Annotated in this window: 50 protein-coding genes and 2 pseudogenes; 28 read left to right on the top strand and 24 right to left on the bottom strand. The window is 68.2% G+C overall.

Translation table 11 applies throughout. The annotated features are described in order from the left end of the window. Positions 1 to 86 precede the first annotated feature (86 nt). Genes ACGFY9_RS37255 through ACGFY9_RS37245 form a run of 3 tightly spaced genes read right to left on the bottom strand, consistent with a single transcriptional unit; the run spans position 87 to position 3,165 of the window. Entirely contained in the window at positions 87 to 1,124 is a 1,038-nt protein-coding gene (locus ACGFY9_RS37255; protein WP_393761732.1) for a FecCD family ABC transporter permease, read from the bottom strand. After that, positions 1,121 to 2,110 (bottom strand): FecCD family ABC transporter permease, encoded by a 990-nt coding sequence (locus tag ACGFY9_RS37250; RefSeq protein ID WP_393761730.1) that lies wholly within the window; start codon positions 2,108 to 2,110, stop codon positions 1,121 to 1,123. Before ACGFY9_RS37250 ends, ACGFY9_RS37255 begins: the two co-directional genes overlap by 4 nt. A 32-nt stretch (positions 2,111 to 2,142) precedes the next feature. Continuing rightward, positions 2,143 to 3,165 carry an ABC transporter substrate-binding protein gene (locus ACGFY9_RS37245; RefSeq protein ID WP_393761916.1) on the bottom strand — a complete coding sequence of 341 codons (1,023 nt, stop codon included), beginning with the start codon at positions 3,163 to 3,165 and terminating at the stop codon, positions 2,143 to 2,145. A gap of 118 nt (positions 3,166 to 3,283) precedes the next feature. Here ACGFY9_RS37245 and ACGFY9_RS37240 point away from each other — a divergent pair, with 118 nt between their 5' ends. Beyond that, entirely contained in the window at positions 3,284 to 3,679 is a 396-nt protein-coding gene (locus ACGFY9_RS37240; protein ID WP_393761728.1) for a VOC family protein, read from the top strand. Position 3,680: 1 nt separating this feature from the next. Here ACGFY9_RS37240 and ACGFY9_RS37235 read toward each other — a convergent pair whose 3' ends face one another. From ACGFY9_RS37235 to ACGFY9_RS37225, 3 genes are all read right to left on the bottom strand, one after another. After that, on the bottom strand, positions 3,681 to 4,103 hold the full coding sequence (locus ACGFY9_RS37235; protein ID WP_393761726.1) for a hypothetical protein: 423 nt from the start codon (positions 4,101 to 4,103) through the stop codon (positions 3,681 to 3,683). Next, positions 4,088 to 4,258: a hypothetical protein gene (locus ACGFY9_RS37230; RefSeq protein ID WP_393761724.1), complete on the bottom strand. Its 171-nt coding sequence runs from the start codon at positions 4,256 to 4,258 to the stop codon at positions 4,088 to 4,090. Before ACGFY9_RS37230 ends, ACGFY9_RS37235 begins: the two co-directional genes overlap by 16 nt. A 176-nt stretch (positions 4,259 to 4,434) precedes the next feature. Then, a complete protein-coding gene (locus ACGFY9_RS37225) occupies positions 4,435 to 5,199 on the bottom strand; it encodes an SDR family oxidoreductase (RefSeq protein ID WP_393761722.1) in 765 nt (254 codons plus the stop codon). A gap of 109 nt (positions 5,200 to 5,308) precedes the next feature. Between ACGFY9_RS37225 and ACGFY9_RS37220 the strand changes: the two genes are divergently transcribed. Next, positions 5,309 to 6,145 (top strand): helix-turn-helix transcriptional regulator, encoded by an 837-nt coding sequence (locus ACGFY9_RS37220; protein WP_393761720.1) that lies wholly within the window; start codon positions 5,309 to 5,311, stop codon positions 6,143 to 6,145. Between the two features lie 48 nt (positions 6,146 to 6,193). On the opposite strand, the gene ACGFY9_RS37215 is transcribed toward ACGFY9_RS37220, so the two are convergent. Continuing rightward, a complete protein-coding gene (locus ACGFY9_RS37215; RefSeq protein ID WP_393761718.1) occupies positions 6,194 to 9,178 on the bottom strand; it encodes a tetratricopeptide repeat protein in 2,985 nt (994 codons plus the stop codon). A 284-nt stretch (positions 9,179 to 9,462) separates the two neighbouring features. Here ACGFY9_RS37215 and ACGFY9_RS37210 point away from each other — a divergent pair, with 284 nt between their 5' ends. The 4 genes from ACGFY9_RS37210 to msrA (ACGFY9_RS37195) all read left to right on the top strand — a co-directional run bounded on the left by ACGFY9_RS37210 (position 9,463) and on the right by msrA (ACGFY9_RS37195) (position 15,107). Continuing rightward, complete coding sequence (locus tag ACGFY9_RS37210) at positions 9,463 to 11,640, top strand: glycogen debranching N-terminal domain-containing protein (RefSeq protein WP_393761716.1); 2,178 nt, start codon at positions 9,463 to 9,465, stop codon at positions 11,638 to 11,640. Positions 11,641 to 11,671: 31 nt separating this feature from the next. After that, the gene (locus ACGFY9_RS37205; RefSeq protein WP_393761714.1) at positions 11,672 to 12,895 is read left to right on the top strand and encodes a glycosyltransferase family 4 protein; all 1,224 of its coding nucleotides are present in this window, start codon (positions 11,672 to 11,674) and stop codon (positions 12,893 to 12,895) included. Positions 12,896 to 12,974: 79 nt separating this feature from the next. Next, positions 12,975 to 14,507 carry an amidase gene (locus ACGFY9_RS37200; RefSeq protein WP_393761712.1) on the top strand — a complete coding sequence of 511 codons (1,533 nt, stop codon included), beginning with the start codon at positions 12,975 to 12,977 and terminating at the stop codon, positions 14,505 to 14,507. An 87-nt stretch (positions 14,508 to 14,594) separates the two neighbouring features. Beyond that, complete coding sequence (msrA, locus tag ACGFY9_RS37195; RefSeq protein ID WP_393761710.1) at positions 14,595 to 15,107, top strand: peptide-methionine (S)-S-oxide reductase MsrA; 513 nt, start codon at positions 14,595 to 14,597, stop codon at positions 15,105 to 15,107. A gap of 63 nt (positions 15,108 to 15,170) precedes the next feature. Here the strand turns inward: msrA (ACGFY9_RS37195) and ACGFY9_RS37190 are convergent, their stop codons facing one another. The 4 genes from ACGFY9_RS37190 to ACGFY9_RS37175 form a co-directional block, all read right to left on the bottom strand. Next, positions 15,171 to 16,106 carry a DUF5829 family protein gene (locus ACGFY9_RS37190; RefSeq protein WP_393761914.1) on the bottom strand — a complete coding sequence of 312 codons (936 nt, stop codon included), beginning with the start codon at positions 16,104 to 16,106 and terminating at the stop codon, positions 15,171 to 15,173. A 113-nt stretch (positions 16,107 to 16,219) separates the two neighbouring features. Then, positions 16,220 to 16,528 (bottom strand): hypothetical protein, encoded by a 309-nt coding sequence (locus ACGFY9_RS37185; protein ID WP_393761708.1) that lies wholly within the window; start codon positions 16,526 to 16,528, stop codon positions 16,220 to 16,222. A 64-nt stretch (positions 16,529 to 16,592) separates the two neighbouring features. Next, complete coding sequence (locus ACGFY9_RS37180) at positions 16,593 to 17,714, bottom strand: threonine/serine dehydratase (RefSeq protein WP_393761706.1); 1,122 nt, start codon at positions 17,712 to 17,714, stop codon at positions 16,593 to 16,595. 75 nt (positions 17,715 to 17,789) lie between these two features. Continuing rightward, positions 17,790 to 18,242, bottom strand: a complete 453-nt coding sequence (locus ACGFY9_RS37175) for a DUF4291 domain-containing protein (RefSeq protein ID WP_393761704.1) — start codon at positions 18,240 to 18,242, stop codon at positions 17,790 to 17,792. Positions 18,243 to 18,734: 492 nt separating this feature from the next. Here ACGFY9_RS37175 and ACGFY9_RS37170 point away from each other — a divergent pair, with 492 nt between their 5' ends. Continuing rightward, positions 18,735 to 19,358 (top strand): hypothetical protein, encoded by a 624-nt coding sequence (locus ACGFY9_RS37170; RefSeq protein WP_393761702.1) that lies wholly within the window; start codon positions 18,735 to 18,737, stop codon positions 19,356 to 19,358. Between the two features lie 191 nt (positions 19,359 to 19,549). On the opposite strand, the gene ACGFY9_RS37165 is transcribed toward ACGFY9_RS37170, so the two are convergent. After that, on the bottom strand, positions 19,550 to 19,927 hold the full coding sequence (locus tag ACGFY9_RS37165; protein ID WP_393761700.1) for a winged helix-turn-helix transcriptional regulator: 378 nt from the start codon (positions 19,925 to 19,927) through the stop codon (positions 19,550 to 19,552). A gap of 99 nt (positions 19,928 to 20,026) precedes the next feature. On the opposite strand from ACGFY9_RS37165, the gene ACGFY9_RS37160 reads away from it, so the two are divergent. Next, a complete protein-coding gene (locus tag ACGFY9_RS37160; RefSeq protein WP_393761699.1) occupies positions 20,027 to 20,692 on the top strand; it encodes an NADPH-dependent F420 reductase in 666 nt (221 codons plus the stop codon). On the opposite strand, the gene ACGFY9_RS37155 is transcribed toward ACGFY9_RS37160, so the two are convergent. Both ACGFY9_RS37155 and ACGFY9_RS37150 read right to left on the bottom strand, forming a co-directional pair. After that, the gene (locus ACGFY9_RS37155) at positions 20,604 to 20,897 is read right to left on the bottom strand and encodes a DUF4291 family protein (RefSeq protein ID WP_393761912.1); all 294 of its coding nucleotides are present in this window, start codon (positions 20,895 to 20,897) and stop codon (positions 20,604 to 20,606) included. The two genes, ACGFY9_RS37160 and ACGFY9_RS37155, sit on opposite strands and share 89 nt — an antisense overlap. A gap of 251 nt (positions 20,898 to 21,148) precedes the next feature. Next, positions 21,149 to 21,598 (bottom strand): DUF4304 domain-containing protein, encoded by a 450-nt coding sequence (locus ACGFY9_RS37150; protein ID WP_393761697.1) that lies wholly within the window; start codon positions 21,596 to 21,598, stop codon positions 21,149 to 21,151. Positions 21,599 to 21,992: 394 nt separating this feature from the next. Between ACGFY9_RS37150 and ACGFY9_RS37145 the strand changes: the two genes are divergently transcribed. Beyond that, complete coding sequence (locus ACGFY9_RS37145; RefSeq protein ID WP_393761695.1) at positions 21,993 to 24,455, top strand: PA14 domain-containing protein; 2,463 nt, start codon at positions 21,993 to 21,995, stop codon at positions 24,453 to 24,455. 49 nt (positions 24,456 to 24,504) lie between these two features. On the opposite strand, the gene msrA (ACGFY9_RS37140) is transcribed toward ACGFY9_RS37145, so the two are convergent. After that, positions 24,505 to 25,185 (bottom strand): peptide-methionine (S)-S-oxide reductase MsrA, encoded by a 681-nt coding sequence (gene msrA, locus ACGFY9_RS37140; RefSeq protein ID WP_393761693.1) that lies wholly within the window; start codon positions 25,183 to 25,185, stop codon positions 24,505 to 24,507. Positions 25,186 to 25,320: 135 nt separating this feature from the next. Continuing rightward, complete coding sequence (locus ACGFY9_RS37135) at positions 25,321 to 26,439, bottom strand: hypothetical protein (protein WP_393761691.1); 1,119 nt, start codon at positions 26,437 to 26,439, stop codon at positions 25,321 to 25,323. Positions 26,440 to 26,581: 142 nt separating this feature from the next. Between ACGFY9_RS37135 and ACGFY9_RS37130 the strand changes: the two genes are divergently transcribed. Beyond that, positions 26,582 to 27,736, top strand: a complete 1,155-nt coding sequence (locus tag ACGFY9_RS37130; RefSeq protein ID WP_393761689.1) for a cystathionine gamma-synthase — start codon at positions 26,582 to 26,584, stop codon at positions 27,734 to 27,736. A gap of 14 nt (positions 27,737 to 27,750) precedes the next feature. On the opposite strand, the gene ACGFY9_RS37125 is transcribed toward ACGFY9_RS37130, so the two are convergent. The 3 genes from ACGFY9_RS37125 to ACGFY9_RS37115 all read right to left on the bottom strand — a co-directional run bounded on the left by ACGFY9_RS37125 (position 27,751) and on the right by ACGFY9_RS37115 (position 29,171). Then, positions 27,751 to 27,999 (bottom strand): hypothetical protein, encoded by a 249-nt coding sequence (locus ACGFY9_RS37125; protein ID WP_393761687.1) that lies wholly within the window; start codon positions 27,997 to 27,999, stop codon positions 27,751 to 27,753. A 33-nt stretch (positions 28,000 to 28,032) separates the two neighbouring features. Beyond that, positions 28,033 to 28,536: a sigma factor-like helix-turn-helix DNA-binding protein gene (locus tag ACGFY9_RS37120; RefSeq protein ID WP_393761685.1), complete on the bottom strand. Its 504-nt coding sequence runs from the start codon at positions 28,534 to 28,536 to the stop codon at positions 28,033 to 28,035. A 137-nt stretch (positions 28,537 to 28,673) separates the two neighbouring features. Then, the gene (locus ACGFY9_RS37115; RefSeq protein WP_393761910.1) at positions 28,674 to 29,171 is read right to left on the bottom strand and encodes a MarR family winged helix-turn-helix transcriptional regulator; all 498 of its coding nucleotides are present in this window, start codon (positions 29,169 to 29,171) and stop codon (positions 28,674 to 28,676) included. A gap of 162 nt (positions 29,172 to 29,333) precedes the next feature. On the opposite strand from ACGFY9_RS37115, the gene ilvA reads away from it, so the two are divergent. The 8 genes and pseudogenes from ilvA (at position 29,334) to ACGFY9_RS37075 (ending at position 37,893) form a co-directional block, all read left to right on the top strand. Beyond that, entirely contained in the window at positions 29,334 to 30,563 is a 1,230-nt protein-coding gene (gene ilvA, locus ACGFY9_RS37110) for a threonine ammonia-lyase (RefSeq protein ID WP_393761683.1), read from the top strand. A gap of 198 nt (positions 30,564 to 30,761) precedes the next feature. Continuing rightward, positions 30,762 to 31,793 (top strand): ATP-binding cassette domain-containing protein, encoded by a 1,032-nt coding sequence (locus ACGFY9_RS37105; RefSeq protein WP_393761681.1) that lies wholly within the window; start codon positions 30,762 to 30,764, stop codon positions 31,791 to 31,793. Beyond that, positions 31,790 to 31,993 (top strand): integral membrane transport protein, encoded by a 204-nt coding sequence (locus ACGFY9_RS37100; protein WP_393761679.1) that lies wholly within the window; start codon positions 31,790 to 31,792, stop codon positions 31,991 to 31,993. The genes ACGFY9_RS37105 and ACGFY9_RS37100 overlap by 4 nt, the downstream gene beginning before the upstream one ends. Before the next feature lie 23 nt (positions 31,994 to 32,016). Then, positions 32,017 to 32,796: an ABC transporter permease gene (locus ACGFY9_RS37095; protein ID WP_393761908.1), complete on the top strand. Its 780-nt coding sequence runs from the start codon at positions 32,017 to 32,019 to the stop codon at positions 32,794 to 32,796. 385 nt (positions 32,797 to 33,181) lie between these two features. Further along, positions 33,182 to 33,517, top strand: a complete 336-nt coding sequence (locus tag ACGFY9_RS37090) for a trypco2 family protein (protein WP_393761677.1) — start codon at positions 33,182 to 33,184, stop codon at positions 33,515 to 33,517. A gap of 5 nt (positions 33,518 to 33,522) precedes the next feature. Further along, positions 33,523 to 34,902: pseudogene (locus ACGFY9_RS37085) on the top strand (NACHT domain-containing protein); the annotation flags it as partial. A gap of 249 nt (positions 34,903 to 35,151) precedes the next feature. Then, positions 35,152 to 36,762, top strand: coding sequence for an NACHT domain-containing protein (locus tag ACGFY9_RS37080; protein WP_393761930.1), 1,611 nt, complete (start codon positions 35,152 to 35,154; stop codon positions 36,760 to 36,762). Between the two features lie 216 nt (positions 36,763 to 36,978). Continuing rightward, positions 36,979 to 37,893 carry a phosphotransferase enzyme family protein gene (locus ACGFY9_RS37075; protein ID WP_393761675.1) on the top strand — a complete coding sequence of 305 codons (915 nt, stop codon included), beginning with the start codon at positions 36,979 to 36,981 and terminating at the stop codon, positions 37,891 to 37,893. A gap of 3 nt (positions 37,894 to 37,896) precedes the next feature. On the opposite strand, the gene ACGFY9_RS37070 is transcribed toward ACGFY9_RS37075, so the two are convergent. After that, positions 37,897 to 39,273, bottom strand: coding sequence for a sporulation protein (locus ACGFY9_RS37070; protein WP_393761673.1), 1,377 nt, complete (start codon positions 39,271 to 39,273; stop codon positions 37,897 to 37,899). Positions 39,274 to 39,480: 207 nt separating this feature from the next. Here ACGFY9_RS37070 and ACGFY9_RS37065 point away from each other — a divergent pair, with 207 nt between their 5' ends. Together ACGFY9_RS37065 and ACGFY9_RS37060 are read left to right on the top strand one after the other, a co-directional pair. Next, on the top strand, positions 39,481 to 40,035 hold the full coding sequence (locus ACGFY9_RS37065) for an ATP-binding protein (RefSeq protein WP_393761671.1): 555 nt from the start codon (positions 39,481 to 39,483) through the stop codon (positions 40,033 to 40,035). A 329-nt stretch (positions 40,036 to 40,364) separates the two neighbouring features. Beyond that, positions 40,365 to 40,661 carry a hypothetical protein gene (locus ACGFY9_RS37060; protein ID WP_393761906.1) on the top strand — a complete coding sequence of 99 codons (297 nt, stop codon included), beginning with the start codon at positions 40,365 to 40,367 and terminating at the stop codon, positions 40,659 to 40,661. Positions 40,662 to 41,071: 410 nt separating this feature from the next. Here ACGFY9_RS37060 and ACGFY9_RS37055 read toward each other — a convergent pair whose 3' ends face one another. Further along, a complete protein-coding gene (locus ACGFY9_RS37055; RefSeq protein ID WP_393761669.1) occupies positions 41,072 to 41,851 on the bottom strand; it encodes a GntR family transcriptional regulator in 780 nt (259 codons plus the stop codon). A 165-nt stretch (positions 41,852 to 42,016) separates the two neighbouring features. On the opposite strand from ACGFY9_RS37055, the gene ACGFY9_RS37050 reads away from it, so the two are divergent. From ACGFY9_RS37050 to ACGFY9_RS37025, 6 genes and pseudogenes are all read left to right on the top strand, one after another. After that, positions 42,017 to 42,367 carry a hypothetical protein gene (locus tag ACGFY9_RS37050; protein WP_393761667.1) on the top strand — a complete coding sequence of 117 codons (351 nt, stop codon included), beginning with the start codon at positions 42,017 to 42,019 and terminating at the stop codon, positions 42,365 to 42,367. Continuing rightward, a pseudogene (locus ACGFY9_RS37045) lies at positions 42,367 to 43,667 on the top strand (FtsK/SpoIIIE domain-containing protein). Before ACGFY9_RS37050 ends, ACGFY9_RS37045 begins: the two are co-directional and overlap by 1 nt. A gap of 8 nt (positions 43,668 to 43,675) precedes the next feature. After that, positions 43,676 to 43,873 carry a hypothetical protein gene (locus tag ACGFY9_RS37040; RefSeq protein WP_318021700.1) on the top strand — a complete coding sequence of 66 codons (198 nt, stop codon included), beginning with the start codon at positions 43,676 to 43,678 and terminating at the stop codon, positions 43,871 to 43,873. Between the two features lie 295 nt (positions 43,874 to 44,168). Beyond that, on the top strand, positions 44,169 to 45,533 hold the full coding sequence (locus tag ACGFY9_RS37035; protein ID WP_393761904.1) for a replication initiator: 1,365 nt from the start codon (positions 44,169 to 44,171) through the stop codon (positions 45,531 to 45,533). A gap of 273 nt (positions 45,534 to 45,806) precedes the next feature. Next, positions 45,807 to 47,810, top strand: coding sequence for a recombinase family protein (locus ACGFY9_RS37030; protein ID WP_393761665.1), 2,004 nt, complete (start codon positions 45,807 to 45,809; stop codon positions 47,808 to 47,810). Next, complete coding sequence (locus ACGFY9_RS37025) at positions 47,804 to 48,541, top strand: ABC transporter permease (protein ID WP_393761663.1); 738 nt, start codon at positions 47,804 to 47,806, stop codon at positions 48,539 to 48,541. Before ACGFY9_RS37030 ends, ACGFY9_RS37025 begins: the two co-directional genes overlap by 7 nt. A gap of 100 nt (positions 48,542 to 48,641) precedes the next feature. Here the strand turns inward: ACGFY9_RS37025 and greA are convergent, their stop codons facing one another. Next, complete coding sequence (greA, locus tag ACGFY9_RS37020; RefSeq protein WP_033285239.1) at positions 48,642 to 49,142, bottom strand: transcription elongation factor GreA; 501 nt, start codon at positions 49,140 to 49,142, stop codon at positions 48,642 to 48,644. 168 nt (positions 49,143 to 49,310) lie between these two features. Then, entirely contained in the window at positions 49,311 to 49,709 is a 399-nt protein-coding gene (locus tag ACGFY9_RS37015; protein WP_393761661.1) for a DUF4307 domain-containing protein, read from the bottom strand. A gap of 148 nt (positions 49,710 to 49,857) precedes the next feature. Between ACGFY9_RS37015 and mca the strand changes: the two genes are divergently transcribed. Then, positions 49,858 to 50,718 (top strand): mycothiol conjugate amidase Mca, encoded by an 861-nt coding sequence (gene mca / locus ACGFY9_RS37010; protein WP_393761902.1) that lies wholly within the window; start codon positions 49,858 to 49,860, stop codon positions 50,716 to 50,718. After that, complete coding sequence (locus ACGFY9_RS37005; RefSeq protein ID WP_393761659.1) at positions 50,711 to 50,980, top strand: hypothetical protein; 270 nt, start codon at positions 50,711 to 50,713, stop codon at positions 50,978 to 50,980. The genes mca and ACGFY9_RS37005 overlap by 8 nt, the downstream gene beginning before the upstream one ends. Positions 50,981 to 51,013: 33 nt before the next feature. On the opposite strand, the gene ACGFY9_RS37000 is transcribed toward ACGFY9_RS37005, so the two are convergent. Then, entirely contained in the window at positions 51,014 to 54,217 is a 3,204-nt protein-coding gene (locus ACGFY9_RS37000) for a tetratricopeptide repeat protein (protein WP_393761657.1), read from the bottom strand. Positions 54,218 to 54,301 lie beyond the last annotated feature (84 nt).

Raw genomic sequence — 54,301 nt, 5'->3', positions numbered from 1 at the left:
CCTAAAAACACCGGTCGCCCCGCGTCTTTTAGGGGCGCGGGGAACTGCGCGAGCAACCACGACGTACCCGCACCCGCCGACGAACCTCAGCCCCCCGCCCTGTTCCGCCCCAGCAGCCACAACAGATACGGCCCACCGACGAGCGAGGTGAGCGCGCCGACCGGCACCTCCAGCGGGGGCAGGATCGTCCGCGCGGCGAGGTCCGCCGCCACCAGGATCACCGCACCCGTCAACGCCGAGCACACCAGCGGCAGTTGAGGCGTACGGGTGAGCCGCCGGGCCAACTGCGGCGCGGTCAGCGCGACGAACCCGATCGGTCCGGCCGCCCCGGTCGCCGTAGCGGCCAGGACTACCCCGAGCACGGTCACCGCGAGCCGCGTCCGGTCCACCCGCACCCCGAGCGAGGCGGCGGTGTCGGCGTCGAGCCCGAGCGGCCGCACGGCCCGGCTCGCCCACACCAACGCGGGCAGACACACCAGGAGTACGACGGCCAGGGGCGCTGCCTGCTCCCAGCCCCGCCCGTTGAGGGAACCGGTCAGCCACAGCTTGACCGTCTCGGCCGCCTCCAGCTCGCTGTCCGACAGATACAGCTGCACCACGGCCGACAGCGCGACCCCGATCCCGACTCCCGTCAGCACGAACCGGCTTGGCTGCATTCCGTGCCGCCAGGCCAGTACGTAGACGAGCGCGGCGGCCGCGAGTCCGCCCAGGACGGAGACGGCGGGCATGGTGCTGGGCGAGTTGACGACCCCGGCGGACAGCGCGAGCACGGTCGCCGCGGCGGCGCCGTGCCCGACCCCGATCACGTCCGGACTGGCGAGCGGATTCCGGGTGACGGTCTGCACGAGGGCTCCGGAGAGGCCCAGGGCGACCCCGACCAGCGCGCCGAGCACGATCCGGGGAACCCTCAACTCGTTGACGACAAGGTCGTATTGCCCCGAACCGGTACGCAGCGTGTGCCACACCTCGCCGGGCGAGATGTAGGTCTGCCCGCAGCAGGCGGCGGCGGTCATGGCAACGGCCAGGGCGAGTACGAGAGTTGCGGACACGAGGGCTGAACGGCGGTGCAGGACAAGGGAGATGGAGGGGTGAGGGCGCAGCACGCTGACACCGGTGGCGCTCATACGGCCGTCGCCTTCCGCCGTACCAGCACGACCAGCACCGGCACCCCCACCAACGCCGTCATCACCCCGGCCGGCACCTCGGCGGGAGAGCGCACGACCCGCCCCGCCACATCCGCCGCGACCAGCAGCGCGGCGCCGAGCAGCGCGGACAGCGGGAGCAGGGCACGGTGGCCGCCGGAGGTGAGGCGCCGGGCCAGGTGCGGGACGGCGAGCCCCACGAACGCGATGGGACCGGCGGCGGCCACCGCGGACGCCACCAGCAGGGTCGCGCCGAGCGCCGCGCACACCCGCACGACCCTCACCCGGTGCCCCAGCGCCCGCGCGGTCTCGTCGCCGAGGGCCAGCGCGTCGAGCCCGCGCGCGCAGGCGAGCACCAGCAGCGCCCCGGCCACCAGAAACGGCAGCATCTCCACGACGGTGTCGGCGTCCCGTCCGCTCAGCGAGCCGACCTGCCAGAACCGGAACTGGTCCAGGGTGGCCGAGCTGGAGGTCAGGACGACGGTCGTACCACCCGCCGTCATCGCCGACAACGCCGTACCGGCGAGGGCGAGTTTGACCGGCGAGGCCCCGCCCCGGCCGCGTGCGGCGATGCCGTAGACGAGACAGGCGGCGAGGACGGCGCCGGCGAAGGCGTACCAGACGTAGCCGGTGAAACCGCTCGCGAGGCCCGTCGCGATGGCGAGGACGACGCCGGCCGCCGCGCCCTGGCTCAGGCCGAGGATGCCGGGGTCGGCGAGCGGGTTGCGGGTGACGGCCTGCAGCGCGGCGCCCGCGACGCCGAGTGCCGCGCCCGCTGTCAGCCCGATCTCGGTGCGGGGCAGCCGCAGCGACCGTACGACCAGGGCGTCCGGTGAACTCCCGCCGTGGAAAAGCGCGTTGAGCACCTCGGACGGGGGGATCGGACGCGTGCCGACGGCGAGGCTGAGCAGCACGGCGGCGGCCACCGCGAGGGTGGCCGCCGACCAGGCGAGACGTCTGACGCTCACTGCGCTGTTCCGTTGCTCGTCGCTTCGTCTCTCTACTTGCTGATGTCCTCGGCGAGTTGGAGGACGACCAGGCGCGCGGCGGTCGGGCCGGCGTTGAGGTACCAGGGGTCGTCGTCGACCTTCACGGCGTGCCCGGCCTTGACCGCGCTCATCGACTTCCAGAGCGGCCCGGCGAGCACGCTCGCGGCATCCGTCCTGGCCGCGTCGCCCTGCACGGAGTAGAAGATCCAGTCGCCGTCGGCCTTGTCGATGCTCTCGGCGCCGATGTCCTCCGAAATCGCCTTGAACTGCTGGAACTTGGGCCGGTCGAGCCCCATGTCGACGGCGATGGAACCGGTGAAGGAGGAGACACCGAACATCCGGGTCCTGCCGGGCGTGAACCGCAGCATCGACACCGAGGTCTTCGACAGCGCCTCGCCCTTCTCGCCCGCGTCCTCGACGATCCCGTCGAGCAGCTTCTGCGCCTGCCGGCCCTTGCCGATCGCGTCGCCGACGAGGAGGAGGTCGCGCTTCCAGTTGATGCCGTTGCCTGCGGTGATGACGGTCGGCGCGATCTTCGACAGCTTCGGGTAGAGGTCGCCGAGCGAGTCGTTGGCGAGGATCAGGTCGGGCTTGGCGGCGGCGAGCGTCTCCAGGTTGGGCGCCTGGCGCGTGCCCGCGTCCGTCATCGCGGCGAGCTTCGACTTGTCGGCCGGGAAGGCGTCCGCGAGGTAGTCGGGGACGAGGCCGGCGTTGTCGGCGCGGGTGGTGGCCGTCGGGACGGTACCGAGGGAGAGCAGGTCGTCGAGCTGTCCCGTGCTGAGCACGGCGATCCTCGTGGGCTTCGACTTGATGGTCGTCTCACCCTCGAAGTGCGTGACGGTGCGGGGGAAGGCGCCGTCGGTGTCGTTGTCCGAGCCCATGCCGGTCGCGAGGGTGCTGGGCGCGGCGGAGGGGCCCTCCGAGGCGCCGATCACCTTGTTCTGCGAGCCCTCGCCGGTCTTCTCGGCATCGTTGTCGGCGGAGGACGACGAACACCCGGCCAGCAACCCCCCGACGGCGGACACGGCGACCATCGCCGTGACAGCCTTCCTCTTGAACGCACGCGCTATCACTGTCTCTCCGATCAATCCGGCAAGGTAAGGCTTACCTTAACTTGCCGTCGGAGTAGCTTGGGCATGAGGAGGACAACAGATGACCGTGCAGCTGAACCACACCATCGTCGCCGCGCACGACAAACACACGTCGGCCCGATTCCTCGCCGACCTGCTAGGACTCCAAGTGAGCCCGCAATACGGCCCGTTCATCCCGGTCGCGATCCCGAACGGGGTGACCCTCGACTACATGGACCACCCCGGTTCAGGCTTCGCCGAGATCACTCCGCAGCACTACGCGTTCCTGGTCTCGGAGGACGACTTCGACGCGATCTTCGGCCGCATCCAGGCGGCGGGCCTCACCTACTGGGCAGACCCGGCGCACCGCCGCGAGGGCGAGATCAACACGAACGACGGCGGCCGGGGCGCGTACTTCGACGACCCGAACGGCCACAGCCTGGAGATCCTGACCCGGCCGTACGGGAGCGGGGGCTGATTCAGGCGGTGGGGAAGGACTCGCCCGAGCCGTAGGACCGTACGAACACGCCGCCGTCCGCCGAAGGCCGTACCGAGTGCGCGCGTCCCAGCCCGGAGACGTGGGCACGGCCGTCCGCCGCCACCTCGACCAGTGTGTTCTCGTCGAGGGCGACGCCGTGGGGGAGCCGGTGCCGGGCGACGGCGAAGGACACCAGCCCGAGCCCGTCCCGTACGGCGATCTCGTCCAGGTCCTCCGCGGTGTCCTCCGGGCACACCGCCACGCCGTCGAGCAGCCACCCCCCGACGACAGCCGACCGCGCGGCGAGAGCGGCCCCGGCGGAGAACCCGGCGTACGGGACACCCCGTTCGGCGAGCAGCCGCGGCAACCGGTCGAGGCAGTCCGCGAAGGCGTCGTGATAGGCGGGGGTCAGCCCACCGCACACGAGCAGCCCGTCGCCTCCGAGACCGCCTCGACGTCGAAACGCCCGCCGATCGGCACGAGCGCAGGTATGGGTGTGCAGTCGCCGGCACTCCTCAACGCGCCCTCGTAGCGGGCGAACTGACGCTCCCCGTCCCCCTCGCCCTCGTCGACGATCACGCAGGCGATACGGGGCGCGGACCCGGCGGACTTACCCGCGGCGCGGAGGAAGGGTTCGTGGACGACGGGAGTGGCCCATCCGCCGCCGATGAGGAAGGTGCTGGGTGCGATGGGCTCGCTCGGCTCGGTCTGTCACACCCTTTTGCGAGAGCGGTCGACGGCGGGGCCGATGCGGATCAGGCCTGGGCGGTGGGTCGTACGACGATCTCGTTCACGTCGACCGTGGCCGGCTGCCCGATGGCGAAGGCGACGGCCCGGGCGATCGCGTCGGGCGGGATCGCCAGCCGGTCCCGCATGTCCGTGATCTGCTGCCTGACCCGACTGTTCGTCGAGGCCTCGGCGAAGTCGGTGGAGATCACACCGGGGGAGACGGTGGTGACCCGCAGGGACTCACCCGCTTCCTGGCGCAGGCCTTCGCAGATGGCCCGGACCGCGAACTTGGTGCCGGCGTAAACGGCCATGTTCGGCACGATGCGGAGCCCGGCCGTCGACGCGGTGGTGACGAAGTGGCCGGAGCCCTGCGCGCGGAAGACCGGCAGCGCGGCGGCGATCCCGTGCAGCAGCCCCTTCACGTTCACCTCGACCATCTCGTCCCACTCGTCGACCCGCAGATCGTCGAGGGGCGAGATCGGGCCGGCCCCCGCGTTGCCGAACAGCACGTCGAGCCGCCCGAACCGCTCACGGGCCAGCGCGACCAGGGCGTGCAGGTCGTCGCGCCGGGTCACGTCGGTACGGATCGGTACGGCGACACCGCCCGCCTTCTCGATCCGGGCCGCCACCTCCGCCAGCCGCTCCGCCCGACGCCCGCCCAGCACCACCCGCGCACCCCGCTCGGCCAGCAGCAGCGCGGTCGCCTCACCGATGCCGCTGCCGGCACCGGTGATCGCCACGACCTTGCCGTCGATCCCGTCGCTGCCATTGACTGCGTCGAATCCGGACATGGTGGTCCTCCTGGTTGCTGTTGCCCGCTCGTCCCCTTGGCCTCAGTCTGGAGGGCATTTAGCCTGGTATCCAGACCGTGTTTATTCTGGAATCAGGGCTGCCACACAGATGCCGAACCATGCGCGACAGGCGACGAAACAGCCGGACCGACGGCAGGAACTGGGCGCGTTCCTGCGCAGCCGCAGGGAACGCGTCACGCCGGACGAGGTGGGCCTCCCGCAGACCGGCCGCCGCCGCACACCAGGTCTCCGGCGTGAGGAACTCGCCCTGCTCGCCGGGATCAGCGCGACCTGGTACACGTACCTCGAACAGGGGCGGGAGATCCGCGCCTCCGAACAGGTACTGGAGTCCCTGGCCTCGGTACTCCGTCTGAACCGGCACGAGCACGACCACCTGCTCCGGCTGGCCGGTCACCACACCCCGCCGACCGACCCCGAGCCCTTCGAGCCCCTCACCGCCGAGGTGGCGTCGGTGCCTCTCCTCCTGCAGCCGCACCCGGCGTACATCATCGACGGCACCTACGACGTACTCACCCACAACCAGCCCGCCGCCGACCTGTTCCCGAAGCTCACCGCCCCGACGGACCGTCCCCCGAACTTCCTGCGCTGGGTGTTCCTCGAACCCCTGGCCCGGGACGTCCTGGCCGACTGGGAACCCGAGGCGAGAGGTCTGCTGGCCCGCCTCCGCGCCCTGGCCGGCCGCCATCCCACCGACCCGCGCTACACCCGCCTCATCGACGAACTCCACGAACACAGCCCGGAAGCCCGCTCCTGGTGGCCGCGGTACGAGGTACAGGCCCGCCACAGTGGCCGCAAACGCCTGCGCCCACCGGGCCGCACCACCCCGGTCACCTACACCTACACGGCCTTCCACCTGGCCGAACAGCCGGAACAGACGCTGGTGATCTATTTCGCGGACACGGCCACGGACACGGACGCGGAGTGACCGGTCGGCCGCGTGGGGAAGTGCGGGACCGATCGTGACCTCGCCCGCTCAGGGGGTGTCCCGCAGTTCCTCGTCGATCTGCTCGATGAGGGGGTGATCCGCGGGATGAATCCCTCCGTAGATCTCGCGGGCCGTCCTCAGGTCGTCCTGCCAGCGCTCGGGCTGCCCGCCGGATCCCTTGAGGATCAGTGCCCTGCGGTACCGGGCCTCGGCCACATAGGGATGCTGGGCCCCGTACTTGCCGGTGTAGATCCCGATCGCGTTCGTGACCTCCGTCATCGCCGCCTCGCTGTTGCCCAGTTCGTGCAGCAGATGCGAGTAGCGGACCAGGGCGCAGGCCCGGTCGGGGTGGTCCCGGTCGCCGTTCATATGGGGTGCGGACAGCACCTCGTCGAAGATGTGCTTCGCCTCCGCGAGCAGCCGCTCGGCCTCGCGTTCCCCCGGGAACGACCGCTCACGAGCGCTGGGGGAGCGCCGGTCGCGGCTGCCCCGGAACCTCGCCGCCCGCTGCCGGAGCGTCTCGCCCAGATGAACGGACGAGGAGAGGACGACCGGGTGCCCGGCCGCATATCCGGCGCGTTCCAGGATGTCCAGGGCGGTCCGCAGGTGCCGTTCGGCTCCCTGCAGGTCGTGGGAGTCCAGCAGGGCCAGCCCCAGCGACTGGTGGACGAACGCCGTCGGGTTGCGGCGCGCGGGCTCGCTTCCTCCCGGGGTCTGCTCCAGGAGCCGCAGCGCTTCGCGGTACAGGTCCACCGAGGCGGGGAGCTGCCCTTGCCGCCAGCGGACCAGACCCAGTTCGACCAGACCGTCGGCGATCTTCAGCGGGTTGGGCTCGTCCAGCCGTCGCAGCCGTAGCAGCGTCTCGGCCGCTGCCTCGGACGCCCCGTCGAAGTCGCCGAGTTCCCGCAGTACGCGCCCGAGTTGCATCCGGCTCTCCTGCGTGCGCGGCTCGCGCTCGCCGTCGATGCGGAGGCGGATCGCGAGTGCCTCCTCGGCGAACGTACGGGCTTCGAGCAGTTCGGCACTCAGCAACTTGAGCCGGCTGAGCGACACCAGGGTGTTGGCGACCGGTGAGGTGTTACGGCCCCCCAGTCGTACGCGCTGTGCCAGGGCGTCCGTCAGCAGCCGCTCCGCCTCCGCGCGGTCGCTCTGCACCCGGAAGTACTCGCCCATGCTCTGCAGCAGATCCGAGGTGTTCGCGTCGACGACACCGAGCTCCCGGCAGTGGTCCAGCACGGCCCTGGCGTGCGGGAGCAGTTCGACACACTGCGGCCAGGTCCCCTCCCGGTCCGGGTCCTGCGGGAACCACCCGTTGACCAGGTACGCCGCGGCCTTCGCGTTCTCGGTCTGCTCCGCGACGGACATCTCCTTGCGGATCACCGCCTGCACCTGCGCGTGCATCACGAGCTTCGCCTCGCCGGTCAGCAGCGAGGAGTTCCTGGCGGTCTCCCTGATGCGGCGGCCCCGCGCCGGGTCCTTCACCTCGGCGCGCAGCCGCACCGGCAGCAGATCGGTGCGATCCCCGTCGGCCTCGAAGAAGTAACCGGGTATGCCCTGCGGTGCCAGGAAGGCGCACAGACGCAGCAGCAGACCCACGACCTCGTCCTTCTCCTCCGCCTGCTTGAAGGAGAGGATCCAGGCGGGGGCACCGCTGCGGCTCGTCTCCGGGTGGATGGACGGAGCCAGTTGCGAGCGGATCTCCAGTGCCCGCAGATACCCCTCGATGTCGGGATCGTCGCGCAGCGACGCGGCCGCGGACTCCAGCGCGAGAGGCAGCCGGCCCAGCTGGTCGACGATCCTCGCCAGCCCGTCCTCGTCGTCGATGCCGCTCGCGTCGCTGAGGAAGGCCACGGCCTCTTCGGTGGTGAACGCCTCCAGGGCGATGCGATGGCGTGGCGCGCTCCGCTGCCACACGGGGTTGACCGAGGTGATCAGGACCTGGCCGCCGTCCCCGGCGTCCGGCAGCAACTGGCGGATGGCGGAGTCGTCCTCGGCCCCGTCGTAGATCAGCAGCGCCCTGGTCCTGGGCAGTTCGTTGGACAGGAGCTCCTGCAAGGTCTGTTCGGGGTCCCGGTCGTCGTGCTGCGCGGTGCTGCCCGCGGGCTGGTCGCGGGCCGTGTGGAGCCGGTGCGCGAGATCGAGAAGGCTCGCGCGGGCGGTCGGGGCGTGCGCGGCCTCCACCCGCCAGATGACGTCGAAGAGGTCCTCGTACCTGCGGGCGTACTCCAGCGCCAGGCGGGTCTTGCCGATGCCGCTGAGCCCGTGGATCGCGCATGTACGTACGTCGCGCGAGACATTGACCGTGCCGAGGACCTCGCGCAACAGGGCCAGTTCCCTGCGGCGGGCCGTGAAGTGGGAGGCCCCGCGCCGGTCGAAGTTGCTGATCAGCGGGCCCCTCGCCGGATAGCGCGGTTCGACCTCGCCGACGATGTGGGGGGCGGTGTACGCCGGGAGCGGCACCGCGCCCGCCTGGTGCAGGCGGGCGTCGACGGTGGCGGCCGCGTCGTCGGCGTCGCGCCCGGCCAGCGTCAGCACCTCGCAGCCGGCCCATCGCGTCAACGGCGGGTCGTGGTGCGCCGTCACCAGAACGAGGGCGGATCTGCCGCGGCTGCGGGTGATGCGACTGAGCCCCGGATGGTGATTCAGGTCGTCCAACATCCGGGAAACAATGATCAGTTCATGATCGGGGGCCACCTCGGGAGGCGGCGGCACCGGGTGCTCCGCGGTCGCCCACGGCCGGGTGGAGGTCAGATACCCGCTGCGCCGTAATCGCCAGGCGAGCCAGTGCGCCCACGGTTCGTCACCGTGGGGATGACTGATCAGCACCTGCGGCGGTAGCCCCTCGGCCTGTTTCTGGAAGGCGCGCCCGGTGTAGGCACCGAGGCCGGTCCCCAGGGCCAGCAGGCAGATCACCAGGAACTGCCATCCGCCTTCGACGAACCTGACCCCGGCGAGCGCGCCCGCGGCGATGGCGGCGCCCGCGACCGCGAGCACCTGATTCAGACGTCGTGCGCCCCGACTGTTACGGCGCATGGGATCCCCCTGCCCAACACCGTTCCCCGTTTGGAAGAACAAGTATGAGGCGAGAAGGGGCTCTTGACGCCTCCGTTGCGCAAACCTCCTGCGAACGCCCGGCACGGCGCCGCATGATGGCTGTCGCGTCGGCGAGCCGTTATCGTGATTCACCATCAAGTGGCTGTCTCAGGTGTTTTTCCGGACGTTCTCCCTCGCCGTTTCGGGAGGATGCGACGCATGCTCGACGGGCCGAGCCGGCACCGGCGCAGCTGGCCTCGCAGCGTTGTGGAAAGGTGCCACCAGTGATCGACTCCGCCTCCCTCCCGCCGGGCCGTCAGCCGTTCCTGGACGACTCGGTGGTCTGCCTGGCCGCGCCGTCGTTCGCGCTGTCGCCCCGGGACGGCCAGCTGCGGGGCAACGGCGTCGACGGCTTCTACGACCAGGACCGAAGGCTCCTCCACACACTGCGGCTGCTCGTCGACGACCAGGAACCGGAACACGTCGCCCATCGCCCCGAGGGCTCCCGGGAGGCGTTCTTCCAGGCGATGTGCAGGTCGTCCGAGGACCCGACCTCCGCCCCCTGGCTGCTGGTCGCGCGGGACCGCACGGTCACGCGTCCGGATGTCGCGGAGTCGGGTGACGTCGTCCTGCTGCAGAACGTCGGACCCGAGGCGGCGCGGTTCACCGTCTCGGTGCTGGCCGCCACCGACCTCGCCGACGTGGCCACGATCAAGGCGGGGCACCCGGCCGCCGACATCCCCTGCGAACACGGCGAAGGCATCGTTCCCGCGGTGCGCTGGCACAGTCCGCACGACAACAGCGAGGTCGTGCTGCGGGCCGAGCCCGTTCCGCCGCACGACGGCGGGCCCGAACCGAAGATCACGCTGGACGACCACCGGCCGGGGCGGGCGGAGTTCCGCTGGGAGCTGCGGCTGCAGCCGGGTGAGGAGTGGTCCGTACGACTGCTCGTGCAGGGCAAGACCACGACGGTGGCGGGCTACCCGGTACCGCCGCGGCAGCCCGCTCCGTGGGGGCGGGTCGAGGTGACCGGGCACGAGCACATGGCCGCTCTGCTCACGCGGGGGCTGGCCGACCTGGAGGCGCTGCGGCTGGCCGAGCCGACCGGTTCCGCCGACGAGCCCGAGAACCAGTTCGTGGCCGCCGGATGCCCGTGGTTCCTCGGACTGTTCGGCCGTGACAGCATCTGGGCGGCCCGCATGATGCTGCCGTTCGGAACCGGGCTCGCCCGCGGCACACTCCGGGCGCTGGCCGGCCGTCAGGGAAGGCGCCACGACGCGTTCACGGACGAGGCCCCCGGACGGATCCTGCACGAGCTGCGGCCGACCGAGACCCGGCACGGCGACGGCATGGTGCTCCCGGCGCGCTACTACGCGTCCGTGGACGCGACTCCCCTCTTCGTCGTCCTCCTGCACGAGGCCTGGAAGTGGGGTCTCGCCGAGGACGAGGTGAGGCGCCTCATGCCGCACGCCCGCGCGGCGATGGAGTGGGTCGCGGACACCCTGGGCCCCGACGACCTGATCGGCTACGGCAGGGGCAGGGCCGACGGTCTTCTGCACCAGGGCTGGAAGGACTCGCCCGACGCGATCCGTGACGCCGAGGGACGCCGCGTCGATCCACCCATCGCCCTGTGCGAGGTGCAGGGGTACGCGTACCGGGCCGCCGTCGGTTTCGGCGAACTCCTCACCGCGATCGAGGGCGAGAAGGAGCAGGCCGAGCTGTGGGGGGAGCGGGCGACCCGCCTGCGCGCCGCCTTCCAGCGGTCCTTCTGGGTCGAGGAGCCGGACGGCCGACGCTATCCGGCCATCGCCGTCGACGGGACCGGACGTCCCGTCACCGGCAGGGCCTCCAACATGGGGCACCTGCTGAACTCCGGCCTCCTCCAAGGGGAGGACGAACACCGGGCGGTGGCCGAGGCGCTCATGTCGGACGGACTGCGGACACCCTGGGGGATCCGCACCCGTTCCGCGGACCTGGCCGGATTCAATCCGTTCAGCTATCACGGCGGATCGGTCTGGGCGCACGACTCCGCGATCGCCGTGCACGGGCTCGCCGCCACGGGATTCGTCGACGAGGCCGCCACCCTGCTCGGCGGGATGCTCGACGCGGCCCGGCATTTCGACTACCGGTTGCCCGAGCTCTACGCGGTCTACCCGAACTCCCGCTTCGGTCGGCCGGCCCCGTATCCGCCCTCCTGCCGGCCGCAGGCCTGGGCGGCCGCCTCGGCGGCGCTGCTCTGCTCCGCGATGCTCCGGGTGGACGCCGACGTCCCCGACCGCCGGCTGACGCTACGGCCGATCGCGCCCTCACGCATGGGTCTCGAATCACCCTACGCTGTGCGGGGGTTGAGGCTCGGCGAGCGATCCGTCGACGTGACCGTCGACCTCCATGGCGGCGCGGAGGTACGGGGCATCGACACCGAGGAGTGGCGCATCGACGCCGGAGGTTCCTGCGCGACCTGAGGCAGAGCGGTCCCCGAGGAGAGGGAGACACGTGGTACGTGGCGGGCGGGCGGACATCCGGCGTTCCATAGCCCTCGTGCACTGGGCCTTTCCGCCCACGGTCGGCGGCGTCGAATCCCATCTGGCCGACTACGCCGCCTCGTTGGCGCGGCGGGGACACCGGGTGACCCTGCTGACCGGCGAGCCGCGGCCGCAGGCGGTCGACCAGGTCGAGATCCTCAGCCATCGCCTGTTACGGCTGACCGAGTACCGCGCCGGCACTCCGGGCGGGACCCGCGGCGGGCGGAGCTGGGTGACGCCCGCCGAGGAGCGCCAGGCCGCCGAGCTGCACGCGTGGTTCGCGCGGGTGGTGGACACCCGGGGGATCGAGCTCGTGCACGGCCACAACCTGCACCACTTCTCCCCGGTACCGGCCCTGGCGCTCAGCCGGCTCAGGGAACGCACGGGTACGCCGCTGCTGCACACGTACCACAGCATCTGGCCCGAGGACCCGTGGACCGCTCAGTTCTGCGGTTCCTGGGACGGCCATTTCGTGGTCTCGGAATACCTCGCGTTCGCCTGCCGGACGCACCTCGGCATCCGCGCCCGCCGCGTCTATCTGGGCATCGCTACCGGCCGGTTCCGCGATCTGCCGCCGGCCCGGGACGACGGTCCCCGTACCGTCCTCCTGCCGGCCCGCCTCATCCCGGACAAGGGTGCGGAGCTGGCCATCCGCATGATCGGTGCGCTCAGACAGAGCGGGCTGTCCGTCCGCCTCGTCCTGACCAGCCCGCACGAGGTCGTGGACTGGCACGAGGAACAACAGGGCTTCCTCGTACGGCTCAACCGGCTGATCGACGACCTCAGACTGCGGTCCCACGTCGACCTGGTGCCCGCGCCCAAGGAGAAGATGCCCGGCCTCTACGCCCGGTCCCACGTCGTGGTCTACCCCTCGGACTACCCGGAGCCGCTGGGGCTCGCTCCCCTGGAGGCGATGTCCGCCGGCCGCCCCGTCGTCGTCACGGCCACCGGGGGCCTGCCGGAAACCGTCGTCCACGGCAGGACCGGATACGTGGTGACACCCGGGGATCTCGGCCAACTGAGCGACCGGGTACGGACGTTGCTCCTGGACCCGGGGCTCTCCCACCGGCTGGGCCAGGAAGGGCGCAGACATGTCGAGCGCCAGTTCAACCTCCAGACCTACGTCGACAAGATGGCCGCGCAGTACTCGGCCCTCATGAAGGACAGCGTCGAAGGCCTGTCGCAGAGCGGCTGACGACGGGACGCGACGCGCCAACCCCGTTGCGCGAAGCGGTATTTCGTGGCTCCTCCGCATGGTCGTTACGGTCGGATCCATGGAGCCGAACCCGTGGAATTTCCCGACGGCCGAACAACTCACCGCCGCCCTGCGCGCCGGTGACGTGTCCTCGGCGGAACTGACCGACGAGGCCATCACCCGTATCGAGCGGCACGACAAGGAGATCAACGCGATCTGCGTGCCGGACTTCGACCGCGCCCGGGCCGCCGCACGCGCCGCCGACGAGGCCCGCGCCCGCGGCGAGGACCGGCCGCTGCTCGGCATCCCGGTGACGGTCAAGGAGTCGTACGACATCGCCGGGCTGCCCACGACGTGGGGCATGCCCGCGCACCGGACGTACGTACCCGCCGAGGACGCGGTGCAGGTGTCACGGCTCAGGGCCGCGGGCGCGGTGGTCCTCGGCAAGACCAACGTGCCCTTCGGGCTGCAGGACATCCAGAGCTTCAACGAGCTCTACGGCACCACCAACAACCCCTGGGACCACGGCCGTACGTCGGGCGGGTCCTCCGGCGGATCGGCGGCGGCCCTGGCGTCCGGGTTCGGCGCGCTGTCCATCGGGTCCGACCTCGCCGGTTCGCTGCGCACCCCCGCGCATTTCTGCGGTGTCTACGCGCACAAGCCGACGCTCGGGCTGGCGGCCATGCGCGGCATGGTCCCGCCGACCACGCCGGCGCTCCCCGTCGAGTCCGACCTCGCCGTCGTCGGCCCGATGGCGCGCACCGCCCGCGACCTCGCCCTCCTGCTCGACGTCATGGCCGGACCCGACCCGCTGACCCTCGGCGTGGCGTACGACGTGACGCTGCCGCCCGCGCGCCACGAGCGGCTCCGCGACTTCCGGGTCCTGGTCCTCGACGAGCATCCGCTCATCCCGACGGGGTCCGCGGTGCGGGCGGGCGTGCACCGGGTGGCCGACGCGCTCGCCGACGCCGGTGCCCGCGTCGAACGCCACACGCCACTGCTGCCCGATCTCACCGAAGCGGCGCTGCTCTACACGCAGTTGCTGTTCTCGGGCTCCGTCGCACGGTTTCCCGTCGAGGAGTACGAGCACCTTCGCACCCGCGCCGCGGGACTGAGCGCGGACGACCGCAGCCTCGACGCGGCGCGGCTGCGCGGCATGGTGCTCAGTCACCGGGACTGGATGGAGGTGAACAACCGCCGGGAGCTGCACCGGCACGGCTGGCGGCGGCTCTTCGGATCGTTCGACGCCGTGGTGTGCCCCATCACACCCACGCCCGCGTTCCCGCACGACCACAACCCCGATCCGCTGGCACGCCGGCTCGACATCGACGGCGTGGCGCACCCGTACTTCGACCAGCTCGTCTGGGCCGGCCTGGCCACCATGCCCGGGCTGCCCGCCACGGCCGTACCGGCGGGGCGGTCGCCCGAGGGGCTGCCGGTGGGGGTGCAGATCGTCGGCCCGATGTTCGAGGACCGGACCCCGCTGCGGCTGGCGGAACTGCTGGAGGAGCGGATCGGCGGGTTCAGGGCGCCGGGGCAGGGCGCACAGGGGGATCCGGCGGGCCAGGAGGACCAGGTCGCCGCGGAATCGCGCGGACCCCTCGTGCGTTGAGCACACTGGGTAGAGGATGCCGGTGAGGTACGAGCCGAGTGACCGAACCGCCCGAGTGATCGAGCTGACGGAAATTGGAGGGTCGCGATGGCTGCGCAGACGCAGAGGGCCGTGCTGGCGGGCGGATGCTTCTGGGGGATGGAGGAGCTGGTCCGCCGACTGCCGGGCGTGACGGCGACCCGGGTCGGCTACACCGGGGGTGATGTGCCGAACGCGACGTACCGCAACCACGGCACGCACGCGGAGGCCATCGAGATCCTCTTCGACCCGGAGCAGACCGACTACCGCGCGCTCCTGGAGTTCTTCTTCCAGATCCACGACCCCAGCACCAAGAACCGCCAGGGCAACGACATCGGCCTCAGCTACCGCTCGGCGATCTACTACGTCGACGACGAGCAGAAGCGCGTCGCCGAGGACACGATCGCGGACGTGGACGCGTCGGGCCTGTGGCCGGGCAAGGTCGTCACCGAGGTGGAGCCCGTCGGTCCCTTCTGGGAGGCCGAGCCCGAGCACCAGGACTATCTGCAGCGGTACCCGGACGGCTACACCTGCCACTTCCCGCGGCCGGGATGGCGACTGCCGGCCCGCACGGAGAGCTGACACCGGGCAGCATCCCCAGGCATGCGCCCCCTTCCTCGGGCGGAAGGGGGCGCACGGTGCTGTCTAGCGGGCGGTCGTGCCGTTCTTGGCGAACGTCCACACCGCACGGCTGCCGGGGCCGACGGTGAGGGTGGAGTTGCCGATCCGCTCCACGTGCCGGTCCTTCACGGGCCGGTTGAGTGACATGTCAACCTGCTCGTATCCCGCTTGCTCGCGGGGTACGACGTCGAAGCGGATCGTGGTGCCGCCGCCCTCCGCGACGACCCCGCCGCCCGCCACCGTCCGGACGGTGAACCCGCCGGCCCGCAGCAGCGGCACGGTGTCGGCGAGGTCGCCCGCGGTGACCGCGATCCGGACGGCGGTCACGTCCCGCATGAGGTGGGTGCGGTAGTCGTCGGAGAGGTAGCGCTCCCGGCCGACGTCACCGGGGAAACTCGGCGGCTCGGTGTTGCTGCGCGGGTCGGCGAAGTACTCCGGCCGGTACTCCATCCCCCAGGCGTCGAAGGCGTCGTACTCAGTGGTCGTGAGGACGGCGTCGAACCACGGCACGGGCACACCGTCACCGAAGTCCTTGGTCTGGAGGAAGTCAATGGGCTCGGCGACCCCCTCGTCCTTCAGCCGTTCCTTGACTGTCGCCAGGTCTCCCGCGTGTTCGACCGAGAGGCCGAGTCCGGCGGAGCCGAGGGTGCCGTCCTGGCCGGGGACGTCACCGATCCCGAGCAGTTCCAGGTAGGTCTGGCGGCCCATCAGATAGCGGCCGGTCCAGGTCTGGCCGCCGCTGCCGGTCGTGGTGCGGACCTGGAAGTTGGCGAACTCCCGCAGGTAGTCGGAGTGCTCGATGGCGTCGGCGGTCTCCCGGTCGAAGACGCCGAAGGAGTGGTTGTAGAACAGCAGCTGCCGATCGTACGAGCCGCCCGAGCCCCGGGTCCCCTCGGCCTGTGCCGTCCCCACCCCGCCCCCGATCGCTCCGGCGAGAGCCACAGCGAGCACGATGATCATCCGTAGTGTGCGACGAATCAGCATGTGCGGGATCGTAGGGCGGCGAGAGGGCGGCCGCCGTTCCTTCTGAACGAGGTCGAAATGCTTGACACGGCGAGCGCGAAGAACGCCGACTACAACAGGCTCTCGTCCCGGACCACCCAGCCGGTGCCCAGCTCACGGCGCAGCGCCTCCAGCGCGGCCTGCGCCTGCCGCTTGAACAGCTGCAGTTCCTCGTCGGACCACGGAGACGGGTCCGGCGGACAATCCCAGTCGATCGACGACTGGTAGCGCTCGCTCAGCCTCGCCAGCTCGGCTTGGAGGGCCGGGGTGATCGGCAGGCGCGCCAGCTCGCAGGGGTAGCCGTAGGGGCTGTCCATGTCGTCCGGCCACAACGGCACGTCCACGCCGGCTTCGAAGAAGAAGCGCAAGTGATGAACCACGCAGCACTCTCTCACGACCCCACTGAGTCCTCGGCGTACGTCTGGCAGGCGGTGCTCATGGTGGTCAGGCCTTGTGCGGGACGGGAGCCGCGCCGACCCAACGGCGATAGGCGTCACCATCGACGTTGCCGCCGCACACGATGGTGACCACATGGCGGCCGGCGAAACGGTCACGGTCTTCCAGGATCGCCGCGATACCGAGCGCGGCCGACGGCTCGACGACGAGGCCGGCGTGGTCGAGGAGCATGCGCATACCGGCGATGATCGACGCCTCCTGGACCAGGACGGCGTCGTCGGCGACCAGGAGGAGATCGTCCAGGACGGCCGGGATGGGGCGCCGGCCGGCGACGCCGTCGGCGATGGTGTCGGTCGCGTCGGTGGTGACGACGCGCCGCGCACGCCACGAGCGTGTCATCGCCGGCGCGCCCAACGGCTGGACACAGATCACCTCGACACCGGGCGCCAAGGCCTTCAGCACATGCCCCACGCCGGTGGCCAGCGCCCCACCGCCGAGAGCGATCAGGACGGCGTCGAACGGGGGCGCGGTGTCGAACGGCGGTGCGGTGTTGAATGGCGGCGCGGTGTCGAACGGCGGCGCGGTATTGAACGGCGGTGCGTTGTCGGCCAGTTCGGCCAGTTCGGCCAGTTCGGCCAGTTCCGCCTGTCGTTCTGTTTGTTCTCTCAGTCCCAGAAGTTCCAGGCCGATGGTCGCCGCGCCCTCGCAGGTCTCGATGTCCAGGCTGTCCTCGACCAGCCGGATGCCGTCGTACCGCGCGATCTCCGCCGCCCGCTCGCGCGCCAACTCGTGGTCGCCGTCCACCAGTTCCAGCCCGGCGCCCAACGCGCGGATGCGATCCAGCTTGGCCGCCGTCGCGAAACGGGACGCTACGACGGTCACGTCGAGCCCCCGGCCACGACCGGACCACGCGAGGGCCTGGCCGAGGTTGCCCGCACTGGCGCACACCACGGCCCGCGGACCACGCTCGGCGAGCAGACTCGCGACCACCTCGGTGCCGCGCCCCTTGAAACTGCGGACCGGGTTCGCCGTTTCGAGCTTGATACTCACCGCACACCCGAGACCGGGCTCCAACGCCTCACAGCGATACAGCGGAGTGCCGAGAAACACCGGGTCGATCACCCGACGAGCGGCCCGGATCCGATCGATGTCGAGACGCGTCTGCTGCACGACAGGGGAGCGTAGCGGCACCGGTGCGGTCACGGTTGTTCCGTCAGAAGCATGGTCGTCGCCCACGCCCATCGGTCATCCCTGCAGGTGTGCAAGAAACTCGTCCTCAAGCGGGTACGGGCGTTCCCGGGGCAGCAGCCGGGCCGCGGAGTCCACGTCACCACCGCTGACGAGGGCATGGATCTCATGGGCGAGCGGCGTCACGTCCCGGATGGCGACCGTCCACTCGTCCGCGTAGCGGCGCACGGCCTCACCGGACAGCCCGAGCTGCAGGGCACGGTAGGACAGCGGCCGCAGGCGCAGATCCCGCTCGGGGTCCCACTGCACACGAGCGGGCGCACGCTTCAACTGACGCTGCCAGGCGGCTCGGTCGGGGTGCACCCCACTGACGTAACTCGACAGGCACGCGTGTCGCAGCGCCCACTCGAAGCCGTCCCGGCTGATCTCGACAGCCAGGACAGTCTCCTGGCCTGCCTTCGCACCCCAGCCGCAGCGGTACATCATCCACAGGAACGACGGCTTGATCATGTCAAGCCGCGCTCATAGTCCTTTTTGAACCGGCGTAACCGCCCTGCCCTACATGGAGGGGCTGGTTCTCACAGTTCGGGTGCAAGTGAACGGCGGTAGCGTGTTTTGGAGCCGAACACCGGGAGGGGCGCAGGGTGACCAAGGTGTGGTGGCTCATGTACGGGGACGTTCCGGTCGGTGAGCTCCGCGAGTACGGGATCGATCAGCCGACGTTCTTGTGCCATTTCGTGCCCGGACCGGGCTGGGAGGGTGTCAGCGCGCTGTTCGAGGCGTGGGCGGCAGTACAGGGCCCTGACCCGGACGGGAGTCGGCATGCGGAGGCAATCCGCCCCCTGATGGATCGGGGACTGACCCTGCACCCCTCGGACGGGGGAGCGCCCCTGGGTTGCTTCAGAGACTGCATCCTGCGCATCGATGGGGGCATGGCCCGCCTCCGCTACTGACCGGCGCTGTTCGCGTCCGTCCGGGCGAGCGCTGTTAGGGTGCGGCGCCGTGAGTACAGATATCCATGGCGGCATCGAGTTTCGCCATCCCGGCGTCGGTACCGACTACTACGACGGCGAGCCCTGGGTGGCCGCCATGGATCTCTGGCCGCTGTACGACGAAACCGACTACGCGGCCTTCGGCTGTCTCTTCGGAGTGCGCAACGAGGTGGGCTTCCAGCCACTTGCACCGCACCGGGGTCTTCCCGCCGATCTGTCGAGCGGGATCCGCTCGCAGTTGGGTCCTTGGATCGCATCAGACGGCCTGCACAGTGCGAGTTGGGTCAGCTGGGCGGAGCTGGCCTCGATCGATCTCACGGCATCCCCGCGTGAATTCAACGGTCGGCTGACGTGGCGCACGAAGGCGATGCCATCGATCCTGCATGAGCATCCGGTTTCCGACTCGCGACTGCTTGAGGTCCTGTCCGTGGTGGGTGAACCACCATTCGACCTGCGCGACGCGACGGATCGCGTGGAGTGGATCGCCGACGAACTGACCTGCACTTACGAGCCGTTGACGGTCGGCGCGGTCTTGGGGCCTGAGACTCACTGGCCGCACGTCTTCGCTGTGATGAAGGCCCTGGCAGGCCGTTTCGGCGACGAGGGTGTTCGCCTGGTCGTCGCCTTCGACTGACTGCCTGGAGCCTGTCCCTCACAACGCAGGAGAACGCTGTCGGACCCCGCTCGCGAGCCACCCGCTGTCCTTCAGGTGCCCAACTGGTCCGCTCAGCGGGTCGGCCAGTAACCCGCGAGCCCTCCCGTCGCACCACCGGCAGCATGGATGTGGTCTGTCAACGAGGCTTGATGACCCATGTCAAGGCGCGTTCACAAACCTCCTGTCGAATCGCTCTCCTGCGCTTCAAGAAGTTCGTCACCGTGCTCGATCGCCCAGCGTCCAAGCGCCGTCATCGGGCCCTCGACCAGGCTCTGTCCCAACTCGGTCAGGGCGTAGTCGACGCGTGGTGGCGCCTCGGCATGTGCGTGGCGCTCGATCAGTCCGCCCGCGAGCAGACGGTGCAAGGAGTCGGTCAGGACCTTGTCGCTGACGCCGCCGATCACGGCACGCAGCTCGCGACGCCGGTGCGGTCCCAAGCGAAGCGCCGCCAGTACAACGGGATCCCAGGTATGGGCGAAGAGATCGGTGGCCGCGCGCAAACGACAATCGGCGACCAACTCGTAGCAGTGGGCCTCGTGGTCAGTCATCTCGCCGTCCATCATCGCGCGTCAGGCACGCACTGATCGGTGCGTAACGCCTTCCCTACTGTGACCACTCGACCGACCACTATGGGAGAGGCACAGACGATGCGCATCGGGATCCTGGGAACAGGGACACTGGCGGCGGCCCTGGGCACGGGCTGGGCACGTGCGGGACATGAGGTGGCGATCAGCGGACGGACGCAGGCCAAGGCGGAGAAGCTTGCTGAGCGGCTGGACCACACAGTGCTCGCTGTCGCACCGCGTGAGGTGGTCACCGGGCGCGATGCGGTGCTCCTAGCCGTGTCCTGGGATGGCGTCGAGGAGATGCTGGGAATGGTGGGCGCGTCCGACGGCGTGCTCGAAGGGATGCCGTTGATCGATCCCACGAACGCCGTCACGCATGGCGTCGGCACTCTGCTCACCAAGCACGGCGAGTCGATGGCGGGGCGGATCGCCGGACTTGCTCCGGGAGCCCGGGTCGTGAAGGCGTTCCATCTCTTTCCCGCCGACCAGTGGACGAGCCCGCCCGGTGGCGGCCAGTCCCGTGTGACGGTGGCAATGTGCGCCGACGATGCGACGGCACTGCACGTCGTCGGCGAACTGGTCCGTGACGTCGGCGGAGTCCCGGCGGCTTTGGGGAGGCTGGACCGCGTCCGCCAACTGGAGGAGGTGGCGGGATTCGTCATCGGCTTGGCCTTCGCAGGCTTCGATCCCGGTTCCGCCGTCCCTCACGTCCCCTCGAACGATAGGCGCGTCGGCCCACAGGGCTAGGCGTATCTCTCACATACCCGGTGACCTGCCATGGAAAGGTCTGCCAACGCGGCTTGATGACCCACGTCATCCGCTCCCGCTTCCACGCAGCCGGGAAGCGGCCCTCGCGGGCGGCGGGCACCCCGATCTCCGGGGGATACGCCTGGTAGACGGTGATCGTGGACTCCGAGTGGACCGCACGGATTCCGCGCTGCGGTTCTTCCACGGCGTACAGGGTGGGGGCGGGGCGGTTCACGAAGCCACCGGTTTTCGACGGCCGTTCACCTGCGACGGCCGTTCACCTGCGACGGCCGTTCACCTGCGACGGCCATTCACCTGCGACCGTCGTTCACCTGCGACGGCCGTTCGTCTGTGACCGCCGTACCTCTGCGACTGCAGTTCGCTACGGCGGAGACCGACCGGCCGCAGCACCGCTTCGCCTGTCAGCTCAGCAACTCGGCAGCCCAGCCCGGTACTTCACGGCAGCCGCCGCTCCCGAATCGCCGGGAGCGCATACTCCGTCACCGCGCTGATGACCCCGCGGGCCACCGGCTCCGGGTCGGTCGTGGCCGAGATGGTCCACCAGGTGTCGCGGTTCGCGGGGAGGAGCCGGCCTATGCGGCTGTGCCAGGCGGCGGGGCCGTAGACGGTGTTCGGGCTGGGGCGGGCGGGGAGGTGCGGCTGGCGTCTGCGGGCCTGGGCCCAGCCGAGTTTGTCGGCCACGGTGATGTTGAGGGTGAACTCGACCTGCCCCGCCGTGTTGTGCGCGGCCTTCTGGAAGCCGATGAGTGCCCAGGTCTCGAGATGGGGGAGTTCGTACGTCTGCCCCGAACCCTTGAAGCCGAGCGCGCGCAGCCCGGGAGCGATCCGTGCGCGCATCAGTGCGGTGAACGCCTGCTGCGCGGTGGGCGGGGAGCCGTCAGCCATCGGACGGCACCATGACGGTGGGGCAGGACACTTCGGTGGCGGTGAGGCTGTGCTGTCGTATGACCCATCGGTCGCAGCCGGCTGGTGAGTGAAGCAAACCGTCATCCCCGTAGGTGGGCAATAAGTTCTTCTCCGACAGGATATGGGTGTTCCTGTGGCGACAGCCGGGCCGAGGAGTTCTGGTCGCCGTAGCCGACGAGGGCGTTGATCTCGTGAACAGGCGTTCCGCTCGCCGCAGTTGAGGCGAAGTGGCACAAATGGGAGCAGGCTCCCGATGCCCTGCTGTCGAATGCGACAGGAAACCGTTTTGCCGTACAACCACAGGCAGCTCTCATGAATCCCCTATCCCGGTAGGACTGCCTGCGGGGCAGCCACGTGTCCAAAAGGGGACTCAGTGAGCAGTGTCGGAAGATCCCGTCTGGCCGCCGCGACCGCGGTGGTGACTGTGCTGACGGGCGGTCTCGCCGCGGTGGCCACCTCGTCGGCGTCGGCGTCGGCGTGCACGACGAACACCTACACCCGGCAGGTCTTCGCGAACACCGGTTTCTCGGGTGCGGCGAAGCGCACGGACTGTGACACGGCGATCAGCGAGAACTGGGGCACCAACTCGCCCGGTGTCTCCGGCGTCGGCAAGGACAACTTCGGCGTCCGCTGGACCGTGACCCGTGACTTCGGCTCCGGCGGGCCCTTCGCGTTCGCCGCGTCCGGGCAGGACGGCATCCGCGTGTACCTCGACGGCACGCGTGAGATCGACCTGTGGAAGAACGGCGCCAGCACCGTCTCCAAGACCGTCAACCTGACCATCCCCCAGGGCACGCACACCCTGCGCATCGACTACGTCAACTGGACCGGTGCCGCCGCCGTCAAGTTCGGGTACACCCCGCGCACCGGAGCCACCGTGGACCGGGTCGCCCCGCTCACGCCGACCGGGCTGTCGACAGCGCGCGACGCCGGCGCCAAGCGGAACCTCCTGCGCTGGTCGGCCAACAAGGAGATGGACGTGGCCGGTTACCGCGTCTACCGCCGCACCCCCGACCAGACCTCCTTCGGCAGCCCCCTCGCCACGGTCACCGGCACGACCTTCACCGACACCACCGCGGGTACGACCACCCACCTCTACGAGGTCCGCGCGGTCGACAGGTCGGGCAACACCTCCGAGGGAACGGCCGACGTCTCGGTCACCGGCAATCCGACCTTCCTGCGCCAGTACTTCGCCAACACCACCCTCACCGGCACCCCGAAGCGCACCGACACCGACACCGCGATCAGCGAGAACTGGGGCACCAACGCGCCCGGCGTGTCCGGCGTCGGCAAGGACGACTTCGGCGTCCGCTGGCAGATCACCCGCGACTTCGGCTCCGGCGGCCCCTTCACGTTCACCGCCTCCGGCCAGGACGGCATCCGCGTCTACCTCGACGGCGTACGCAAGATCGACCTGTGGAAGAACGGCACCACCACCGTCTCCAAGACCGTCGCCCTCACCGTCCCAAGCGGAACCCACGTCCTCCGCGTCGACTACGTCAACTGGACCGGCTCCGCGGCCGTCAAGTTCGCCTACACGCCCGGCGCTTCGGGCCCGGACAACGTCGCCCCGCTCGCGCCGTCCGGGACGAAGGTGGCGTACGACGAGGCCGCCGGCTCGGCCACCGTCACCTGGGCGCCCAACAAGGAGATGGATCTCGCCGCCTATCCGTATCAGGTGTACCGGCAGATCGGGGAGGACGGCTGGATCTCCATGGGGCCGACCAACAAGACCACGTGGACCGACCCCGACGTGACATCCGACGGCAGGCCCCGCCACTACGCCCTTCAGGCCATCGACCGCGCGGGGAACGTGTCCGAGCGGACTCCCGTCCTGGCGGTCACCCCGCCCGACACCGTCATTCCGGCGGCACCCGTCCTCGCCGTGTCCCACAAGCCGGGGACGGCCAGCTCCCTCAACATCAGCTGGTACCTGCCCAGCGAACGCACCCCGAACGAGCTGCGCAACGGCGGCACCCTCAAGCTCTACCGCACCACCGGCGACACCCTCGGCGACGACCCCGAACTCCTCGCCACGGTGACGGCGGCCTCACCGTCGATCGACACCTTCACGGACGCACTGCCGGCGTTCGACGGCACCACCTACACCTACGCCGCCGTGGTCACCGACGCCGCCGGCAACGTGTCCCCGATGTCGGAGCCGGTCACCGTGACCCCCGACAGCGTTCCCCCGCCCGCGCTCACCGGCCTGACCGCGACCCCGCGCGCGGACGGCATCGTGCTGAGCTGGGACACCCCCGCCGAGAGCGGCCTGAGCTACGTCGCCGCCCGCGTCGTCCAGCGGCCCGACGGCAGCATCCACTACGACGCCACCGGGTGCAGCGACGCCGGGTCGACGTTCCCGGACAGGGACGTACCGAACGAGCTGCTGTGCGCGGGACCCCCGGACGGCGAGACGGTGACCTTCATGGTCGCGGCGCTCGACCGCTGGGACAACCACATCGCCTGGGCCGACGCCACCACCGTCACCGTCACCGAACCCGACAACAGGCCCGACGACGCCCGCGGCGCGCACACCGGCCCGCTCACCATCACCAACCCCGAGACCGTGGGCGAGCTCGGTTACGTGCAGTGGACCTGCGACGAGGAGACCCTCTGCGGCACCATCACCGAATACCACCTGGACAAGTGGAACCCGTCCACCCACACCTACGAACGGGTCAGCGCGGTCGCGAGCTCCAAGGGCCCCCTCTACAAGGCCTACGTGCCGCGGGTCCACGGCGACACGACGTACTTCCGGATCACCGGAGTCCTCGCCGACGGCACAACCGCCGCCGTGACGTACGGCGCCGGAGCCTACGGCTTCTCGCTGTGAGGCCCTGGGGCCGCTCCCACCGCTGAGCGCCGCCCGTTCCCGCCGCCGGCTACTTCTCCGCGGAGTCCGGAGCCTGCCCGATCCCGACCGGGCAGGACACTCCGGTCCCGCCGATCCCGCAGTAGCCCGCCGGATTCTTGTCGAGGTACTGCTGGTGGTACCCCTCGGCCGGGTAGAACACCCGGCCCTCCGCCGGGAGTATCTCCGTGCTGATCGTGCCGTAGCGCGACCGCGTGAGGACCTGCTGGTAGGCCGTGCGGGACGCTTCCGCCGCGGCTGCCTGCCCGGGGGTGTGGGTGTAGATCGCCGAACGGTACTGCGTGCCCACGTCGTTGCCCTGGCGGAAACCCTGGGTCGGGTTGTGCGACTCCCAGAACGTCTTCAGCAGCCTCTCGTACGAGATCAGCTTCGGGTCGTGAACCACACGGACCACCTCCGTGTGAGCGGTCAGGCCCGAACAGACCTCCTCGTACGTGGGGTTCTCCGTGTACCCGCCCTGGTAACCGACCAACGTCGTCCACACGCCCACCGGAAGCCGCCAGAACGTGCGCTCCGCACCCCAGAAGCAGCCCAATCCGAAGTCGGCGATCTGCAAGTGCTCCGGGTACGGGCCGAGCAACGGGCCGCCGAGCACGGTGTGGCGATCGGGGACCGTGAACACCGGTTCCGGCCGGCCCTGCAAAGCCTGTGCGGGGGTGGGCAGTTGGGGCGTGCGGCTGTGCAGGAACATACGATCTCCAATCGGGCCACAACGAGGGTCCGCACCTGCTGAACGGGCGGCCCCCGCCGAGAATTCCGCCGCCCTGTCGAGTGCGACCCGCTTCGTGTACGACCGCCCCGGCACCCAGTGCTCGGCACCCGGCGCTCAGTGCGGCAGGCTCGCCGGACTCCCGCCGTTCGCCTCGTACCCGGCCACCGCCAGCGCCCGATAGACCGCGAACTCCGCCGCCGGGTCCGGGGACAGGGTCCAGGGAAGGGCCCCGACGTGGCCGTCGATGTGTATGAGCTGGTTCATCGCCTCGGACCAGCGCTCCGCGCGGACCAGGAAGAAGACCAGGAGATGGCGGACGTGCGCCAGCATCGGGTCGTCGGGGCGGGCCGCGTGGACGGCGAAGAGCGCGCCGTGGATCGCCTTCTCCACGACCTCGCTCTGGTAGAAGCTGCTGACTAGGTTCACCTCGGGCAGGTGCTCGAAGACCGCGAAGAGCGGCATCGCGGCGAGCAGGGAACCCTGCGGGGCACGCGCGGCGGCCGTCTCCGCGAACGAGTTCGCCAGCTCGCGCGACCCGTGCCACTTCTCGCACCAGTAGTGCAGCGCCGCCAGATGCGCTCCCATGTGCGCCGGCGCGCGGTCCAGGATCTTCAGCCACAGCTGCTCGAACTCCGGCTGCGGATACGTCAGTCCGCGGGCCACCGACAGCTCGACGATGTACGGCACCGGGTCACCGGGGGAGAGGAGCGCCGCCTGCCCGCAGGCGTCCCGCGCCTCCTCCATGATGATCCGGAACTCGTCCGTCCCCCGCGTCGACGTACGCCACGCCTGCTGCACCAGGAACTCCGCGTGCACGGCCGCGCCGCCCGCGTCCTTCGGGTGTTCGAGCCGCCACACCCGCAGCCACTGCCCGCCCGGCGTCTCGCTGACCCCGCCGGGCCGCTGCTGCAGCTCCAGCGACGCGGCACCCGCGAAGGCCTGCACACGCTGCCAGCGCAGCTCACCCGTGATGTCGGTGCCGGCCAGCAGCTGCATCGCCGCGCGGTAGTCCTGCGTGCGCTGCACCAGATCGAGGACGTCCAACAGGTCCTGGTCGGGGCCGGGCATGCGGATGTCCAGCTCCTCCTCGCGCACGAAGCCGTAGGTCGCCGGGTCCGCGGCGTCCGGGTGGCCCGGCGAGACCTGCTCGATCGCCCCGCGCCTGCGCCGCAGGAACGGGACCAGCACGAAGCCCAGCATGACCAGCGCCATCAGGACCCAGAGAATCTCCATGCCACAAGCGAACCAGACGCGTCCGACAATTGGCCAACCCGGTCCGCGGCCCTGTGGAAAACCTCCGTCGCCCAGCCACTGCCGCCCTGTGGAAAACCTCCGGATCGTCGTCCACCCCGCAGGCGCACTACGCTCGGGGCTCATGAGCGACAGGCACATCAGTCAGCACTTCGAGACCCTCGCGATCCACGCGGGCAACACCGCCGATCCCCTGACCGGCGCGGTCGTCCCGCCGATCTACCAGGTCTCGACCTACAAGCAGGACGGCGTCGGCGGTCTGCGCGGCGGCTACGAGTACAGCCGTAGCGCCAACCCCACCAGGACCGCCCTGGAAGAGAACCTCGCCGCCCTGGAGGGCGGCCGCCGCGGCCTCGCGTTCGCGTCCGGACTGGCGGCCGAGGACTGCCTGTTGCGTACGCTGCTCAGCCCCGGCGACCACGTCGTCATCCCGAACGACGCGTACGGCGGCACGTTCCGTCTCTTCGCGAAGGTCGTCTCCCGGTGGGGCGTCGAGTGGTCGGTCGCCGACACCAGCGACCCGGCGGCGGTACGGGCGGCCAGCACCCCCAAGACGAAGGTCGTCTGGGTGGAGACCCCCTCGAACCCGCTGCTCGGCATCACCGACATCGCGGTCGTCGCGCAGATCGCGCGGGACGCGGGCGCGAAGCTCGTCGTCGACAACACCTTCGCGACGCCGTACCTCCAGCAGCCGCTGGCCCTCGGCGCGGACGTCGTCGTGCACTCCCTGACGAAGTACATGGGCGGTCACTCGGACGTGGTCGGCGGCGCGCTGATCGCGGCCGACGAGGCGCTCGGCGAGGAGCTGGCGTACCACCAGAACGCGATGGGCGCGGTCGCCGGGCCCTTCGACTCCTGGCTGGTGCTGCGCGGCGCCAAGACGCTGTCGGTGCGCATGGACCGGCACAGCGAGAACGCCACCAAGATCGCCGACATGCTCACCCGGCACGCACGCGTGACGCGCGTTCTCTACCCGGGTCTCCCGGAGCACCCCGGTCACGAGGTCGCCGCCAAGCAGATGCGGGCCTTCGGCGGCATGGTCTCCTTCCAGGTCGAGGGCGGCGAGGGGGCGGCCGTCGAGGTCTGCAACCGCGCCAAGGTGTTCACGCTCGGCGAGTCCCTGGGCGGCGTCGAGTCGCTGATCGAGCACCCGGGGCGCATGACGCACGCGTCCGTGGCCGGCTCGGCCCTGGAGGTCCCCGGCGACCTCGTACGCCTCTCCGTGGGCATCGAGAACGTGCAGGACCTCCTGGAGGACCTGCAACAGGCCCTGGGCTAGAAGGGCAGCCGGTCTCACCAACCCGTGAGCGGTGGAGTCGTCTCCGACGGCGGCTCCACCCAGGGATGGACCATCAGCGCCCATACGGTGAACGCCACGACCGCCGTCCACAGCAGCGCCCACATCAGCCGCCGGGCGGCCCTGCGGCGGCGCAGCATCCGGCCGCCGCGCCGCACGATGTCCGCGTACAGCTCCGGCGGCACCTGCGGCGGAGTCCGCTCCATGATCCGCCGTACGGCCGCCTCCCGCTCAGGCCTGTTCACGCCGCGTACCCCCGCTCCACGACCTCTTGGGCGTCATGACGGCACCACCTTGGCCCCGCCCACCTTCGGTGCCGGACCGCGCGGCGGGTGCAGCAGCGTCGCCGTCGCCCGCTCGCAGATCGTCCGGACCCGTTCCGTGGGCAGCCCGAGCAGTGCGGCGGCCTGTTCCTCGGCGACCCCCTCGTACAGCCTGAGGACGAGGATCAGCCGCTCCTGGGGCACGAGCGCGCCCAGCGGGCTGTCGGGATGGGGGCGGGACCGGCCGAGACCGCCGTACTGGTGCCAGGCCGCGCGGGCGAAGCGGGTGGCGAGGTACTGGCGTGCGCGGTCGTACGGGTCCTCACCGCGCAGCCGGTCCCAGCACGCGTACGTGTGTGCCAGGGACAGCGTCAACAGGCGCCGCGCGCGCGGGTTGTCGTCCGGGGCCTCCGCGGTCAGCAGCGTGGCGGCATGCAGCAGCCGCCCTGCCGCGCCCGCGACGAACGCCTCGAACTCCCGGGCCCGGCGGGCGCCTTGGGACGCCTGCCGTTCTCGCACCGCGCAGCCTCACCCCCTGAAGGACCCGGTCTCATATGAGGCCAGGGCCGACGCGAGGTCAAGAGTTCGGTACGAAAGGCGGGAGTCGGGCATCACGCGCGTGTGCCCCGGCCGCGCTCTTCAGGAACCCGCGCCCTTCAGGAAGCCGATGTCGTCTCGGTGCCCGGGACCGCCATCCGCGCGGAGAGGGCGCTGTTGAAGCGTGTGAGGAGCGCGCAGAACTCCTCGCGCTCCTCCGGCGCCCAGTCGTGTGTCAGCTCCTCCATCAACTGACGCCGGGACGACCGCACTTCCTCCAGCCTCGACTGCCCGCGCGGGGACAGCTGCAGCACCACCGCGCGGCCGTCCTCGGGGTGCGAGGTGCGCTTGACGAGCCCGGTGTCGACGAGCGGCGCCACCTGCCGGGTGACCGTGGAGGAGTCGATCCCCATGCTCGCGGCGAGCGCCTTGACGCCCATCGGACCTTCCTTGTCCAGGCGGTTGAGCAGCAGATACGCGGCGCGGTCCATGGAGTTGCGCACCTGTCCGACTCCGCCGAGCCGGGTCTGTTCGGCACGGCGCGCGAACACCGCCACCTCGTGCTGCAGCGTGTCGAGGAGACCGGGTTCACCGACGGTCGTCATGTCCATCGACATTTCAGGTGTTGTGGGCATGGCCGGGGGCTCGCTTCATGAAGGGGTGCTGGGTTGGGGGACAGGGTACGCGGCCGGAAGGCAGGCCGTACCGACGCTGCGCAAACCAGTCTCGGAGGTTGGTCACAGCCGTGCCTAGCGCCTGTGAACTGCGATGCTTGAGTCATGAGCTACAGCACGGCTGACTCCTTGCGACCCGTCACTCTCGACGATGTGCGCGGCGCCCAGAAGATGCTCACGGGCGTGGCACGGGTGACCGCGATGGAGGGCAGCAGGCACCTGACCCAGCTCGTCGGCTCGCCGGTGCACTTCAAGTGCGAGAACCTCCAGCGGACCGGCTCCTTCAAACTCCGCGGCGCCTACGTCCGTATCGCCGGACTGCTCCCCGAGGAGCGCGCCGCCGGTGTCGTCGCCGCGAGCGCCGGCAACCACGCCCAGGGCGTCGCCCTCGCCTCCGCACTCCTGGGCGTGCGCTCCACGGTGTTCATGCCCAAGGGCGCGCCCCTGCCGAAGATCAGCGCCACCAAGGAGTACGGCGCCGAGGTGCGCCTGCACGGCCACGTGGTCGACGAGACACTGGCCGCCGCCCAGGAGTACGCCCATGAGACGGGCGCGGTGTTCATCCACCCCTTCGACCACCCCGACATCATCGCGGGCCAGGGCACGGTCGGCCTGGAGATCCTGGACCAGTGCCCCGAGGTGCGCACGATCGTCGTCGGCATCGGCGGCGGCGGGCTCGCGGCCGGTGTCGCGGTCGCCGTGAAGGCGCTCCGGCCCGACGTACGGATCGTGGGCGTTCAGGCGGCGGGCGCGGCCGCGTTCCCGCCCTCGCTGGCTGCGGGGCGCCCGGTGGCGATCAGGAACCCGGCGACGATGGCCGACGGCATCAAGGTCGGCTGCCCCGGCGAGGTGCCGTTCGGGATCGTCGCCGAGCTGGTGGACGAGGTCCGCACGGTCAGCGAGGACGAGCTGTCCGCCGCGCTGCTGCTGTGCCTGGAGCGGGCCAAGCTGGTCGTCGAACCGGCCGGTGCCAGCCCGGTCGCGGCGCTGCTGAGCGATCCGCGGGGCTTCGAGGGACCGGTCGTCGCGCTGCTGTCCGGCGGGAACGTCGACCCGCTGCTGCTGCAGCGCATCCTGCGCCACGGCATGTCCGCGCAGGGCCGCTACCTGGCCGTACGGCTGCGGCTGACGGACCGGCCAGGGGCCCTCGCGACGCTTCTCGGGGTGTTGTCAGTGGTCGACGCTAACGTCCTCGATGTGAGTCACGTCCGGACCGATCCGCGGCTCGGGCTCACGGAGGCGGAGGTCGAGCTGCATCTGGAGACGAAGGGGCCGGTGCACTGCGCCGAGGTCGGCCACGCCCTGCGCGACGCGGGGTACACCGTCATCGACTGAGATCGGTCGTCGACCGAGGTCAGAGCCCTTCGCCACCCGTTCCGTCACTCGTTCGAGAAAATCTGTTGAGAGACGCGATACATCGCGTTATGGTGTGTCTCGTGTCGGCCCGCGGGCAGCAGCATGCCGTTCCCATGGGCAGAACAAAAGACACATACCTAGGCTTTCCCAAGAATCCCCGACGACGTGGAGACTCATATGCCAGGCGCCATCTATGCCGAAGGCCTGGTGAAAACCTTCGGCGATGTGAAAGCTCTGGACGGCGTCGACCTCGATGTCCCCGAGGGCACCGTGCTGGGCCTGCTCGGGCCCAACGGCGCGGGCAAGACGACCGCCGTCCGCTGTCTGACCACCCTCCTGCGCCCCGACAGCGGCAAGCTGGTCGTCGCCGGCCTCGACGTGCTGAAGCAGCCCAACGAGGTACGGCGCTCCATCGGCCTCTCCGGCCAGTTCGCCGCGGTCGACGAGTACCTGACCGGCCGGGAGAACCTGCAGATGGTCGGCCAGCTCTACCAGATGAAGGCCAAGGCGGCGAAGGCCCGGGCCGACCAGCTGCTCGACCAGTTCAACCTCGCGGACGCCGCCGACCGTACGGCCAAGACCTACTCCGGAGGCATGCGGCGCCGACTCGACCTTGCGGCGGCGCTCGTCGTCTCCCCGCCCGTGATGTTCATGGACGAGCCGACCACCGGCCTCGACCCGCGCAACCGCCAGATGCTGTGGGAGGTCATCAAACAGCTCGTCTCCGGCGGTACGACGCTCCTGCTGACCACCCAGTATCTGGAGGAGGCCGACCACCTCGCGCACGACATCGCGGTGGTCGACCACGGCCGCGTCATCGCCCGCGGCACTTCCGATCAGCTCAAGGCCCGCACCGGCGGCGAGCGCGTCGAGGTCGTCGTGCACGAGCGCGACCACATCCAGATCGCCTCCGCCCTCTTGGACAAATACAGTCTGCGCGGCTTCGGCAAGGGCGACACCACTGTCGAGGAGCACACCCGCAAGGTCACCACGCCCGTCTCCGGCGGAGCCAAGCTACTCGCTGAAATCATCCGCGAGTTGGACACCGAGGGCATCGAGATAGACGACATCGGCCTCCGCCGCCCCACCCTCGACGACGTGTTCCTGTCCCTGACGGGCCACCTGGCCGAGGAGAAGGCCGAGGAGAACGGCACAGAAGCGAACGAGAACCCCAAGGACCGCAAGCAGAAGAAGGAGGCCGCGAAGTGAGTGCCGTCACCGATGCCGCGCCGGTCGCCGCGCCGAGCAGCGCGCTGGGCCAGTCCGTGCACGACTCACTGGTCGTCGCCAAGCGCAATCTGATCCGCATGAGCCGGATTCCGAATCCTGTTCGCTCGTATCGGTCAGATTGCACCTCGCCGCGCAACCGAGACCGGCGGCCCAACGCCTTGAAGGAGCAGGTCAAGTGAGCGCTGTGAACGACTCCCTGGTCATGGCCCGCAGGAACTTGATTCGGATGACCAGAATTCCTGAAATGATCTTGTTTGGGCTGATCCAGCCCATCATGTTCGTGGTGCTGTTCACCTACGTGTTCGGCGGCTCGATGCAGATCGGCAACAGCACCAACCTGGACGTCTACAAGAACTTCCTGATGGCCGGCATCTTCGCGCAGACAGTCACGTTCGCCACCGCCAGCTCCGGGGCCGGCATAGCCGACGACATGCACAAGGGCCTCATCGACCGCTTCCGCTCGCTGCCCATGGCGCGGGGCGCGGTGCTGACCGGACGAACCGTTGCGGATCTCGCGCAGACGGCCTTGACGCTCCTGGTCCTCGCGATCGTCGCGTTGATCGTGGGTTGGCGCCCTGGCTCCGTGGACCCGACCAACTTCGGGAAGATCTTGGGCGGCTTCGGCCTACTGCTTCTTCTGGGATACGCCTTCACATGGATCGGGGCGTTGATCGGCCTGTCGGTCCGCACCCCGGAGGCGGCCACCTCCGGCGGCCTGATCTGGCTCTTCCCGGTGACGTTCATCTCGAACGCCTTCGTGGACTCCAGCAAGATGACGCCCTGGCTGCGGCACATCGCGGAGTGGAACCCGTTTAGCGCGACTGTGCAGGCGTGTCGCAAGCTTTTCGGCGACCCCGGTCTGTCCCCGTCCGATGCCTGGCCGATGCAGCATCCGGTGTGGGCGTCGCTGATCTACTCGGTCCTGATCATCGTCATCTTCCGTACGCTCGCGGTTCGCAAGTACCGGCGGACGGCCAGTTGATGCTCCGCCTTGCCGGATCCTGCTCGCCGCAGTTGGCTAGGTTGCGAGTGGCTTGAATGGGCATCTGATCAGGGGTAACGCATCACATTGAGAGCCCCCAAGAGACGGGGGCTCTCAATTGTCTCTGCGGCTCGTGGCTTCTTGGGAACGGTCGAGGGCCGTGTCCGATTGGTCCGCCTGGCCATCCGTGGGCGTGGCCTGCAATACCTTGGCGAACGCCGCGTAGCGGCGTTGTATCGATCTTGTTGGTCTAGTCAGCCGAAGGTCGGCCCGTGCCGAGTCACGTTCAGGTCCCGCATGTGCCTCTCAAGGCAGGCCCAGAAGGGACACATCTGATTCTCGCGAAGTGATACACCAGGTGGCCAACGCCCCATACGCTTGGACTGTGACCTCACCTGCCGATGACATCGAGCTAGCTGACGCCGTAGGGGCAATTCGCGACGGCCTCCTGGAAGCATCTAGTCGTGGTACCGGTTCCCCGTTGCGGTTCGAACTCGGTGATATTCAGATGGAGTTTACCGTCGAGCTGCGGCGTGAAGTCAGAGGAAAAGGAGGTGTTAAGGCCTGGGTTGTCAACGCGTCCGCTGAAGGGGCATTCACCGATATGCGAATTCAGAAGGTCTCATTTACCCTAAAGCCCAAAAATGCTGCCACCAATGGTGGCTGGGACATATCCAACGAAACCGAGGGTGATGCTAGTCGGTTTGAGAGTGGCAACTGAACGCCGTGTCGTACCGTGGCCCAGTACGGGAGCGCATAAGCGCAGTATTCGCTGGAGGAAGGCAGGGCAGCGGGTACCTCTTGACTCCTCGCCTGATTATTACCGCTGCTCACGTGGTCGCTGATGAAACCACTGTTCAAGTCGCAGTACCGGGAACTGGGAAGGTTTCTTGCGACGTCGCATGGGTTCGATTCGACGATCGATGTGATGTTGCCCTCCTAGTAGCTCACGGGCCTCTTCACAGTGGCACTAGTTCGTTTCCTAGCGTACGCCTTGGCTCGATCGATTCCTTAACCCCGCTTCCGAATTGCCAGGCTATCGGGTTTCCTCAGATGCAACGCGACAACGATGGGCACCTAGATACCGAACAGCTGGTAGGAACCCTAAAGCCCGGCTCTAACCTATTGAGTAGGCGTTATGTCCTAGACAGCTCCCATACGCCCCCTGCGAAACAGGGAGATAAAAGTTCACCCTGGTCGGGTTTCTCGGGGGCGGCGCTATTCTATAGCGACGTGATCATAGGTGTCGTGGGGCATGACCCGGCCAATTGGCAGCATGGCCGTATCGAGGCGACTCCCGTATCTGAATTCTACAACGACCCCCTCTTTAGAAGAGTTCTAGAGGAAAGTGGAGATGCGGAGTATCTAACTGTCCCCAACGACCTATCCCCCGATCGCGTATTTGAAGAGCGTTATAGGGATTATATTTCGACCAAGTTTGGCACTCTGACCATTTTTGGTATCGACTTGAATGACCGTTCTCAAGCTGAATGGCCTCTCGATGCTGCGTACCTGAGTCTTGAAGCGACAGGCTATAGAGCGGCAAAGCGAGACGCAATTAAAGAAAGGGAAGGGCTAGCCGCAACGTTGCAGCCCATGCTGCCTACCGACAAAGCCCTTGAAGGTCACGACCGAGTGCTCTTGAGAGGTGTAGCGGGTTCTGGAAAGACCACACTCGTCCAATGGCTTGCGGTGTCCACCGCTAAGCGGGAGATAAATAGAGATCTCCAGCATCTCTATGATCGAGTTCCGTTCGTTCTCCCTCTTCGGACCTTGATTCGACATTCCTCATTGCCTCTGCCTGACGAGTTTCTAATCTCCACTAGAAGCCCGCTATCTCGTCTGCAACCGCAAGGGTGGACTGAAAATATCCTGCTGTCTCAGCGAGGACTGGTCTTGGTTGATGGTCTTGACGAGATCTCAGAACTGGATCGTGAAAGAGTAAGGAATTGGCTGCGTGAGCTAATTATCGCTTTCCCTGGAAATTCATGGCTAGTTACATCGCGCCCTTCAGCAGTGTCCGACGATTGGCTAGCGTCAGAGGAATTTTTCGAGCTCACCCTATTGCCAATGGGGCACAAGGATGTCGCTACTTTCGTCCGTAGGTGGCACGGTGCCGCTTGTATGACGTGCCGAGACACCGATGAGATGTCGCGTCTAACAGATTATCGAGAGAGTCTCATCTTGGCTCTGAGGTCTAAACAAGATCTGGGACGCCTCGCGACGAATCCCCTCATGTGCGGGCTAATTTGCGCTCTTCATCGTGACCGTAGAGGGTATCTCCCGCCAGGTAGAAAGCAATTGTACGACGCGGCTCTGTCTATGCTTCTAGCGCGACGTGATCGCGAACGGGACTTGGATGTCCAAATCCCAGAAGAGACTCAGATCCAACTTCTTCAGAAGCTGGCCTATTGGTTGATTCGTAACGGCCAGGTGGAAATGGATCGCTCTGATGCTATTAGCATCATTGTGACGTCCCTCCCTGCCATGCCTGCCTTGGCGAAAATCGGGGACGCAGAGCAGGTTTATAGGCATCTGCTCCTGCGGAGCGGCGTTCTGCGTGAACCTACGGACGGTGTAATGGATTTTATTCATCGCACCTTTCAGGATTACCTGGGGGCTAAAGCTGCTGTGGAGGAGCGGGATTTCGATCTGATGGTGAGAAACGCTCATCATGATCAGTGGGAAGATGTCATTCGGATGGCAGTTGCTCATGCGTACCCGGCAGAAAGAACTCGTCTGCTCAACAAATTGATTAAGCGTGGAGACCGAGTAAAGCGCCACAAAACTCGTCTCTACCTACTAGCCATGGCTTGTCTGGACCAGGCTACAGAATTGGACCCCGAGATTCGACTAGAAATCGAGAAGCGGGCTAGCGAGCTAATCCCGCCGGGCGATTACCAAGAAGCTGAAGATCTGGCGAGTGCAGGTCCGATGGTGCTCGACTTGCTCCCAGGGCCAGAGGGGCTCGCCCCAGACCAGGCTAAAGCCGTCGTGGATACTATTACGCTGATTGGAACTGACGCGGCGATTCCGGCCCTTGCTCGCTTTCGAGACTGTGGCCATCTGGAAACTCTCGATCAGTTGACGAGATCGTGGAGCATATTTGATACGCGAGAGTATGGCCAGGAGATTATCGCCCACTTGCCCGAGGATACACTTTTTTGGGCAAGGAGCGAGGAGCAGCTGCGATTTCTTCACGAGATCGGCGGACGCCCAGAAGTAATTGTAAATGGTAATTATGGAGAGGGGCTTCTGGCGCACGTCTTGAATCGCGATATTCTTCGCCGATTTGGGACTCATTCAAACACATCCATTGTCGATCTGGCCTTCCTCGCCGAGTGTGTCGAATTGAAGGCGCTATTTCTTTATGACTGTCCATCGATTACCGACCTCGCGTCGATAAATGAAATTAAATTTGAAGAACTGAGCATTAATAAAATGGATGGCCTCTTGGAGAATTTTTGCGGCTTGAAGTCGATGCGTCACATCAAGCAACTGGCTATCATGCAAACGCTTCCGGGTGATGATCTTTCTGTACTGCCGCGTGAGGCGTCGCTGCGGCGTGTTTCTTTCTCGAAGAAAGCTCTCGCTAATACTGGACTGCGAGGGTTGAGTGAACTTGTCAGCATCGAAGAACTCTGGATTTCTGACACCGAGGAGCTTGCGCCAGCAGATTGGGCCGAGGCTCAGCGGTTGCCAAATCTGAACGCACTGGGTGTGGATAGAGATATGATTCTTGGCTTGCTGGAGTACGGTAAGTCTTGGCTAAAGGTAGGATGGTTGAGATTTACGCCCACAAGTCGAATGGTTAGACGGGAGTTGGGTGCTGAAGAATTCAGTAAGATTCTATCTATTTTCCCCAACCTGCAGCGACTGGATGGCATGCTCACTGTGACCGAGCGATCTAATGCAGCCTCGGTGTTCACGCATATTCAGTTTAATAACGTCCCGTTCCATCTCTAACCCTCATGGGCGAGCGACGGTTCAACTTTCTCTTTGCGTGGTTACTGCGCTGTGAGAGTGCAGCGCTCACACCTCATGCGGAGTGGCTCACCTGCCCGCCCCTCGTTTCGTAGAGCTTTCCCAGATACGGTCGGTCTCGTGTCTGGCGCACGTTGGGTTGGTCACCCGTAGGCGTGCGCTGGTTGATCGCGCGCGACTAGGGGAGCTGGTACGGGCATGGCGGTTGACGCTGCTCGATCGGAAGAGGGGTTCACGTCGGCAAGGGCTACGCGGGTGATGGCTGCTGCGTGCCGGGCTGCGGGGCTCGATGACACAGGCGCTGAGCTGATCCGCCTCGGGGAGAACGCGCTGTTTCGGCTGTCTTCCGTGCCGGTGATCGTGCGCGTGGCTCGGGGGGAAGAGTGGCTGTCTACGGCTCGTACCGAGGTGGTCGTGTCGCGGTGGCTGGCGGGGGAGGGGTTCCCGTCAGCTCGGATCATCGAGGATCTGGAGCAGCCGTTCTTGATTGATGGCCACCCCGTGACCTTCTGGCATTTGATCCTTGAGGGCGACCGCAAGGCGACGTATGGCGAGTTGGGCGGGGTCCTGCGGGATCTGCACTCGCTGACCGTGCCGGAGAGCCTTGCACTCCCGTCGTTCGACCCTTTTGACAAGCAAGCGTTGCGGCTTGACCGGGCGGTGATCCCGGACGATGACAAGGCCTTCTTGCGGAAGCGGTGGCGGGAACTTCAGGACAAGTACGCCGAGTTGAAGTTCGAGACGCCCAAGGGGCCGGTGCACGGTGACGCGCATGTGCAGAACCTCATGGTCGACGATCAGGGGCGCGTCATCCTGATCGACTTCGAGGCCTTTTGCTACGACCATCCTGAGTGGGATCTCATGGTCACGTCGGTGGAGCACTACAGCCTTGGGTGGCAGACCGACGAGCAGTACGCCGACTTCGTGGGCGCGTACGGGCGGGACCTGTACGACTGGGACGGGTACAGGACGCTGCGGGGCATCCAAGAGTTCGGCATGACGACCTGGCTCATGCAGAACGTGCAGGAGGACGAGGAGACGGCGGCAGAGTACCGCCGGCGTATCGCTGGTCTGCGTGATGACGATGGGCCTCGGGATTGGCGGCCCTGGTAGGGGCTACTCGTCGTCCTCGTCCAGGCGGTTGAGCGCGTCGTGGACCTTCTCGTTGAAGGCGGCCACGGTGGGGTTCGTCGCGTGCACACTGACTTCGTTCTGGAAGTCGGTGACGTAGCGCTGGAAGCGGTTGGACTGGAGGGAGTCGCCGCCGTCGACTGCGAGGCTCGCGGTGGTGACGGCGGCTTCCAACTCGCCGTTGAGTAACTGGCTTTGGGCGAGCACCATGCGGCAGAAGCCCAGGGTTCGGGCGTACTTGGGGTCGGTGCTGTCCACCGCTCGCTGGGCCTGGGCGACGGCGTCTCGGCGCATTTTGAGATCGCGGAAGCAGTGGCAGAGTTCGCCCATCAGTTCTGCGGGGTCGAAGTAGCTGATCCAGGCGGGATCTTCGGCGGTGTCGGCACGCTCGAAGTAGCGCTCGGCCTCGTTCATGGCGCGACCCGCTGCACTGGGGTGGCCCGCGTTGGACAGGGCGCGGGCCTCCATCGCCGAACTCAAGGCCATGACGCGGGGTGTCGCCCGGCCTTTGGCGCTCTCGACTGCGGCGCGGGCAAGCTGGATGGCTTGGGTGTGGTTGCCGAGGTAGTTGGCCTGGTGGCTGAGGTTGCCGAGGATGCGGGCGCCGAACATGCGGTCGTCGATGGCCTGGGACAGGCGCAGTGTTGAGGTCAGGTAGCGGTGGGCCAGGCGGTGGTTGCCGACGTCGTACGCGGTCCACGCGAGCAACTGGGAGATCTCGGCGGCTGCTCCGAATAACGAGGTGCCGACCTTCTCGCTGTAGCCGGCGTTCAACAGCGGCAACACGTCTTCGCGGAAGTAGTGGCGCAGTGCCTTGTGGCCGTGACCTCCGCCGTACTTGAAGTCGAGCTGCATGAACAGGCCGGCGGCTTCTCTGATCGCGCGGACGTCGCGCATGCCGACACGTCGGTGATCGGATCTGTCGGCCTGGATGCCGTCGGGGCGCGCGATCATCCACGACAGGACGGCGGAGCTGAGGTCGGCGTCCGCGACTGCCAGTGAGTCCGAAGCAGGGGCGTCGGCATGCTCGTGGGTGAGTCCGTCGAGCATGGACAGGACGTCGGGAACCGTGCTCGGGTAGCCGACGGGCTCGGGGGCCGTTGACTTGGTGTGGTCGAAGAAGCCGAGATCGCCTGGGGTGATGCGGCGGCGGAGCTTGTTCGAGAGAACGTCTGCCATGAGTGCCGCTGTCTGCGGCCTGATGCCTGCGCCTTCTCGCCAGCGCTTCACGGCGACGTGCGTCGTTCCCAGGGTCATGCCGCGGTGGGCGCCCTCGTCTGTCATGCGTTTGGCAAGGCCCTTGTTCGAGACCTTCGCTTCGTCCATGACCGCGATCAACTGCGCGTTTGGTTCTCGGTTCATGCTCCCCTGCCAACCCGAGAATGACGGCGAGTATTCATCGTGTCACAGGAGTAACGCCCTGGGGGGTTCATTGGCGAACCCCCTTTGCGTTTGCCGGTGTTCACGTGAACCCCCTGGTGGACGCTCCCGGCGGCGCGGTCCGCGTCGTTCACTGGTCGGCACAGATCGGAGGGCCAAAGGGCCCTTCAGCGCTCGGGAGGGAACGCGGTGGACGTGCAGCACAGCAAAGACTCGGCGAACGCCTCGACGACAGGTGCTCCACGTCGCTCGCCGTATGACCCGACCACCGGGCATTTCCGAGCGTTGACGCTCTTCGCCGAATCGCCGGATTGCAGCAAAGCGGCCCGCGACATGGTGGCCTCCTACCTCCGGACCTGGGAGTTGGGGCACGCCGTCGAGGACTCTCAGCTCATCGTGGCGGAGCTGGTCGGCAATGTCGTACATCACGCGGTGCCGGATGACTCCAGGGCGATTCCTGGGGCCGCCCGGCGAATCGACGTGTCGCTGATGACGTGGCCCGAGGTGCTCGTGATCGGTGTCGCGGATGAGGACTCGACTCCCCCTGAGCTTGCGGCGGGTGAGTTCGTCTCGCCGGATCTCGCTGGCGACTTCTCCGAAGCGCTGTTGCCGGACCGGGGGCGCGGGCTGCTGATCGTTCAGCGCCTGGCCGACGCGGTGTGGTGGTCCCCGCAAGACAGAGGCGGCAAGACCGTGTGGTGCCGCCTGGACCTCGACCGGCTGTGGGCTGAGAACTCGGCCTGAAAGATGCCGGGTCACCGCCTCTTGATTCACTCCCTCGCGATCGGGAGTGGGCAGCGGCCCGGACCCCGGCCGGAGTCTGACCCCTCCGGCCACGGAGCGCGGCTCCTCGGCACCCCCGGGAGCTCCCCTCCCGATTGAGGGGCCGCGCTTCACAACTTAAGACCGAAACCGGGCCACCCCGTCAGCCGTGGAAAGCGAAGGGTGGCCCGGCAGGGGACGCAGCGGTCCCCGGTGCCTGATGGTACTGGGGCCGCTGCGCTGCGTCGCTTCTGGCCCTGAAATCAAGCGAGTTGACGAACCGTCAACCAAGAGGGGCTGAGGTGGACGCGGTGACTGGCGCGGGTGACGACTGGCTGAGAGACGGGTTGGGCGTCGACGGCATGGACTCCGGTCTGTGGGTGACAGGCGTCGACTATGTGCAGGGGTGGCGTGAGGCTCGGGAGGTCGCTGATCGGTTGAACCGGGCGTTGCTCGGTGTCGGGTTCGAGCTGTCCGAACTGCGGGCCGTCGCCTCGACCAATGAGGAGGGGCGCGGTGTGGTGCGGGTGGCGGGCTGGCCGGGTGCGGTGAACCGGCTCGCCGCTCTTCTGGAGGCGCTCGCGGACGGCGATGGCGGTGTGCGGTGACGCGCCGTCTTGCTGGTGGGCGCGGTACGTGGGCACGTCGCCGGGTGTCGAGACTTTGGGCGGTAGCTGCCATGGGGCGAGTGAACAGGGGGCCTTACGCTCGCCGGCGGATCGGGCAGTCTCTTGGAGCCTGCCCGCGTTTAGCCCGATCGGCCCCCTGTTCTTCGAGGCTCGCCCCATGGGAGCTGCCTAAAGTCTCGACAGCCGGCGACCCCCAGCCACCAACACCCCGGCCTACGGCGGCCGTTCGACGCGTCGACTCCTTGGGCGTGCTGTGGTGCGGGGCGCTTGCCGACCGGACGGGACCGGCGGCCACGCCGCACGCCCGGCCGGGGTGGCCGGGCGCCCCGGCGCGCCGCAGGCGCGCCCTTGAGGAAGTGAAGACTGTTTCGACCGATGCCCGTTGCTGCTCAGGGGCGGGTGCGTCGGGTGGGCTGTTTGTCGGCGGTGATCCGGTAGGCGAGTTCGGCACGGTCCGCCCCCACGCGCAGCTCTTCGAGCAACAGCGGGCGCTCATCGGCGCCGTGCGCGACGCGGGTCACATGCAGGATCGGCGTCGCATCCGGCAGTTGGAGCGTGGTGCGCTCGTCGGGCAGCGGCATGTGGGCGCGGACCGTCTCGGTCCAGGTGAGCTTGTGTCCGGCTTGGGTGAGGACCCAGTAGATCGCTGCCGGGGGCTTGCACGGTTCCTTGCCGAGCAGCGGGACGGCCTCGGCGACCTCGAACGGGATCAGCGTCCGGTGCATGGCACGCGTTCCGGTGTCAGGGTCTGCAAGCAGCCGGTCGCAGCCGAACAAGGCTTCCTCCTCGCCGAGTTGGAGGAGACGGCCGGTGTCCTTCGTCGTGTGGGTCCGGTAGGTGTGCGACTGTTCGGCCTCCTGCCAGGTGTCGCCGTTGGGCATCACGAACTTGCCCTCGCTGCTGTGGCTGATGCGGCGTTCGAGGGTGAGCGCGGGCTGACCATCGGAGCGGACGAAACTGCCCTTGCCGTGCCGGACATCGATCAGGCCTTCCGCGCGCAGCGCCGCAATGGCGTTGCGGACGGTGGGGCGGGAGACCCCGTAGCGGGTCATGAGCTGGGCCTCGGACGGCAGCATCGAGTCGGGTGTGAACTCGCCGGACAGGATGGCTTCGCGGATGGCGGCGGCCACCTGCTGGTAGAGGGCTCCGGGGCGCTGGATCTCCGACATGGCGGCATCTCCGGGTCGAGGTCATAGTCACGTCGCACGCGCGACATCACTCGTCAGCATAAGTACTTGCGCTCTCGCCGTACAGGGCCTCATAGTCGTAACTCGTAAGGACAAGTGACGTCTGAATGTGTCAGGCGTCCCGACTGGCCAAGGAGGCCAAAGATCATGCAGTCCATTCCCGTGGACACGGCGCGACTGGGCGTACTGCGGTGCGCCATCGCGCCCGAAACGAAGATCAGCAACTTCGAGACACAGGAGGTGAAGAAGGACCGGGACGGCAACCCCGTCTACACCGTGGCCGTCACCGTCCGCCAGGACGGACGCCGTATCTCCGTCATCGAGATCGCGGTGAGCGGCGAACCGAAGGGCATCCAGGAAGGACAGATCGTCCGCGTCACTGGGCTGACCGCGTTCATGTGGTCGATGGGCGATCGGCACGGTGTGAGCTTCCGCGCGGATGCCATCACGCCCGTGCACGGCAGTCCGGCTGCGCAGTCCAAGGGCGGTGACGCGTGATGGGACCGATCCTGCTCGCCTTCGCCCTGGCCGTGCTGGCCTGGCTGCTGGACGTCGGCGACCTGGTGCGCCGGCACCGCCCGGCCTGGCACTGGTACTCGTCGGCTACCCGGTCACCGTATGGCGGGTGCTGTTTACCTGGCGCCGGGTCGCCCTGCTCAACGACCTGTCCGTGTCCAAGCTCCCCGCCCGCACGCTGGTCGGGCACCTGATCGTCAAGGGCGATCCGGTACGACCTGTAGCGCCTCGGTTCTCGTTCCCGCGGGCGACCCGCATGGGGCTGAGCGTGACCGTGCGGCTGCATGCGGGGCAGACGCCGATGACGTACATGAAGGCGGCCGACGCACTCGTGCACGCGTGGAGAGTCCACGCGGTGCGGGTCACCTCGCCGGAACGCGGTCTCGTGCTGCTGACCGCGATGGCCAGTGATCCGCTGGAGCGGCCCGGCTTAGCCACCGCCCCGGCCGAGTTACTGTCCGCGCTCATCGGCGCACTGGAGTCCGGCGGTGCCTGGGTGATGAACCTGCGCCTCGTCCCGCACTGGCTGATCACCGGGGCCACCCGCTCCGGCAAGTCCACCCTGCTGGTCCGGCTCATCACCCAACTCGCGACCCAGCCCGTCGCCCTGGTCGGCATCGACTGCAAGGGCGGCATGGAACTCGGCCTGTTCACGCGGCGGTTGACCGCACTGGCAACCTGCCGACGCGAAGCGGTCGCGGTGCTCTCCGCGCTCGTGGTCGACATGCAAGACCGGATGGGCGTGTGCCGGGCGGCCGGCGTGCGCTCGATCTGGGAGCTGCCCGACAAGCTCCGCCCGGTACCCGTGGTCGTGATCGTCGACGAGATCGCGGAACTGTACCTCTCGGACGGCACCCGTGAGAGCAAGGCGGAGGCGGAACAGTGCTCCACGCTCCTGCTGCGGCTGGGGCAGCTCGGGGCTGCGCTCGGTCTGCACCTGGTCGTCGCCGGACAACGCGTCGGCTCCGACCTCGGCCCCGGCGTCACCGCCCTGCGCGCCCAACTCGGCGGCCGGATCTGCCACCGCGTCAACGACCCCGGCACCGCCGAAATGACCCTCGGTGACCTCAACAAAGACGCTGTCGCCGTCGCACAGACGATCACGGCGGAGGAACGCGGCGTGGCCGTGTGCACCGGACCTGACGGCGGCTGGAGCCGAGCCCGCTCGCACCTCACCCCGACGGAAGAGGCCGTGTCGACGGCACGGAAGTACTCCGGCACGACCCCCGAACTGCCCGCCATCGGCCGCGCCCTTGCGGCGTTGGAAGGAGACGTCAAGTGACCGGAGATGTGATCAGCGAGGGTACGGCGTTCACGTTCGCGGTGATCTTCGGGATCATCACCGTCCTCCTCGTCCGCTCCCGCGACGTGCGCGCCTGGGAAGCGGTCTGCGTCGGCCTCTTCGGCGTCTACCTCGGCCAAACGCCCGTGGTCTTCACCATCCATGGCCTCGTGATCTGGATGATCAGCGGCTTCTCCCACACCTGAGCAGAAGGGACCCACCACCATGCCCATGTCTCGCGTGAGATGCCCGTTCTGCAAGGGCGACGGAGCCCGCAGGACCTGGACCGGACGACTGCGCCGCTGCCGCGTCTGCCGGGGCACCGGAACCATCCGCTGACCCACCCCCACCACCAACCGAGAAGGACGTGATCCCCATGACCGACTGCGCGCCACAACCAATCAACCGTGCCGCTACGGCGGCCAACCCTGGAAGGTCACCACCATCACCCCGGATTACACCCCGGCAGACAGGCGCGCCGTCCTCGACCGCGCGGCGCGCCTGCGCCAACTCCCCGAAGCAGACCGTGACGCACTCCGCATCGCACAAGACCCCCAATTCCCGCGCTGGCTGGAGCAGATCACCGCAACCGGCGGCTGTTCCCACCCCATCCATCTGTCCGGCTCCACCACCACCCTGGACGAGGTGACCGGTGAGATCCTCCACCACTACGACACCCGCGACGAACCCGGCGAACGCCTCCTCGTCCGCTGCCGTAACAGACGCGCAACCGTCTGTCCGACCTGCTCCCGTATCCACGCCGGCGACACCTTCCATCTGGTCCGCGCAGGCCTGCTCGGTGGCAAGAACGTCCCCACCACAGTTCGCAACCGGCCCCGCCTCTTCATCACCCTCACCGCACCGTCTTTCGGCCCGGTCCACCGCGCCGGGGACCAATGCCGCCCTCGCCGCGATGGCCGAACCTGCGAACACAGCCGTCCCGTCGGCTGCGGCGACATCCATGACCAGGACTCGCCGATTGTCGGCCAACCGCTGTGCCCCGACTGCTACGACTACGTCAGCCACGTCCTGTGGCACGCGCACGCCTCCAAGTTGTGGGACCGGTTCGTCATCGACGTCCGCCGGCGCTTGGCCTCGTCGGTCGGCCTGGTGCAGTCCCGCTTCTCGCAGTACGCCCGGTTGTCCTTCGCCCGGGTCGCCGAGTACCAGAAGCGGGCGGCCGTCCACGTACATGCCGTTGTCCGCCTTGACGGTCCGGCCGGACCCGACGACGAACCTCCGGCCTGGGGCGCACCGGAACTCCTCATCGACGCCGTGTGTGCTTCCGCCCGGCGGGTCCTGGTCCGAACGTCCCACAGCCGGGCCGTGGGTGAACTGGCCCTGCGCTGGGGCGTCCAGGTCGACGCCCGACCGCTCGGGGCCAACGACGACGGACCCGAAGATGACGCTGTGGCTGCTTACGTGGCGAAGTACGTCACCAAGGGTGCCAGCGAGACCGGAGCCGGCATCGACCATAGGGTCACCACCTGGGATGGCATCGAGTCTGCCCCCGTCAACGAACATGTCCGCACCCTCATGCGCACTTGCTGGCGCTTCGGCGGCCTCCCTGAATACGCGCCCCTCCGTCTCCGGGCCTGGGCTCACACCCTCGGCTACCGGGGCCACATCCTCACCAAGTCCCGCGCCTACTCCACCACCTACGCGGCCTTGCGCGCGGACCGCGCCGCCCACCGAAATGACGGCGCGGAGCCAGGAGAGGGGACGGTCGCAGAGGCCAACTGGCGTTATGCCGGCTCCGGTCACACCCCAGGTGCCGCCCAATTCGCTGCGGGAATCGCAGAAGACCTTTCCCGAAACAGGGAGTTCGCCCGTGAAGCAGTGAACGAACAGGGGCGGTGCGAATGAGCTGCCCGAAGAAGAAGCAGCCGCAGCCTGGCGAAGTGGTGTCTCGCTGGCGCGCTGTTGAGTGGGGAGATCGCGAAGAGCAGCGTCTGGCTGATCTTTTGTTCGGTCGGCTACCCAACAGGAATAGCCAAGGCGGCAGTTGCAAGCGAAGACCTGCGGATTAGCAAGTAGGGAAGCTATTCTGACGGGACATCACATGGAGGTCCCAGAGGGCGGCAACCCCCTGGGACCAGGCCAGTCTTGGACCGGCCTGCCAGTCACGAAGGGACTGACATGGGGAAGGGTACCGTCATGCGCGGGCGCCGGACTGTTCGGGGAGTGCTTCGCGTAGCCGTCTACCTTCGCGTTTCTACCGCGAAGCAGGTCGAGGGATACGGCCTCGACACTCAGGAAAAACAGTGCAAGGCATGGCTGGACTACAAACTCGGCCCTGGAAAGTACAAGATTCACAAGGTCTATGTCGACGGCGGAGAGTCCGGGAAGAACGACTCGCGACCTGATCTCGACGAGATGACCCAAGCAATTGAAAAGGGTCTCATCGACCTCGTTGTCTTCGGCAAGTTGGACCGCATCGGACGCACCATGGAGGACATCCATCTTTGGGTGTTCAACGCCACCAAGCATCACAAGATCAGGGTTGCTACGGCGGATGGTCGTCTGGACAGTGACGACGAACTCTTCGGCATCATGCTGAGCCTGCTGTCGTACATGGCGGAGCTGGAACACACCCTGATCCTTGAGCGAACCATGGGCGGTCGGGATCAGAAGTTGGCCGCCGGTGGTTGGCCTCTTGGTCAGCCTCCGTACGGGGTGATTCTCAGCGGCAAGGGTAGGAAGGCGACTCCCGTTCTCTGCGAGGACGAGGTGCGCGTGATCAACATCGCCACGAACCTGCTCGTAGATCTTGGCTACTCACGGGATGAGGCTGCCGAGCACCTGAACACCCTTGGTATCCGCACCCGTAAGGGCCTGCCTTGGACCGGGGCGAACTTGGCCGGGCGGCTCAACTCCACTGCGCTTGACGGATATGTGGAGTTCCGCATTGAGCGCACGGCCGAGGACGACGAAGAGGAGACCTTCGAGGTCTTCCGGATCGAGGTTCCCCGTCCGATCGGCGATCCGAAGCGCGTGGAAGCTCTGCGCAAGGCTCTCAACAGGCGTTCGTTCAAGAAGAAGAACCTGAATCACTACCTGTTCACGGGGCGGCTGTACGCGTTGTGCGGCGGCTACTACACGGGAGCAAAGGCCACTGAATCTCCCATCTGCTACTACCGCTGCATGGGCAAGCGGCTGGGTCTGAACTGCGAGTGCGCCGAACTCCCCGCACCCGATGTGGAAAAGGCCGTCTGGGCCGAGATCGAGGCTCTGCTCTCGGACGTGGACAAGTTCAGGGCGCTCGCTGCCAGGTGGTTGGGGGCGATCCCGGCCCGCGCTGAGACTTATCGGGAGCGTCTCGCCGCGTTGGACGCGCAGATCGAGAAGAAGAGGGCCAGCCGTAAGGGGCAGCTCCTCCAAAAGCTCACCCAGCTCTTTGAAGACGAGTTGGGTGAGGGCGCCGGCGACGGCATCGACGAGGAGACGATCAGAGAGGTGAAGCAAGCTCTTCAGGCGAAGGAAGAGGAGCTGACCACCGAGCGCGAACGTGTGGCTCGTTGGCTTCGGGACGCCGAAGAGCAGCAGCAGCGAGCCGACGAGATCATTGCCCTGGTGGAGGGGCAAGCGACGGAGATGGACTCCTTCACTCCTGTGCAGCGCCGTGACCTGCTTGAGCTGCTGGACATCCGCGTGCAGGTGGTCGGCAAGGGGCAGCAGCACCGGAAGGGCATCGCCGAACCCCTCACTGAATGGCACAGAGAGACACGCACGCTCGTGCCTCTCAAGATCAGCGACGAGGAGTGGGAGACGGCTGATGCCATGCTTCCCGCCTCTCGGCAGAAGGGGACACCGAAGCGTGAGGTGTTCGAGGCGATCTTGTGGAAGCTGCGGACCGCTGCCCCGTGGAGTGAGGTGGAGGTCTCAGGGAACGCCTGGAGTGCCGTCCGGCGTCGTTCAGAGGTCTGGCGTACCTCGGGCGCATGGGCGGCCGTCATGGACGCTCTCAAAGGCTCTGGTGGAGTCCCGGTGCCGCCGCTTCTGATCCTGCCTCCCATGGAGGTCACAGGCAGCATTGATCCCAAGTTCGCGGCGCTCGAACTGGAAACCCTGGAGGCCTGCGACGGTGAAGAGGGCTGCTGCAAGCAGAACCACACCCACGCACAGTCTTCCCGGAGATGGTGATCTTCGGCCTGATCCAGCCGATCATGTTCGTGGTGCTGTTCACCTACGTCTTCGGCGGTTCCATGCAGATCGGCGGCAGCACCAGCGCCACCGACTACAAGAACTTCCTGATGGCCGGCATCTTCGCGCAGACCGTCACGTTCGCCACCGCCAGTTCCGGGGCGGGCATCGCCGACGACATGCACAAGGGCCTCATCGACCGGTTCCGCTCGCTGCCCATGGCGCGCGGCGCGGTGCTGACCGGGCGGACGCTCGCGGACCTCGTGCAGACCGCGCTGACGCTGCTGGTCCTCGCGATAGTCGCCCTGCTGGTCGGCTGGCGGGTCGGGTCGGACGGGGGCACCAACGCCGGCAAGGTGATCGGTGCCTTCGGGCTGCTGCTTCTGCTCGGGTACGCGTTCACCTGGATCGGCGCCCTGATCGGGCTCAGTGTCCGTACGCCTGAGGCGGCCACCTCCGGCGGACTGATCTGGCTCTTCCCGGTGACGTTCATCTCGAACGCCTTCGTGGACACCAGTCACATGACCCCGTGGCTGCGCCACATCGCCGAGTGGAACCCGTTCAGCGCCACCGTGCAGGCCTGCCGGGTGCTCTTCGCCAACCCGGGACAGTCGGCTTCGGACGCCTGGCCCATGGTGCACCCGGTGTGGGCCTCACTGATCTACTCGCTGCTGATCATCCTCATATTCCGGACGCTGGCGGTGCGGAAGTACCGCTCGGCGACGGCTTGAGACGGGACGCGGACCGCTTCTCGGGGCAGTTCCCGAGCACGGCGGGCCCCCGGCGCCGCAAGGTCGCCGGGGGCCCGCCGAAGGGCGGGGGTCCTGAGGGTCAGCCGTTGTACGGCTCGGCCTTGAGGATCGTCACCGAGGCCTTCTTGCCGTTGGGCAGCTCGTACTGCGCCTCCTCGCCGACCTTGTGGCCGAGCACGCCGGAGCCCAGCGGGGACTGCGGCGAGTAGGTCTCGATGTCGGCGCTCGCGTACTCGCGCGAGGCGAGCAGGAAGGTCGTGGTGTCGCTCTCGTCGCCGTCGAAGGCGATCGTGACGACCATGCCGGGCGCGACCGCGCCGTCCGACGACGCCGGAGCCTCGCCGACCTTGGCCTTCTCCAGAAGCTGGGTCAGCTGGCGGATGCGGAGCTCCTGCTTGCCCTGCTCCTCCTTGGCCGCGTGGTACCCGCCGTTCTCGCGCAGGTCGCCCTCCTCGCGAGCGGCCGCGATCTTCACGGTGATCTCGGCGCGCGCGGGACCAGACAGGTACTCCAGCTCGTCCTTGAGCTTGGTGTACGCCTCCTGCGTGAGCCAGGTGACGTCTTCGCTGGTCTGGGTCACAGGTGCTCCTCGTAGGTACTGGGAATACAAAGCATCGCCCTACCCAGAAGAATGTTCCTTCATGGAAGGGCGAAACCACGAGCCTAACAATTCAATGGCGTCAGGGGGAGGACATAAGCCGTCAGACATACGTCAACGCTGGTCAGCGCCTACGTAACGAGGGTGACGTCAGTCGGAGTGGCAGCCCAGCAGCTCGGCCGTGGTGCCCCTGGCCGTGGTGCGCAGGGTGACGACCTTGTCGATGCGGGTCGCGGAGCCGCCGAAGTGGAAGTCGGCCCGGCCCACCTCGGACTGGTCGGCGGCCTGGGAGCGCAGAGTGCAGTAGCCGGTGGTCCCGGAGTCCTTGTGGACCTCCAGATGCACCTTGACCTCGTTGCCCGAGGCCTGGAAGGTGATCACCTCGGCGCTGATCTTGGCCTCGACGACATAGTGGTAGGCGAAGTACCCGACGAGGGCGAGCAGGCCCGCCGCGAGGACGGCACCGGCGACCTTGAGCTTGTGGTCGGCGCGCTCGTCCGACGAGCGGCCGTAACGGCCCTCGGGCAGTCGCGCACTCGCCGTACTCATGATCGTCCTTTCGGCAAGGGGCCGTAGAAGCGGGCCCCCGGAATTATTCGCCCCCGGATTCGGTCACTATAGAAGCCGCCGATCGCACCCCAGGACACCGGGGCGCCGACTTACTGAGGATTGAGTCTTGACTGACCAGCTGCGACTGATGGCCGTCCACGCGCACCCCGACGACGAGTCGAGCAAGGGCGCGGCCACCATGGCGAAGTACGTGTCCGAGGGGGTGGACGTGCTGGTCGTGACCTGCACGGGCGGGGAGCGCGGCTCCATCCTCAACCCGAAGCTCCAGGGCGACACGTACATCGAGGAGCACATCCACGAGGTGCGCAAGAAGGAGATGGACGAGGCCCGCGAGATCCTCGGCATCAAGCAGGAGTGGCTCGGCTTCGTCGACTCGGGGCTGCCCGAGGGGGACCCGCTGCCGCCGCTGCCCGAGGGCTGCTTCGCGCTGGAGGACGTCGACAAGGCGGCCGGCGAGTTGGTGAAGCAGATCCGTTCGTTCCGTCCGCAGGTGATCACCACCTATGACGAGAACGGCGGTTACCCGCACCCCGACCACATCATGACCCACAAGATCTCGATGGTGGCGTTCGAGGGCGCGACGGACACCGGGAAGTATCCGGAGTCGGAGTACGGCCCGGCGTACCAGCCGCAGAAGCTGTACTACAACCAGGGCTTCAACCGTCAGCGGACCGAGGCCCTGCACAGCGCGCTGCTGGCGCGCGGCATGGAGTCGCCGTACGAGGAGTGGCTCAAGCGCTGGAACGAGTCGGGGCACACCGAGCGCACGCTCACCACGCACATTCCCTGCGCCGAGTTCTTCGAGATCCGCGACAAGGCGCTGCTCGCGCACGCCACGCAGATCGACCCCGACGGCGGCTGGTTCCGGGTCCCGATGGAGATCCAGAAGGAGGTCTGGCCGACCGAGGAGTACGAGCTCGCGAAGTCTCTCGTCGCCACCTCCCTCCCCGAGGACGACCTCTTTGCGGGCATCCGCGACAATGCCTGACATGAGCGCAAGCGCAGCCCTGGCAATGACGCACCTGGTCCCCCTCGCCGAGGTCGACGAGAACAAGGTCACCCCCGGCGTCCTCGGCTTCATCGTGTTCGCGGTGATGGCCCTGGCCGTCTGGGGCCTGATGAAGTCCATGAGCAAGCAGATGAACAAGGTCGACTTCAAGGAGGGCGCGGACCCGAAGGCCGGGCCGACCGCGGAGTCGGAGGCCGAGTCCGGGGCCGCCCCGGCCGAACCCAAGGCCAAGCAGGGCTGAGGCGGCCGATCCGGCGGCCCGCACGAGGGGTGCTCAGGGGGTGCCGGACACCGCCACCCCCATCACCTCCCGCGCATGCCGGCTCGGCACCATGCCCAGCCGCCACGCCTGCCAGCCCGCCTCCAGGTTCACGCCCCGCTCCAGCAGCAGCTGGTACGCCTCCACGTAGTCGCGGAGTTTCTCGTCGCGGTACGGGTGCCCGGTGCGCGACAGCTGGGCGAGTTCCTCCTGGGCGACCGCCGTGCCGACCTCGACCCCGCCGGGGGCCGCGTACGGCAGCAGCGTGGAGCGCAGGAAGTGCGCCCAGTCCTCGCCGCGGTGGTCGCCGTACGAGGTGAACAGGCCTACGGCCTCGTCGCACAGCGTCAGTGCCTGTTGGGTACGGGCGTTGCCCGCGTCGACGACCGCGAGTTCCAGGCAGGTCCACGCCTCGCCGTGGGCGACGCCGATGCGCTGGAAGTCGGCGCGGGCGTCGACCAGGAGCTGGCGGGCGAACCCGGAGTTGCGCAGCGAACCCGTCTGGGCCGCGCGCTGGTCGCGGGTGACGCGGGCCGAGTGGTGCCGGGCGCAGGCGAGGCCGTAGACGTCGCGCATGCGGGAGAACATCGTGCGGGAGCGCTCCAGCTCGCGCACCGCGAGGTCGAGGTTGCCGGTCTCCTCCAGTGCCTGGCCGAGGTAGTAGACCGTCCAGGCCTCACCGCGGGCGTCCTCGTTGTCGCGGTGCCGGGTGGCGGCCTGGCGCAGGCCGTCGATCGCGGGGGACGGGTCGCCTGCGACCAGGCGGGCGCGGGCCAGCTGGGTGAGAGCCCAGGCTTCGCCGCGGGCGTCCTGGGTACGGCCGTAGAGGCCGAGGGCTGTGGTGAGTTCGGACTCGGCGCGGGGGATGTCGCCCATGCGCAGGCCGAGTTGGCCGAGCTGGAAGTGTGCCCAGGCCTCGCCGTGGACGGATCCGCCGGCGCGGTGCAGGACGAGGGATTCGGTCAACAGCCGCATGGCTTCGGGTAGTCGGCCGCGATCCCGCTCTACGGCGGCCAGGGCGTGCATCGTCCAGGCGCGGTCCGTGGCCAGTTGCGGCGGAGCTTGCAGGTCGAGGGCCTCGCGGAGTTTCGCCGCCGCCTCGGTGAGGTTGCCCTGGTGGTGGAGGGTGATGCCGAGCGAGCACAGAGCGCGTGCGGCGCCCGCGTCGTGATGGGCCTCCATGTAGAGGTCGACGACGGAGGTGAGTGTGGTGCGCGCCTTGTCGAGTTCGCCGAGCTGCCGGGCCGCGATGCCGGTGCGCCACTGCACCGAGCGGACAAGGAGGCCCTGGTCGACAGCTTGCGCCAGTTCGCTGATCTCACCCAGGCGGTAGAGGTCGCCGCGCAGCAGGCAGTAGTCGCACAGCGCGCCCAGCAGATTCAGTACGGCGCCCTGGTCGACGCCCTCCGCGTGCCGCAGCGTCGAGGTGATGAAGCTCGACTCGTCGTCCAGCCAGCGCAGCGCCTCGTCGAGCGAGGTGAAGCCGTGCGGGCCGAACCGGTCCGAGCGCGTCGACATGTTGCCGTCGACCAACCGCAGTACGGAGTCGGCGAGTTCGCCGTAGTTCACGATCAACCGCTCCTGCGCGGCCGTACGTTCCGAGGGTTCCTCCTCGTCGAGGAGGCGGGCCTGGGCGAAGGCGCGGACCAGGTCGTGCAGGCGGTAGCGGGTGCCGCGGACGTGGTCGATGAGGCCCGCCCGGGACAGGGCCTCCAGCTGACGGGTGGCCTCCGTGTCGTCCGTGGCCAGCAGGGCGGCAGCCGCCGCCGCGCCCAGCGAGGCCCGGCCGGCCAGTGCCAGTCGGCGCAGCAGCCTGCGGGCCTGGTCCGACTGGTCGGTGTAGCGCAGCCACAGCGCCCGCTCGACCGGTTCCACCGGGCCGTACGCGCCCAGATCCGTGGCCAGTTGGCGCGGTGAGCGCGGGCCGAGGGACGAGCCGGCGATCCGCAGCGCCAGCGGCAGTCCGCCGCACAACTCCCGGATCCGCTCGTCGGATTCGGCGTCGTACGGCTCCGAACCGTCCTGCACCGCCGCGCCCAGCAGCTCCTCCGCACCCGCCGTGTCCAGCGACTCCACCGGCAACTGGTGCACCCAGGCGGCGAGTTCGGCGGGCAGGTCGAGGGGCTTGCGGGCGGTGACCACGACCAGGCTGTCCGAACGCTCGGGCACCAGCGTGGTCACCTGCGCGACATCGGAGGCGTCGTCCAGGACGATCGTCACCGGCAGTCCGGTCAGGTGCTGGTGGTACAACTCGCCCAGCCGCTTGACCTGTTGGTCGGGCGAGGAGCGCTCGCGGAACAGCAGCTGCTCACGGGGTGCGCCGAGCCTGTTCAGCAGATGCAGCAGGGCGTCGCGGGTGGGTAGCGGGGGTTCGCCGGGGCTGTCGCCGCGCAGATCCACCACGCAGGCCCCGCGGAACTGGTCCCGCAGATCGTGCGCGGCCCGCACCGCGAGGCTGGTCCGCCCCGAACCCGGCGCACCGTGCAGGACGACCACGGTCGGCCGGGTCTCCGTACTCGCGCGGCCCGCCTGCACCAGTTGCCGAATACGGGCCAGCTCGGCCCGCCGTCCGGCGAACACCCCCACGGCATCCGGGAGTTGACCGAAAGACTGCTCCAGCACACTCCTTCTCCGCGCCGCCGCACTCTTGTCCGCACCGCGCAACTGCGGCCCCGGCTTCCGCGTCGGCCCGGTCGAGGCGGCGAGCACCCGCTGCTGGTCCAGGAACGGCCGGATGCCCCGCACCTCCAGCGCCGTCAGCCACTGCAACCGCAGCTGCTCCGGACCACCGGGCTGGCTCACGGCACCGGCGCGATGATGCGCGGCCGGCAGATGCGAGGCGGTCACCTTCACGACGGTGGCGACCGCGCCCACGACACCGACGGTCACCCCGGCGCCGAACGCGGTGCCGGTCCCGGTGCCGAGGGCGAGGTCGGCCACCACGGCGGCGACTGCGCCAACACCCGCCACCAGCAAGGGAGTTCGGCCGCCTTCCTTCGCATACCGCTGCCCGAAGGTGAGCTGTCCGGCCGCCGCCTCGTCGAGAGCCCCCGTATAGGCCGCGTACTCCTCGGCCGCCGTCTCCGCCATGGCGTCCAGCGCGGCCCGGGACCGCGCCAGCAGCACCTGCGCGTCCGTGCGCCCGCCGGAGCGCCGCACCTCCTCCTCCACGGCCCGAGCCAACAGCCGCTCGGCATCGGTCCGATGGCCGTCCCGCATGTGTCGTCCCCCTCCGGCGGCAACTTCCTGGCCTATGAGTGTCCTTCGGGAGAGGCGTTCGCGCGAGGGGGCGACGATCACCCG

The organism is Streptomyces sp. NPDC048504, assembly GCF_043200035.1.
In the GTDB taxonomy this organism is placed as follows: Bacteria; Actinomycetota; Actinomycetes; order Streptomycetales; family Streptomycetaceae; genus Streptomyces.
This window is presented reverse-complemented; position numbering and strand designations above follow the sequence as displayed.

What these genes read in the sequence shown, in the direction of transcription:
- ACGFY9_RS37255 (WP_393761732.1), bottom strand. Translation starts at nt 1,124, where the DNA reads ATGAGCGCCACCGGTGTCAGCGTGCTGCGCCCTCACCCCTCCATCTCC.
- ACGFY9_RS37245 (WP_393761916.1), bottom strand. Translation starts at nt 3,165, where the DNA reads ATGGTCGCCGTGTCCGCCGTCGGGGGGTTGCTGGCCGGGTGTTCGTCG.
- ACGFY9_RS37240 (WP_393761728.1), top strand. Translation starts at nt 3,284, where the DNA reads ATGACCGTGCAGCTGAACCACACCATCGTCGCCGCGCACGACAAACAC.
- ACGFY9_RS37225 (WP_393761722.1), bottom strand. Translation starts at nt 5,199, where the DNA reads ATGTCCGGATTCGACGCAGTCAATGGCAGCGACGGGATCGACGGCAAG.
- ACGFY9_RS37220 (WP_393761720.1), top strand. Translation starts at nt 5,309, where the DNA reads ATGCCGAACCATGCGCGACAGGCGACGAAACAGCCGGACCGACGGCAG.
- ACGFY9_RS37215 (WP_393761718.1), bottom strand. Translation starts at nt 9,178, where the DNA reads ATGCGCCGTAACAGTCGGGGCGCACGACGTCTGAATCAGGTGCTCGCG.
- ACGFY9_RS37200 (WP_393761712.1), top strand. Translation starts at nt 12,975, where the DNA reads ATGGAGCCGAACCCGTGGAATTTCCCGACGGCCGAACAACTCACCGCC.
- msrA (WP_393761710.1), top strand. Translation starts at nt 14,595, where the DNA reads ATGGCTGCGCAGACGCAGAGGGCCGTGCTGGCGGGCGGATGCTTCTGG.
- ACGFY9_RS37190 (WP_393761914.1), bottom strand. Translation starts at nt 16,106, where the DNA reads ATGATCATCGTGCTCGCTGTGGCTCTCGCCGGAGCGATCGGGGGCGGG.
- ACGFY9_RS37175 (WP_393761704.1), bottom strand. Translation starts at nt 18,242, where the DNA reads ATGATCAAGCCGTCGTTCCTGTGGATGATGTACCGCTGCGGCTGGGGT.
- ACGFY9_RS37165 (WP_393761700.1), bottom strand. Translation starts at nt 19,927, where the DNA reads ATGACTGACCACGAGGCCCACTGCTACGAGTTGGTCGCCGATTGTCGT.
- ACGFY9_RS37160 (WP_393761699.1), top strand. Translation starts at nt 20,027, where the DNA reads ATGCGCATCGGGATCCTGGGAACAGGGACACTGGCGGCGGCCCTGGGC.
- ACGFY9_RS37150 (WP_393761697.1), bottom strand. Translation starts at nt 21,598, where the DNA reads ATGGCTGACGGCTCCCCGCCCACCGCGCAGCAGGCGTTCACCGCACTG.
- msrA (WP_393761693.1), bottom strand. Translation starts at nt 25,185, where the DNA reads ATGTTCCTGCACAGCCGCACGCCCCAACTGCCCACCCCCGCACAGGCT.
- ACGFY9_RS37135 (WP_393761691.1), bottom strand. Translation starts at nt 26,439, where the DNA reads ATGGAGATTCTCTGGGTCCTGATGGCGCTGGTCATGCTGGGCTTCGTG.
- ACGFY9_RS37130 (WP_393761689.1), top strand. Translation starts at nt 26,582, where the DNA reads ATGAGCGACAGGCACATCAGTCAGCACTTCGAGACCCTCGCGATCCAC.
- ACGFY9_RS37115 (WP_393761910.1), bottom strand. Translation starts at nt 29,171, where the DNA reads ATGTCGATGGACATGACGACCGTCGGTGAACCCGGTCTCCTCGACACG.
- ilvA (WP_393761683.1), top strand. Translation starts at nt 29,334, where the DNA reads ATGAGCTACAGCACGGCTGACTCCTTGCGACCCGTCACTCTCGACGAT.
- ACGFY9_RS37105 (WP_393761681.1), top strand. Translation starts at nt 30,762, where the DNA reads ATGCCAGGCGCCATCTATGCCGAAGGCCTGGTGAAAACCTTCGGCGAT.
- ACGFY9_RS37095 (WP_393761908.1), top strand. Translation starts at nt 32,017, where the DNA reads ATGGCCCGCAGGAACTTGATTCGGATGACCAGAATTCCTGAAATGATC.
- ACGFY9_RS37075 (WP_393761675.1), top strand. Translation starts at nt 36,979, where the DNA reads ATGGCGGTTGACGCTGCTCGATCGGAAGAGGGGTTCACGTCGGCAAGG.
- ACGFY9_RS37070 (WP_393761673.1), bottom strand. Translation starts at nt 39,273, where the DNA reads ATGAACCGAGAACCAAACGCGCAGTTGATCGCGGTCATGGACGAAGCG.
- ACGFY9_RS37055 (WP_393761669.1), bottom strand. Translation starts at nt 41,851, where the DNA reads ATGTCGGAGATCCAGCGCCCCGGAGCCCTCTACCAGCAGGTGGCCGCC.
- ACGFY9_RS37050 (WP_393761667.1), top strand. Translation starts at nt 42,017, where the DNA reads ATGCAGTCCATTCCCGTGGACACGGCGCGACTGGGCGTACTGCGGTGC.
- ACGFY9_RS37030 (WP_393761665.1), top strand. Translation starts at nt 45,807, where the DNA reads ATGGGGAAGGGTACCGTCATGCGCGGGCGCCGGACTGTTCGGGGAGTG.
- ACGFY9_RS37025 (WP_393761663.1), top strand. Translation starts at nt 47,804, where the DNA reads ATGGTGATCTTCGGCCTGATCCAGCCGATCATGTTCGTGGTGCTGTTC.
- ACGFY9_RS37015 (WP_393761661.1), bottom strand. Translation starts at nt 49,709, where the DNA reads ATGAGTACGGCGAGTGCGCGACTGCCCGAGGGCCGTTACGGCCGCTCG.
- mca (WP_393761902.1), top strand. Translation starts at nt 49,858, where the DNA reads ATGGCCGTCCACGCGCACCCCGACGACGAGTCGAGCAAGGGCGCGGCC.
- ACGFY9_RS37005 (WP_393761659.1), top strand. Translation starts at nt 50,711, where the DNA reads ATGCCTGACATGAGCGCAAGCGCAGCCCTGGCAATGACGCACCTGGTC.
- ACGFY9_RS37000 (WP_393761657.1), bottom strand. Translation starts at nt 54,217, where the DNA reads ATGCGGGACGGCCATCGGACCGATGCCGAGCGGCTGTTGGCTCGGGCC.